Raw genomic sequence first — 55,771 nt, 5'->3', positions numbered from 1 at the left:
AAGAGTTTTCGGGGCGATTCGACGCCAATACCTACCTGCTGATGACCAAGGCGCTGGATTACTTTGACCCTGCTGCCGCCCACGGCGATGACTTGGCCAAAACGCTCGCGGGCGTGACGGCAAACTTTTGCATCATGTCATTCACAACCGACTGGCGCTTCTCGCCCGCGCGTTCGCGAGAAATTGTCGATGCCCTGATGGCAGCCCGCAAAAACGTGTCCTACCTGGAAATCGACGCCCCCCAGGGCCACGATGCCTTTTTGATGCCGATTCCCCGGTACCTGCAGGCGTTTGCCCGCTATATGAACCACATTGCGCTTTGAGGTGCCCATGAGAGCCGACTTGGAAATCATCCAGGACTGGATACCGGCCGGTAGCCGGGTACTCGACCTGGGCTGCGGTAACGGCGAATTGCTAGCTTGGCTGCACGATCGCAAGAACGTCACCGGCTATGGCCTGGAGATCGATCCTGACAACATCAACGAGTGCGTGCGCAAAGGTATTAACGTGGTGGAGCAGAACGTCGACAAGGGGCTAGGCAACTTTGCCAGCGACAGCTTCGACGTGGTTGTGATGACGCAAGCGTTGCAGGCCATGGAATACCCGGATCGTATTCTTGAAGAGATGCTGCGGGTGGGCCGTCAGTGCATCATTACGTTCCCGAACTTCGGCCACTGGCGCTGTCGCTGGCACTTGGCTACGAAGGGCCGCATGCCCGTGTCGGAATTCCTGCCTTATACCTGGTACAACACGCCCAACATTCACTTCTGCACCTTCGAGGACTTCGAAACCCTGTGCCGGGAGCGCAATGCCCAGGTACTGGACCGCTTGGCGGTAGACCATCAACACCGTCATGGCTGGGCAAGCAAAGCGTGGCCCAATTTGCTGGGGGAGATTGGCATCTACCGGCTGAGCAGCCCTCAATTCAAGCCCGAACACCTTGCCACGTGACCACCGGGCTGCAGCGCTTGCCGTGACTGCCGCCTAGGGGCATTCTCCCGCTATCCGGCGCCAGGCGCCTTCACGATTACCTCTATTTCTTATGACGATGTTCACCCAATTGGTACTGGCCAGCCATAACGCTGGCAAACTCAAAGAGCTTCAAGCCATGCTGGGCGACCGCGTGCACCTGCGCTCCGTCAGTGAGTTCAGCCAGGTAGAGCCTGAAGAAACCGGCCTCTCCTTTGTGGAAAACGCCATTCTCAAGGCCCGTAACGCGGCTCGCTTATCGGGCCTTCCTGCACTGGCCGATGACTCAGGCCTGGCGGTGGATTACCTTGGCGGCGCACCGGGAATCTATTCAGCCCGCTACGCTGACGGCCAAGGGGATGCTGCGAATAACGCCAAGTTACTCGCTGCCCTGAGCGAGGTCCCCGAACCTGAGCGTGGCGCGCAATTCGTGTGTGTACTGGCGCTGGTACGGCATGCCGACGACCCGCTGCCCATTTTGTGCGAAGGGCTGTGGCATGGTCGTATCCTGCCCGCCGCCAGTGGTGCCAACGGTTTTGGGTATGACCCGCTGTTTTGGGTTCCAGAACGTCAGTGCTCCAGTGCCGACCTCAGCCCGGCCGAGAAAAACCAGCTAAGCCATCGGGCACGGGCCATGGCCCTGTTACGCCAGCGCCTGGGTATCGAATGAACCCGCTGCCCCCATTGGCGCTGTATATCCATATTCCGTGGTGCGTACGCAAATGCCCTTATTGCGACTTCAATTCCCACGCCGCCGGGCCGGAGTTGCCTGAAGACGCCTATGTCACCGCCCTGCTCGACGACCTGGACCGCGACCTGCCGGCAGCCTTCGGGCGGCCCCTGACGTCGATTTTTTTTGGGGGCGGTACGCCTAGCCTGTTCAGCGCTCAGGCACTAGCACGGCTGCTTGAGGGCATTGCTCAGCGGATCAGCCTGGCACCTGATGTAGAAATCACACTTGAGGCCAACCCTGGCACCTTCGAGCAGGATAAATTTATCGCTTATCGCAAGATTGGCATCAACCGATTGTCCATCGGCGTTCAGAGCTTCCAGGCAGACAAACTAGCAGCGCTAGGGCGCATCCATAACGGCGATGAAGCGCTGCGGGCTGCAGAGATGGCACGCCGGGCAGGCTTCGATAACTTCAACCTGGACTTGATGCATGGCTTGCCGGGGCAAACCCTGGAGGAGGCCTTGGACGACCTGCGTCAGGCCATCGCCTTGGCACCCACGCACCTGTCGTGGTACCAGCTCACGCTCGAACCTAATACGGTGTTCTGGAACCAGCCGCCCCAGCTACCTGAAGATGACACGCTGTGGGACATCCAGGAGGCTGGCCAGGCGCTGTTGGCGAGCGAAGGCTTTGCCCAGTATGAAGTCTCGGCCTATGCGCGCCCTGGCCGCCCTGCACGGCATAACCTTAACTACTGGAGCTTTGGAGACTTCATCGGTATTGGCGCCGGGGCTCATGGCAAGCTGACCGGCATTGACGGTGTGATACGACGTACCTGGAAAACCCGTCTGCCCAAGGATTACTTGAACCTGGCAAAGCCCTACCTGGCCGGTGAGAAGGTACTCACGGCCGATGAACTGCCGTTTGAGTTCCTGATAAACGCCTTGCGTTTGACTGAAGGCGTGCCTGCAACATTGTTCACCGAGCGTACAGGGCTCCCTTCAAGCGCCCTGGAGGCAGGCCGTCGCGACGCCGAGCACAGGGGGCTGCTACAAGTCGGCCCCGGCCACCTGGCCGCTACGCCGCGCGGCCAACTGTTTCTCAATGACCTATTACAATTATTTCTAACCTGAGGACCCTGGATGGATCAGCTTCTGGATCTGCTTTCAACGATGTCGCGGTGGTGCCGAGGCAATCTCTCTGAAATTGCCCTGGCCTTGGTGGGCTGTGTGCTGGTGTTGTTTGGGGCCCAGGTCAAAGCCTGGGGCGAACAGAAGATAGGCAGCATGGGAGGCGTGCTACGCATTCCCATGATGGCCCTGGCCTGCCTCGTAGGCAGCGGCGCTGCATTGATTTACGCCACGCCGTGGGTGCTCAAGGGGCTGCAGCAGTTCAGCAACTACAGCTTGGCACCGGTACTGCTCGTGGTGCTGGTACTGCTCGGGGTCGTAGCGGACCGTAAGTAAGGGCCGCTATTGCCGAGCGGGTGTCAATCCACCCGCTCGAACTTCAAATCCCAGACCCCATGGCCCAGGCGCTCGCCACGGCGCTCGAACTTGGTCACGGGCCGCTCGGTTGGGCGCTCTACCCAGCGCCCATCGCTGGCCAGGTTACGGTAGCCAGGCGCGATGCTCATCACTTCAAGCATGAACTCCGCGTAAGGCTCCCAGTCCGTAGCCATGTGCAGGATGCCTCCGGGCTTGAGCTTGCTGCGCACCAGCTCGGCAAACGCAGGCTGCACGATTCGACGTTTGTGGTGGCGGCTCTTGTGCCAGGGGTCAGGGAAGAACAACAGTAAACGGTCAAGGCTCGCGTCTGCCACGCAGCGTTTGAGTACTTCGATCGCGTCGCAGTCGTACACACGCAGGTTACTGAGACCTTGGGTCAGCACCCCGTTCAACAGGGCGCCCACGCCTGGGCGGTGCACTTCAACGCCGATGAAATCCTGCTCTGGCGCAGCGGCGGCCATCTCAAGCAGCGAGTGCCCCATACCAAACCCGATTTCCAGCGTGCGAGGGGCCGTGCGGCCGAACACTTCGTCGAAATCCACTGGGGCGTCTGCCAACGGCAAGATGAACTGAGGCCCGCCTTGATCCAGCCCACGTTGCTGGCCTTCAGTCATGCGCCCGGCGCGCATGACAAAGCTTTTGATGGCTCGGTGGTGCGCCGGCGTAGCGTCGGCCTCAGCCGGAGTAGGATGTGAATCAGTCATTGGGGCTCTTACTTGATCAGGCCATCCAGCGGCGAAGAGGCGCTGGCATAGAGTTTTTTCGGCATGCGACCGGCAAGCCAGGCCAGGCGGCCGGCAATGATCGCGTGTTTCATGGCTTCAGCCATTTGCACCGGGTGTTGCGCGTGGGCAATGGCTGAGTTCATCAATACGGCTTCGCAACCCAGCTCCATGGCGATGGTGGCGTCTGACGCGGTACCCACGCCTGCGTCGACCAGCACGGGCACCTTGGCTTCTTCCAGGATGATCTGCAGGTTATAGGGATTGCAGATGCCCAGCCCTGTGCCAATCAGCCCGGCCAGGGGCATGACAGCGATGCAGCCCATGTCTGCCAGCTGACGGGCAATGATGGGATCATCGCTGGTGTACACCATTACATCGAAGCCCTCTTTGACCAATACTTCGGCCGCTTTAAGGGTTTCGATCACATTGGGGAACAGCGTTTTCTGGTCTGCCAGCACCTCAAGCTTCACCAGGTTATGCCCGTCGAGCAGTTCTCGGGCAAGGCGACAGGTGCGCACGGCCTCGACCGCGTCGTAACATCCAGCCGTGTTGGGCAGAATGGTGTAGCGATGAGGTGGTAGCACGTCCAGCAGGTTGGGCTCACCTGGCGTCTGGCCAATGTTGGTGCGCCGTACTGCTACCGTAACGATTTCAGCCCCGGAGGCTTCAATGGCCTGGCGAGTTTCATCCAGGTCCCGGTACTTGCCAGTGCCTACCAGCAAGCGTGACTGGTAGGTGCGGCCGGCCAGGACAAACGGCTTGTCGCTGCGGGATGTACTCATGGAAAGTCCTCGTATGTGAAGAAGAGCGTTACGCGGGTGGCCTAGCCACCGCCGATGGCCTGCACCACCTCTACCTGGTCACCCTCACTCAATGCGGTGCCGGCATGTTCACTGCGTGGCACGATGCCCTGGTTGAGCTCGACCGCAACCCGCCGCCCGGCCAGCTCCATGCGGGCCAACAGCCCGGCCACGGTTTCGCCGTCAGGTAGCTCGAAGGTGTCTCCGTTCAATTGAATGCGCATGTAGGGGCGCCATTGCCAGTGGGGGGCGTGCATTCTAGCCCGATCAGCCGCGCCCACCAAGGCTAGGCCAGCCCTTGGGGTTAGCCTAGCCGCCAAGCGGCCACACCAAGGCAGGCCCAGCCGGCCAGAAACGCCAGCCCGCCAAATGGGGTAATGATGCCAAGCCGGCCGACCCCGCTAAGTGTGAGGGCGTACAGGCTGCCAGAAAACAGCACAATGCCTAGACAGAACAATGCCCCCGCCCACGCCATTAACCGCCCTGGCATCATGCTCGACAGCACCGCCACGCCCAACAACGCCAACGCATGCACCAGCTGGTATTGAACCCCTGTCTGGAAAATCGCCAGGTACTCAGGCGACAGCCGCCCTTTGAGACCATGGGCCGCGAACGCCCCCAAGCCTACGCCTGTAAAACCAAAGAGGGCGGCCAGTATCAGAAAAATGCGCAACATGGGTGTTCATCCAATCGTCCAGCTACAGGGCCTGTATAATGGCCCGCTCTTCCGCCGGGGCCAAGCTCGCTATGCTAGGTACGTTATTGCAGTACATCTGCCGCTTTCTGATGTGGTTCGCCCTAGGCAGCATAGCGCTGGTGCTGGTATTTCGGTGGGTGCCGCCGCCCGGCACCGCCTTGATGGTAGAGCGCAAGGCGCAGTCCTGGTTTGACGGCCAGCCTATTGAATTGCAGCGCTCGTGGCGCCCATGGGCCAGCCTGCCGGATGACCTCAAAATTGCCGTGATTGCAGGTGAAGACCAGAAGTTTCCGTTTCACTGGGGCTTTGACCTTCCTGCTATTCGCGCTGCCTTCAACCACAATGAACGCGGCGGGTCACTCCGGGGTGCGAGCACGCTCACTCAACAAGTCGCTAAAAACCTGTTCCTATGGAGTGGCCGAAGCTACGTACGCAAGGGGTTAGAGGCGTGGTTTACTCTGCTGCTGGAGGTGCTGTGGCCAAAGCAGCGTATTTTGGAGGTGTACCTCAATAGCGCGGAATGGGATGACGGCGTATTTGGCGCCGAGGCCGCCGCCCGGCATCATTTCAATACCAGCGCGGCCAACCTTACCCGTCAACAAGCCAGCGTGCTGGCTGCGGTATTGCCCGCCCCTCGGGAATGGAGCGCAAGCCGGCCAAGCGCCTACGTGCTTAGGCGTGCCGCCTGGATTCGACAGCAAATGGGGCAATTGGGCGGCGCAGATTACTTGGCAAACCTGAACCAGGCACGGCCTGCACCGTGGGTCTTTGAAAAGTAGAGGCGGGCGTAGGTAGTACGGTGGGCCATGTTCGCGAACTCTGCCGTTGGCTGCGTTTGCTCCTACCCGTTGCGACGTTTCCCACGGGTAGGAGCCGGCGAAGCCCGCGAAAGGCTATGTCTCAGGCAGCAATAGTGCCCTTGAGCTTGTTCATTGCGTTTTTTTCTAACTGGCGAATGCGCTCAGCCGACACATTGTACTTGGCAGCCAAGTCATGCAGGGTCGCCTTCTCCTCAGCCAGCCAGCGTTGATAAAGGATGTCGCGGCTACGCTCGTCCAGTACTTCCAATGCCTCATGCAGGTTATTGGTGGACGTGTCTGTCCAGTCGGCGTCCTCTAACTGGCGCGCCGGGTCGTACCGATGGTCTTCCAGGTAGTGGGCAGGCGACTGGAACGCGCTGTCATCGTCTGCCTCTGCGGCTGGATCGAACGCCATGTCCTGGCCTGTCAGGCGGCTTTCCATTTCGCGCACTTCCCGCGGCTCCACGCCCAGGCTTTCGGCAACCCGGTGAACCTCTTCATTGTTCAACCAGGCGAGGCGCTTTTTCTGGCTGCGCAGGTTAAAGAACAGCTTGCGCTGCGCCTTGGTGGTGGCCACCTTGACGATGCGCCAGTTACGCAGGATGAATTCGTGAATCTCAGCTTTAATCCAGTGCACCGCGAAGGAGACCAGACGCACGCCCATTTCGGGGTTAAAGCGCTTCACAGCCTTCATCAGGCCTACGTTGCCTTCCTGCACCAGGTCAGCTTGCGCCAACCCGTAGCCTGAATAGCTACGGGCGATATGCACCACGAAACGCAGGTGAGCCAGTACCATCTCACGTGCGGCTTCGAGGTCTTGGGCGTAATAGAGTTTTTCAGCCAGTTCACGCTCCCGCTCCGGTGTCAGCAACGGAATGCTGTTAACCGTATGCACGTATGCCTCAAGGTTCGCACCTGGGACAAGCATGTAAGCAGGTTGCAAAGAAGTGGTCATTTAAAACCTCCAACAAACAGATATGCGCCTTGTGAGCGCCGACTCAATAGACCCTGTAATTCGGGATGAGTTCCGAAGCCAGGGCCTTTGACGTCAAGAAAACGTTTAGCGTGGCGCCAGCTCCCTGAGGTGCCTCGCCACTGCAATCCACGCACCGATATACCCTAACAATACGGCCCCTAGCAATAGGGAAAGGCCGTCCCCGGCAGGCACACCACCCAAGGCAAAGTCACTGCCATAAAGCCCCGCCAGGTTCACTACGGCGCCATTGAGCCAGTCCAGCCCAAACGCCAGGACCGCCCACGCCAATAGGCCAGCGCCCAAACCATAGAGCGCGCCCATGTACAGGAATGGCCGCCGTACATACGAATCTGTTCCGCCAACCAGCTTTATGACCTCGATCTCATTGCGGCGGTTCTCGATATGCAGCCGAATGGTATTGCCAATAACTAGCAGTAGGGCAGAGATCAACAGTACCGCCAGGCCGAATACGAAGCGATCACCCAACTTGAGAATGGCTGCAAGGCGCTCGACCCACACGAGGTCTAGCTGGGCCTGCGCTACGTTCGGCAACTGTGCCAGCTGCTCGCGCAGGGCTTCCAGGGCAGGCTTGTCTACTTCACGCGGGGTCACCACCACTACGCCAGGCAAGGGGTTGTCTGGTAATTCCTTGATGGCCTCGCCCAGGCCGGATTGCTGCTGGAAGGCGTCGAGGGCGTCTTCTCGGCTGATGAACTCGGCCTCTGCCACCCCACTCAGCGCCTTGGCCTGGCTGACCAAGGCTTCGCCTTCCTGGGTACCGGCCTCCATGCGCATATAAAGAGAAATCTGTGCTGCTCGCTGCCATGAGCCACCTAGCCGCTCTACATTGGTGAGCAACAGCGACAGCCCCATGGGCAAGCTCAGGGCAACCGCCATCACCAGGCAGGTGAAGAAGCTACCGAATGGCTGTCGACCTAGCCGCTTGAGGCTGTCTACCAGGCTGGCCCTATGGCTTTCCAGCCAGGCATTGAGGAGGGTGCCGAAATCCGGGCCGTCATCATCATGTTGGCCTTTGGGCTTTTTCGGCGAGGGCTCCGAGGGTTTCGGTGCCACACGATCAGATACCTTAGGGCTGCGCGTCGCGCTCATTGGCCAGCCTCCCCGTCACCGATCAAACGGCCACGTTGCAATGTGAGCATGCGGTGGCGCATGCGAGCGATGAGCGCCAAATCATGACTGGCGATCAGTACACTGGTGCCTAACCGATTGATGTCCTCGAATACGCCCATGATTTCTGCTGCCAGGCGGGGGTCGAGGTTGCCGGTAGGCTCATCTGCCAGCAGCAACGCAGGCTTGTGGACGATGGCGCGAGCAATGCCCACGCGTTGCTGCTGGCCTGTGGACAAGTCGCCCGGATACAGGTCGCTTTTGTCGCCCAGCGATACACGATCGAGTGCTGCATCCACGCGCTTGGCAATCTCTGCCTTGGCTAGCCCCAAAATTTGCAAAGGCAAGGCAATGTTGTTGAACACGGTACGGTCGAACAACAACTGGTGGTTTTGAAAGACCACGCCGATCTGCCGACGCAGGAAGGGGATTTGCGCATTGCTGATCTGCCCCAAATCCTGGCCTGCCAGTAGAAGCTTCCCGCTGGTGGGGCGCTCCATGGCGAGCAACAAGCGCAACAGCGTGCTCTTACCGGCGCCGGAATGCCCCGTCACGAACAGGAACTCGCCCCGACGAACCCGAAAACTAAGCTCATGCAACCCAACATGGCCATTGGCATAACGCTTACCAACCTGCTCGAAGCGGATCATGGCCGGTCTCGCTCCGCGAACAGGGCACCGACAAAGGCCTCGGCCTCGAACGCACGCAAGTCATCAATACCCTCGCCCACCCCGATGTAACGGATGGGCAACCCAAACTGCTTGGCCAGGGCGAAGATCACTCCCCCTTTGGCAGTGCCATCCAGCTTGGTCAAGGCCAGCCCTGTAAGGGCAACGGATTGATTGAAGTGCTTGGCCTGGTTGATAGCGTTCTGGCCCGTGCCGGCGTCCAGCACCAGCAAGACTTCGTGAGGCGCTTCTGCGTCCAGCTTGCCGATCACGCGGCGCACCTTTTTCAGCTCCTCCATCAGGTTGTCCTTGGTGTGGAGCCGCCCGGCGGTATCGGCGATCAACACATCCATGCCCCGCGCCTTGGCAGCCTGCACCGCATCGAAAATCACGGAGGCAGAGTCGGCGCCGGTATGCTGGGCAATGACAGGGACGCCATTACGCTCCCCCCACACCTGCAACTGCTCGACCGCTGCCGCACGGAAGGTGTCGCCAGCAGCGAGCATTACCTTTTTGCCTTCACGCTGGAAGCGAGCCGCCAGCTTACCGATGGTGGTGGTTTTACCGGCGCCGTTCACGCCCACCACCAGAATGACGAAGGGGCTGTGCTGAGGGCTCATCACCAACGGCTGCTCAACGGGCCGCAGCATGTCTGCCAGCTCATTTTGCAACGAGGCGTACAGGGCCTGTACGTCTGTCAATTGTTTGCGGGCAACCTTTTGGGTCAGGTTGCGAATGATCACCGACGTGGCCTCTACTCCTACGTCAGCCGTTAGCAGACGCGTTTCAATCTCATCCAGCAGATCGTCGTCGATGGCCTTCTTGCCCAGGAACAGGCTGGCCATACCTTCGCCAATGCTGGCACTGGTTTTACTCAGGCCTTGCTTGAGACGGGAGAAAAACCCCGCCTTGGGGGGCACTTCTGCCACTACGGCAGGTACCTGAGGCGGGGGCAAGTCAGGCTCGGCCGGCACTGAAACCGGCGCAATGGCTTCAGCCTGGGCCTGCTGCGCAGCCGTGGGCGGCGGCAAGGGGGCAGGCTCAGGTTCAGGTTCGATGCCCACGGGCTCTTCAGGAACCGGTAGCTCAAGCCTGGCCTCAGGCACCACTGCTGCGGGGGTGGGCGCTTCTGGCTCGTCAAGGAGCACAGGCTCCGAGACCACTACAGGCTCTGGAGCGAGGGCTACGGCCTGCTCGGCCGAGACGTCGGCAGGTGCAGGCGCTGGAGGCTCAGGCTGGGCGGCAGGCTCTTGAGGCTTTTTACGCAGCCAGCCGAACAGGCCTTTTTTCTCTCCGGCCGGGGCCGGGGTCTTCTTATCGTCACTGGAACCAAACATGGAAGGCGGCTATCTCAGGTAGCGAAGCGCCAGCCGGGGCGCTTCGGGAAATCTGGAGGTCGCAAAACAGACCCTTTTTCACCCGGCGCGTTCGTGCAACATTTTGCGTCGATACACTGGCAAAACCGCTGCTGTAAGCGTGGCCGTAGGCCGGGCGGATCAGTATCCTAGCACCTCCTCGCCCGCCGACGCTAAGGCCAGGGGCATTCGTACAGGTTCCGTAACGAAAATGACCGTTCTTACTCGCCGTCTTGCCCGTTGGCTGGCAGGCCTGGCCTGCACTTCCCTGGCCACGGCTGCACTGGCTGCCCAGCCTACTCACGAATTCCTCTTGGCCAATGGCTTGAAGGTAGTCGTCAGGGAAGATCACCGCGCCCCGGTGGTGGTCTCACAGCTCTGGTACAAGGTGGGCTCCAGCTATGAAAGCCCAGGCCAGACCGGCTTGTCGCACGCACTGGAACACATGATGTTCAAAGGCAGCAGCAAGCTGGGGCCGGGCGAAGCCTCCCGCGTATTGCGTGATTTGGGCGCAGAAGAAAACGCGTTCACCAGCGATGATTACACCGCGTTCTACCAAGTGCTGGCCCGCGACCGGTTGCCCGTCGCGCTGGAAATGGAAGCTGACCGCATGGCCACGCTGGCGCTTCCTGAAGCAGAATTCACACGTGAAATCGAAGTTATCAAGGAAGAGCGCCGCCTTCGCACCGACGACAAGCCCGCGCAAAAGGCGTTCGAGCTGTTCAAGGCTGCTGCCTACCCCTCCACCGGCTACCGCACGCCGACCATTGGGTGGATGGCAGACCTCCAGCGCATGACGGTAGACGAGCTGCGCGCCTGGTACCACACGTGGTACGCACCTAATAACGCAACGCTTGTGGTGGTCGGGGATGTGCAGCCAGAGGAGGTCAAAGCGCTGGCCGAACGCTTCTTCGGCAGCATCCCCCGCCGCCCGGTGCCAGAAGCCAAGCGCCCGATCGAAGTCCCCGAGCCTGGCGAACGCCGCCTTACCCTGCATGTCCGCACTCAACTGCCTAGCCTGCTCATGGCGTTCAATGTGCCCGGCGCTGCCACCGCCAGCGATGCCCGTAGCGTTCAAGCCCTTCGCTTGACCGTTGCCCTGCTGGACGGGGGCTACAGCGCGCGCATGGCATCGCAGTTGGAGCGCGGCTCGGAGGTGGTTTCCGGCTCATCGGCCAGTTACGACGCCTACGACCGAGGTGACAGCCTGTTTACCCTGTCGGCCACGCCTAACGTTGAAAAGCACAAAACCCTGGCTGATGCGGAGAGCGCCCTGTGGGGCCTGATCGATACGCTCAAGCGTACCCCGCCCTCCGCCGCAGAGCTGGAGCGCGTGCGCGCCCAATACATTGCAGGCCTGGTATATGACCAGGACTCCATCACCGCTCAGGCCACCGCCATTGGCCAGCTTGAAACCGTCGGTTTATCGTGGCAACTGCTCGATAACGAAACCCAGGCCCTGGCCCAGGTAACCCCTGCCGATATCCAACAGGCGGTGCGCACCTGGTTCACTCGCGATCGCCTGACCGTTGCCCACGTCCTCCCGGAGGCTATGCCCCATGACTGAGCACCGCCCGTTCGCGGCCATGTTGCTGACCTTGCTCGCCCTGGCCAGCGGCTCAGCGTTTGCCGACCAGCCTGCCCCCACGCCAACCGCAGCTGGCCTGGAAACCCTCGCCAGTGCCGAGGCCGCTGTTCCCGCCTACCGCCAGCTCAACGTGCAGCGGTGGGTGACTCAAGGCGGCGCTCGCGTGCTGTTCGTGGAGGCTCATGAGCTGCCCATGTTCGACTTGCGCGTGACCTTCGCTGCCGGCAGTGCCCAGGACGGTCGTTCACCGGGCTTGGCATTGATGACCAACGCCATGCTGAACGAAGGGGTGCCGGGCAAGGACGTAGACGCCATTGCCCGCGGCTTTGAAGGCCTGGGCGCAGACTTTGGCAACGGTGCCTACCGCGATATGGCCGTGGTCAGCCTGCGCACCTTGGTAGATACCGGTAAGCGCGAGCCGGCCATTGCGTTGTTTACCCAAGTCATCGGTCAGCCCACGTTTCCAGCCGCCTCCGTGGCCCGTATAAAAAACCAGCTGTTGGCAGGTTTCGAATACCAGAAACAGAACCCCGCCTACCTGGGCAACCAGGCGTTCATGGCCACGCTGTACGGTGACCACCCTTACGCCCATGGCAGTGAAGGCAATGCTCGCTCGGTGAAGGCCATTACCCTTGAGCAGATGCGGGCATTCCATAAGCGCGCCTATGCCGCAGGTAATGCCGTGATCGCCTTGGTAGGGGATCTGGACCGCGCCCAGGCCGAGACGCTGGCCGAGCGCGTATCGAAGGCACTGCCAGCGGGGCCGGCCGTGCCACCGGTGCCTCAAGCCACCGCACCCGTGGCCAAGGCTACGCACATCGAGTTCCCGTCCAAGCAGAGCCACCTGATACTGGGCCAACTGGGCATTGACCGTAAAAACCCTGACTATGTCGCCCTCACCATGGGCAACCAGATACTGGGCGGTGGCGGCTTTGGTACGCGCCTGATGACCGAAGTGCGAGAGCGACGTGGCCTTTCGTACGGCGTGTACTCGGGCTTTACGGCCATGCAGGCTCAGGGGCCGTTCACCATCGGCCTGCAAACCCGCGCTCAAGTCAGCGAAGGCACCTTGGAGTTAGTACGCAAGGTACTGCGTGACTACCTTCAAAGCGGCCCGACCGAGCAAGAGCTGGCGGCAGCCAAGAAAGAGCTCGCGGGAAGTTTCCCATTGTCCAACGCAAGCAATGCCAGCATCGTCGCCCAATTGGGCAGCATGGGATTCTATAACCTGCCGCCTTCATGGCTTGAGGATTTCCTGGCCCGCTCTCAACAACTGACTACCGATCAGATAAAGAGCGCGTTGAATCGGCACCTCAGTGAGGACAAAATGCTCGTCGTCACGGTAGGCCCTACGGTCGCTCAAGACCCGCTGCCACCGCCTACCGATCACCCCGCCGAGCCCGCGCTTGGCATTCCGGAGCACTAATGGCTATTCAACCTGCCACATCCGGCCCCCGTGGTGGCCAAGGCCAACTTCGTATCATCGGAGGCGAATGGCGCAGCCGCCGGGTAACCTTCCCCGAAGCGCCTGGCCTGCGCCCGACCCCAGACCGGGTACGGGAAACCCTGTTCAACTGGTTGTCGCCCCATGTCGCAGGCGCACGCGTGCTGGACCCGTTCGTAGGCAGCGGGGCGCTGTACCTCGAAGCGCTGTCCCGAGGCGCAGCCATGGGCCTTGCGCTCGATAACAACGCCGCCGCCATTGCCAGCCTGCGAAACAACCTCAACCTGCTCAAATGCCCGGTGGGCCAGTTGATGCAGGGGGACGCCGTGCGTTACCTGGAGAACCAGCCGCCCCAGCCGTTCGATCTGGTGTTCCTGGACCCGCCCTTCCACCAAAACCTGCTAGGGCCGGTGTGTGAGCTACTGGAAGGCAAAGGCTGGCTCGCCGACCGCGCCTGGGTGTACACCGAAAGCGAAGCGCTGCCGTCCAGCCTTGGCTTACCCGCCAGTTGGCGGCTGCACCGAGAAAAGCGAGCCGGGCAGGTGCATTACGCACTCTGGGCCAGAGGCGCCTGAAGCAAATGGCCCCCCTCGCCCCGCGGTTTCGTCCGGCGCCCGGCTTGGGCAACCCCCACCTGCAAACCCTGTGGGGTCCTTTTTGGCGCAAACAGCCAGACCTCCCACGCACCCGAGAGCGGTTATGGCTGGCCGATGGCGACTTCATCGATATTGACTGGCATGGCCCCAGCCATGAGCGGGCACCCTTGGCGCTCGTATTGCATGGCCTCACCGGCTCCTCACAGTCGCCCTACGTCATGGGCTTGCAGCGAGCCTTGGCCGAGCAAGGCTGGGCAAGCGCGGCCTTGAACTGGCGCGGCTGCTCAGGCGAGCCCAACCTCCTGCCCCGTAGTTACCACTCTGGTGCCACCGAAGACTTGGCTGAAGTCATCCAATGGGTGCAGGCACGCCGGCCACTGGCGCCACTCTATGCCGTAGGCTACTCCCTTGGGGGAAATGTACTGCTCAAGTACATGGGAGAAACCGGCGACCGTTGCCCCCTCAAGGGCGCAGTAGCGGTCTCTGTACCCTTCCGCCTCGACGAGTGCGCAGACCGCATGGGGTTAGGGTTCTCGCGGCTGTACCAAGCGCATTTCATGCGAGAAATGCTGGGTTACCTCAAGTACAAGCGCCTACGCTTCGAACGTGAAAGCCAAGGGCAGCACCTGGCGGCGCTCACGGCACTGGGCCCTCTGGAAGGCATCCGTACGTTCTGGGACTTCGACGGGCGCATCACTGCGCCGCTTCACGGGTTCAGCGATGCGCGGGATTATTACCGGCAGTCTTCGAGCCGCTACTACCTTAAATACATACGGCGCCCTTGCCTGCTTATCCAGGCCGAGGATGACCCATTTGTATTCACCCACAGCCTGCCGCAACCCAACGAGTTGGCCCCCGGCACTGTGTTCGAGCGCCATGCCAAGGGCGGCCATGTGGGGTTTGTGGAGGGGAGCCTACGGCGCCCGCGTTATTACTTGGAGCGGCGGATCCCACAGTGGCTCACCAGCCTGCAGCCTGCCCTTGCGGCGGATCAGGCGGCCCGCGCTTAGTGAGCGCCTGAGCCTGCTGCCTTTGGCCGATTGGCATCGGTGATCCACTCACTCCACGACCCCGCGTACAACGTGCCCAATGGCAGGCCTGCCAAGCACATTGCGAAGAGGTTGTGGCAGGCCGTTACCCCGGAGCCGCAATAGGCCACGACCTTCGCCTCACCCCGCGTGTTTTGCAAATAAGGCTCAAAGCGTGCCTTAAGCTGATCAGGTGGCAGGAACCCACCGTCTGGCCGCAGGTTACGTGTGAACTCAAGGCAGTGAGCACCCGGTATATGCCCAGCGACAGGGTCGATAGGCTCAACCTCGCCGTTGAAACGGGCCTGCGCACGTGCGTCGAGCAGCGTCAGGCCGTTCTGCCCCAACGCGTCGTGCAGCTGCTGCGCCGTCATTACAAGGCCAGGGTCGGGCTTTCCGGTTAACTGTCCGGGCTCGCCCGGTGGCGCGTTGAGGCTTAGCGGCAACCGGGCTTCGTGCCAAGCTTTCAAACCGCCATCCAACACATAAACCCCGTTACGCTTGCCCATCCACACCAACAGCCACCAGGCACGGGCCGCATAGGCCCCTGGGCCATCGTCGTAGAGCACCACATCGGAACCTGCGCTGATACCCCAACTCCGGAACCGCTCCAGCAAGTGACCAGGGTTAGGCAGCGGATGGCGACCGGTTACACCTTTCACCACCTTGCCACTGAGATCTCGCTCCAGGTCTGCGAACCGTGCCCCTTCGATATGCCCCTGGGCATAGCTGCGCCTCCCATAGTCCAGGTCATCGAGTGCTGCACGGCAATCGAGGATTACCAAGCCTGGCTCTTCGAGCCGCTGATTTAGCTGGGCTGGGGACAACAGTTGAGCAATAGGCATGGCAGGCTCCCTGGAAGTGAAGGATTGAGTCAAAGGTAATGGCGAAGCCGTTACCTGTTTGGTTGACTCACATCAGCAGACACCAGCACCGCTATCGAGTCACCATAAATGTATTAAAGCGAAAAGTGGCTTTTAGCCATTAATCGCATTTTAATCAAGGCGTACCTGAGTAATCACACGCTTTTAGGTAATGAGGCTGACATGAATGTATCTCGCGATGAAATCGCTACCCTGTGGATGAAACACCTGCAGGTAGACGTCGTGGACGACGAGGATAACTTTTTCGAACTGGGCGGTGATTCAGTGCAAATACTGCACATTGTGTACGAACTAAGCCTGAGGTATAGCACGTGGATAGACGTGCCCGGGTTTTACGCCAACCCTACCCCCGCCGGGCTCCTGGCGGCCACCGAAGGCTAATACTCACTTGTCGCTACGACGTTAAGGGGGCATACCGACGCCCGCATCGCTAGCGCGGCTGCTGGTGCCTGCGCTACCATCCGAATCCCTAACGGCTTCTCCCTCAGGACGATGCGATGAACCGAGTGTTGTATCCAGGCACCTTCGACCCTATTACCAAGGGCCATGGCGATCTGGTCGATCGGGCGTCTCGCCTGTTTGACACCGTAGTGATCGCGGTCGCGGCCAGCCCCAAGAAAAACCCCCTGTTCCCACTCGAACAGCGGGTTGCGCTGGCCAAGGAAGTCACTGCACACCTGCCTAATGTAGAGGTGGTGGGGTTTTCCACACTGCTGGCAACCTTTGCCAAGGAGCAGGGGGCAAACGTGTTGCTGCGAGGGCTGCGCGCGGTGTCTGACTTCGAATACGAATTCCAGCTGGCCAACATGAACCGCCAACTGGCACCCGACATCGAGAGCCTGTTTCTCACGCCTTCAGAGCGCTACTCGTTTATTTCTTCTACGCTGGTGCGCGAAATTGCAGCCTTGGGCGGGGATATCAGCAAATTCGTGCACCCGGCTGTGGCTGCGGCACTAACGGAGCGCTTCCAAGGCTGATCCGACACACTGGCGTGCAACGGGCCCGTGATTGGGGCAAAATGCACGCATTGTTCTTGATCGCCCTGGCGCCGGCCTGGGCTGGAGCCCCCCATGTCTTTGATCATTACCGACGATTGCATCAATTGCGACGTCTGCGAACCCGAGTGCCCAAACGCTGCGATTTCACAAGGCGAAGAAATCTATGTGATCGACCCCAACCTGTGTACTCAATGCGTGGGGCACTACGACGAGCCTCAGTGCCAACAGGTATGCCCAGTGGATTGCATCCCGCTGGATGAAGCCAACCCTGAAAGCCATGATCAACTTATGGCCAAGTACCAGCGCATCACAGGGCAACCTTAAGCCTTCAGTCGCGTTTGTAACCGCTGTCGGTGCAACCCAGGCAGCGTACGAAGGCTGCCTTCCCAGGGTCGACCACGAGTGCCTTGCCTGCCGCACCTACGTTACCGCCCAACGCGGTAAAGGGTAGCGATATCAGAAATACGCCTGCGCCCACCACGGTAGCCGCGATCAGCAAAGGCCGCGCAATCACCAGATCACCGACCATGGCGAAAGCTGGCGGCGCCTGGACATCGTAAACCGGGTCACCACTGGCGTTGCCTTGTGACACCTCCGCCATGGCGGGTAAGCATGGCAGTGCCACTGTCAGAGCCAGGGCATACGAAAAGGCACGAAACGGTTTCATGTGGCTTCCTTTTTCCCACCGGGAAAGCAACTGCGGGGTGCGTTCACTATATCAGCGTAGGCGCGGATGTCAGGCGCCCAATTATTTCTGACAGGTTGGGCAATACACGCTGGCGCGCTGCCCGAGGCGTATTTCCTTCAGGGTTTTCCCGCAGACCTTGCAGTATTCACCGCCTCGCCCATACACGAACAGCTCCTGCTGGAAGTACCCTGGCTGCCCGTCACCGCCGATAAAGTCGCGCAGCGTAGTGCCACCTCGTTCGATGGCATAGGCCAGAATGCGCTTGATCTCCACCGCTAAGCGTAAGTAGCGCCCACGGGAGATGCCCCCGGCAGGGCGGCGTGGGTCGATCCCTGCGGCGAACAACGCTTCGGTGGCATAGATGTTACCCACGCCGACCACCACATGATTGTCCATGATGAACGGCTTCACGGCAGCACTGCGGCCACGGGAAAGCGTGAACAACCGGTCCCCTGCAAAGGCGTCGGTCAACGGCTCGGGGCCCAGGTCTTTAAGCAATTCATGGGCATGAGGGTCGTTGCTCCAGAGCATGGCGCCGAACCGGCGAGGATCGGTATAACGCAGCGCCAGGCCATTTTCCAACTCGATGTCCACATGCTCATGCTTGAGCGGCGCCTGCCCTACCGGGACCAGGCGCAGGTTGCCGGACATGCCCAGGTGGGCAATCAGGGTGCCGACTTCGGCATTGAGCAGCAGGTATTTGGCGCGACGCTCAATGCTGATGAAGCGCTGGCCTGACAGGCGCGTATCAAGGTCGTCCGGCACCGGCCAACGCAAGCGGCGGTCGCGCACGATCACTCTGGCCACGCGCTGACCTTCCAAATGGGGAGCAATGCCGCGGCGGGTGGTTTCGACTTCTGGCAGTTCAGGCATGCGATGGCTCGGCAAAAGACGTGATGGAGGCTCGTTCAACAACAACTAGTCGAACACCGAGGCGCCGAGGTGGTTCCCTTCATAACCCAAGGCAGGCTGGCCCGACCAATGTTACTGCACGTCGGCCATGCTTGGGCCCTGACCGGTGCAGGTGCGTATAATCGCGCTCTTTTTTCCGGAGCGACCCAATGTCCCTGCCTAGCCTTCGCCTCAAAGCCAACGCCGACCGCCGGCTGCGCGCTGGCCACCTGTGGGTGTTCAGCAACGAGGTCGACGTTGCCGCAACGCCCTTGCACGGTTTTCAGGCGGGCGACCAGGCCATACTGGAGGCGGCAGGTGGCAAGGCCTTGGGTGTGGTCGCGGTTAGCCCGAACAACCTGATCTGCGCACGCATCGTCTCGCGTGACCCGCGCCTGCCCTTGGATAAATCCTTGCTGGTGCATCGGCTGAACGTAGCGCTTTCCCTGCGAGACCGTTTGTTCGACAAGCCTTTCTACCGGTTGGTGTACGGTGACTCGGACCTGCTGCCAGGCCTGGTGGTAGACCGCTTTGCAGACATCTTGGTGGTGCAGTTGGCCTCCGCCACCATGGAGGCACACAAGGACGACGTACTGGCCGCCCTTATTCAGGTGCTCAAGCCCAGCGGCGTGCTGTTCAAGAACGACGCCGCCTCGCGTGATGCCGAGGGCCTGGCGCGTTACGTGGAAACGCCATTTGGTGTGGTCCCGGAGTGGGTGCCGCTGGAAGAGAACGGCGTACGGTTCGAGGCGCCGGTGATCCAGGGGCAGAAAACCGGTTGGTTCTACGACCACCGCATGAACCGTGCGCGCCTGGCGCCCTATGTGAAAGGCAAGCGTGTGCTGGACCTGTTCAGCTATATCGGCGGCTGGGGCGTACAGGCCGGGGCATTCGGGGCCAGCGAAGTGTTCTGCGTTGACGCCTCCAGCTTTGCCCTCGATGGCGTGGAGCGTAACGCTGGCCTTAACGGTTTTGCCGAAAAAGTGACCTGCATCGAAGGCGACGTGTTCGAAGCCATGAAAGAACTCAAAGCGTCTGAAGAGCGTTTTGATGTGATCGTGGCGGACCCACCGGCCTTCATCAAGCGCAAGAAAGACCTTAAAAACGGCGAAGGCGCTTACCGCCGCCTGAACGAACAGGCCATGCGCCTGCTCAGCAAGGACGGCATTCTGGTGAGCGCCTCGTGCTCGATGCACCTGCCGGAGGATGACCTGCAAAACATCCTGCTCACGAGCGCACGCCACCTGGACCGCACTATCCAATTGCTGGAGCGTGGCGGCCAAGGGCCAGACCATCCGGTACATCCGGCCATCGCCGAAACCCGCTATATCAAGAGCATCACCTGCCGGCTGCTGCCCAACAGCTGAGTATTAAGGGCCCTCAAGCCTTCTATTTGTAGGACGCCAACGCCAGTTGGCGAATGAGCCGACAGGTGCCTGTAGGGATACTTTCCTACAGGTTTTTCAGCTCACGTCCTTTCGCCAGCTCGGGCTAACCTCGCTTTTTGAAGACGAGGTTTTCCATGCCCGCAACGAGGCTGATTTCAATCACGTTGTTATCGATGACGTTCCTAAGCGTCTTCGCCATAGACGTAATTCTCCCCTCTGTCCCTGCTCTGTCACAGCACTTCGGCACCGCTTCCTCGTCGGTCACCGCAGGCATTGGCGTATTTGTGATGGTCGTGGCGCTGGCGCAAGTTGTGATTGGGCCCATGTCGGACCACTATGGGCGCAAGCCTTTGTTTCTCACATGCATGGTGATGGCTGCTGTCGGCGCCCTCGGCTGCACCCTGGCTACGTCCTCTGCTGCTTTTCAGGGGTGGCGAATCGTTCAGGCTGTGGGGTGCGGTCACCCCTGATGGGCGTAGGCCTGCAATTACAGTTTGGATGGGAAGGTGGTTTCTTTGTGTCTGCTGTAATGGCCGTGGCAACTGGTGTACTCGCAATATGGGCATTGCCCAGCACCGTGAGCCTGAACAACCGCGAGCAGTCGACACCTGCGGGGCAGGCCATGAACCGGGCCGCTTTCATCAGTGCCAGTGGTGTAGCCATGCTGGCCTTCGCCAGCCATTTCTCTTTCATCGTGTTGTCCCCGGTTCTATTTCTAGAAACCCTGGCACTTAACGCCAATAGCTATGGCTGGCTGATGCTTGTCTACGGCGGTACGTACCTGATGGGAGCTTTAATCGCCACTCGCATTTCTGGGTGGGCAAACGAAAGCAGGCAAATACAGGCGGGGCTCGCACTCATTATCGTAGGCGGCCTGACCATGGGCGTTTTACACCTGGCGGCAAGCATGACAGCCGCTACGCTGCTGCTCGGCGTCTGCATCATGACGTGTGGGGTTTCACTGGCACGACCGGCAGCCACCACCATGGCCATGAATGCCCTGCCAGGGCGCGCAGGTACCGCTGCGGCGGGGCTGAACACCATCATCTATATGGGCGGCGGTGCGATCAGTGTGGGGCTTAGCCTCATCGAGGACATCGCGGCGGCCCTGCCTATAACCTTCGTCTTGTTTGGCGCGGCAGGCCTGGTGCTGTTCACCCTCGCCACCGCGCCCACTGACGCCGTTACAGCTCCAACACCTGACTAGCGATGGCGAAGTACACCAATACACCTGCCGCATCGGCAATAGAGGTAATCAAGGGGCCGCTGGCGGTGGCGGGGTCTAGCCGCAGGCGGCTGAGCAAAAACGGCAAGCTCATGCCGATCACGCTCCCAATCAACACGATGATGACCATGCTCGAGGCCACGATCGTTGCGATGGCAGGCCCGCCGCGCACCACGCCCAATAGCGCCACGGCAGCTGCCATGGTTAGGCCCAACGCCAGGGCCACGGTGCACTCCCGGCCCAGCAGCTTGATCCAGTCCCGCAGTACCACTTCACCCGTGGCGAGCGCTCGCACCATCAGGGTAGCGGACTGGGCGCCCGCATTGCCGCCGCTGTCCACCAGCAGTGGCAGGAAGAACACCAGGGCGATGTTCGCCGCGATGATGTCCTCGAAAGCCGCGATTCCGGCACCGGAGAACAGGTTGCCAAACACCAGCAGCACCAGCCAGAACACGCGCTTGCGGTACAACAAACCTACGGTAGCGTCTTTGAGGTTCCCTATATGAGCGGCGATAGAGGCGCCTTTGTGAAAGTCTTCGGTGGCCTCGTTTACCACCACGTCCATGGCGTCATCGCAGGTCACTATGCCTACCAGCTGCTGCTGGTCGTTGACGATAGGCAGCGCAAGCAGGTCGTACTCATTGATCAGCGCAGCCACTCGCTCTTGTGAGCAAGCCACGGGGGCGCTCACCACCTGCGCCCGAACCAGGCTGGCCACACGCGCATCGGGCTCAGCCAGCACCAGGTCTCGCAGCGACAATACGCCCGTGAGGCGCCGCAGGGTATCCAGCACATAGGCTTGGTAGATGGTCTCCGCTGCAGGTGCGCTCTGACGCAACGCAGCAATCGCTTGAGTCACGGTCATGCTGTTGTCGACCGTGCAGTATTCGCTGGTCATGATCGCGCCAGCAGTACCTTGTTTATGAGCGCTAAGCTTGAGAAGGTCGTCGCGCTCAGCTTGTGCAAGGGCCGTCAGCAAGGGGCCGCGTACCCCTTCGCCGAGCCGCTGGAACAAGTCGGCACGCTCATCGGCAGACATCGCGCTGATCAGCTGAGCGAGCTGGGCCCTGGACATGCACTCGGTCAACGCTACCTGCTGCCCGAGCGGAAGGTAGCCAAATACTTCGGCTCGCTGGGCGAGCCCGACCTGTTCAAGGGTTTCAAGTGCGTGCTCGCAGGTCATCAGGGCAAGGTAACGCGCAGTGTCAGCGGCCAACTGGGCCTTGGCGACATCCATGTGCGCGGTATGGCCGTGGGGGATAAAGGTTTGAGTCATGGCAATCTCCGGGCGTGCCAGGCAGGCCGGAGCGCCAACGGCGGATGCCGCTCAGCTCACCAGGCCAGGCGGCAACACGCCTGTTTCAGGTGGTCGATGGTCGATGAACTGGAAATGTCCATTCGTGGGTCTCTGGTCACCGCATATGCGGCGCAGGCATATTAGGAGCGTCGCCCCCCATGCAGCCACCCACCATGCGATAGCTGAAACGTTTCTCTGAAAATTCCTACATGCCTTGTCCATTGCCCACGAGGCGAGCCCATGGTCGGCAACCACCTTTCCTCTTGCAGCCAGCGGTGTAGAATCGGCCTATTCATCGCCAACTATCCCCCGGCGGTTTTACGAGCCAGGCCCGAGCTTGCGGCGATCCCGCGCAGCTGTCGGCCACGTCCGCAAGGGCAGCCCAACGGCCGCCTCTTCTGGAACCGTACACGGCTCGATTTCCCTGGAACCTGATTTCCCGCCCGGAGCGCTTCATGCCTGACTATCGTTCGAAAACATCCACCCATGGCCGGAATATGGCCGGTGCCCGCGCGCTGTGGCGTGCCACCGGGATGAAAGACGAAGACTTTAAAAAGCCCATCATCGCGATCGCCAACTCCTTTACTCAGTTCGTGCCCGGTCATGTACACCTCAAGGACTTGGGGCAACTGGTTGCGCGTGAAGTCGAACGCGCGGGTGGCGTGGCGAAGGAATTCAACACCATCGCCGTGGACGACGGCATTGCCATGGGCCATGACGGCATGCTGTATTCATTGCCCAGCCGCGAGATCATCGCCGACTCGGTGGAGTACATGGTCAATGCCCATTGCGCGGATGCCATCGTGTGCATCTCCAACTGCGACAAGATCACCCCTGGCATGCTGATGGCAGCCCTGCGTCTTAACATCCCAGTGATCTTCGTGTCGGGCGGCCCCATGGAGGCAGGCAAGACCAAGCTGGCAAGCCATGGCCTGGACTTGGTAGATGCCATGGTGATTGCCGCCGACAGCAGCGCATCGGACGAGAAAGTCGCTGAGTACGAACGCAGCGCATGCCCTACCTGCGGCTCGTGCTCGGGGATGTTCACCGCCAACTCCATGAACTGCCTGACCGAAGCGCTCGGCCTGGCGCTGCCGGGCAATGGCTCGTTGCTGGCGACCCATGCCGACCGTGAGCAATTGTTCCTGCGGGCAGGCCGTACCATCGTGGAGGTTGCCAAACGCTACTACCACGACAACGACGAGTCCCTGTTGCCCCGCAATATCGCGTCGTTCAAAGCGTTCGAAAACGCCATGACCCTGGACATCGCCATGGGTGGGTCTACCAACACCATCCTGCACCTGCTGGCTGCCGCCCAAGAAGCAGAGCTGCACTTCGACCTGCGTGACATCGACCGCCTGTCCCGCACCGTGCCGCAGTTGTGCAAAGTCGCGCCCAATACGCCCAAGTACCACATGGAGGATGTTCATCGCGCCGGCGGCATCTTCGGCATTCTCGGCGAGTTGGCCCGCGCAGGCCTGTTGCACACTGACGTACCCACCGTGCACAGCCCGAGCATGGCCCACGCTATTGCTCAGTGGGACATCACCCAAACCACCGATGAGGCCGTGCGCGAGTTTTACCGCGCAGGCCCCGCTGGCATCCCAACCCAAGTCGCCTTCAGTCAAAGCACGCGCTGGGACACGCTGGACGATGACCGCGCCGAGGGCTGCATCCGTAACCTGGAACATGCCTACTCCCTGGAGGGTGGCCTTGCGGTGCTGTACGGCAACCTGGCGGTGGATGGGTGCGTGGTCAAAACAGCGGGTGTGGATGAGTCGATCCACCGGTTCGAGGGCAATGCGAAGATCTTCGAAAGTCAGGACAGTGCAGTGCGCGGCATCCTGAACGATGAAGTGAAAGCAGGCGATGTGGTCATTATCCGCTACGAAGGCCCCAAAGGCGGCCCAGGCATGCAGGAGATGCTGTACCCCACGTCGTACCTGAAGTCCAAAGGGCTGGGCAAAGCCTGTGCGCTGCTCACCGACGGCCGCTTCTCAGGCGGTACGTCCGGGCTTTCCATTGGCCATGCCTCACCCGAGGCTGCCGCAGGCGGCACCATCGCTCTGGCTCGGGACGGGGACAAAGTACTGATTGATATCCCTAACCGGACGGTCAACCTATTGGTCGACGACGGGGAGCTGGCCGCGCGTCGTACCGATCAGGAAGAAAAAGGCTGGAAACCCGCCGAGGTTCGCCCACGTAAGGTCACCACGGCCCTCAAGGCCTACGCGTTGCTGGCCACCAGCGCCGACAAGGGCGCCGTGCGCAACAAGGCAATGCTGGACGGTTAACACTTGCCGTGCACCGCTACGGGGCTATGCTCCGTAGCCCTGCGCGAGGGCGGGCAAACGGTTATTACACCTCGCCCACGCGCTCCCACACCTCAAAATGATAGGCCGGCGCGTCACCCTCGGCGCGGTTCGGTGTGTCCATGACCTTCGTCCAGGCCAAGGGGTCGAGCTTAGGGAAGAACGCATCGCCTTCAGGCGCGGCCATTACCCGGGTCAGGTAGAGCCGGTCAACGAAGGGCAAGCCCACTTCATACAACTGGGCACCGCCGATCAGCATGACCTCGTTGACGCCCTGGGCTTTGGCCCACGCTTCTGCACGGGCCACAGCCGACGCCAGCGAAGAAAACACCTCAGCGCCCTCCAGTGACAGACCAGCCTGACGGCTCACGACCAGGTTCAGCCGCTCTGGCAGCGGCCTGCCTAGTGAGTCCCAGGTTTTGCGCCCCATGATGATGGGCTTGCCCAGCGTACGGGCTTTGAAGTATCGAAAGTCCCCTGGCAAGTGCCAGGGCATGCGGTTGTTGATACCGATCACGCCGTTCTCGGCGTGGGCAGCAATCAGGCTAAGGGTCAAGGTCTTGTTCATAGTGGCGAGGATAGCAGAGCCATACGCCTTGGGCAGCCAGGGTGCGGTATGCTGGCCGCTTGCACGATCACAGGAGCACGCGTGAACAAGCTCGACACCCTTTGGCTGACAGAGGCCATCAGCCTGCGCGAGCGTCAGGCCGGCCCTCTTGAGGACGGCGAGGCCAACCGCGAGGCACGCCAGGCAGGCGGAGATTTTACTCAGCGCCTGGAAGCTCGGGCGCTGTGGTTGGCCCGCCGTGACGGCTTGACTGACGCGTTGAATCACTGGAAACAAGGCGCACGCCTGGGCCTGATAGTTCTGGCCCTGGCGGCGATGGTCAGCGGCGCGGGCATGGCGGCAACCGCCCTGGCAGGCGCACCTGCTCCAGTCAATGTGTTCTGGGCTACTGGCAGCTTGCTTGGGCTGCACATAGTGATGCTAGCGGCCTGGCTGGTGGGGTTGTTGGTGCCAGGCGGCAGCCACGGCCCCTGGTTGGCACGTGTGTGGATGAGTTTGAGCCAGCGCCTGGCCCGTGATGCCAAGGCAGCGCACCTGGGGGCTGCTTTGGTTGGGTTGCTGCACCGGCACCGCCTCAACCGCTGGCTGTTTGGCACGGCGGTCAATGGCCTATGGACACTCTGCCTGCTGGCCAGCCTTACAGCCCTTGTGCTGATGTTTGCGACGCGCCGTTATGATTTTGTGTGGGAAACCACGCTGCTGCACAGCGATACCTTCGTGGCGTTGACCGCACAGCTAGGCACCCTGCCTGGCTGGCTAGGTTTTCCAGTACCCGCCAGCGACCTCATCCGTGCCAGTGGTGACGGCCCCGCTACCCTGGATGGCGCACGCCAGGCATGGGCCGGCTGGTTGGTCGGTGTGTTGCTGTGTTATGGCGTGGTGCCACGTGCGCTGTTAACCCTCGGCTGCTGGGTGCGCTGGCGCCACGGGGCCAAGCGGTTACGTGCCGACGCCACGCATCCGGAAGTCGCCAGGTTGCGCACACTGCTAATGCCTTCCAGTGAGCGCCTGGGAGCCAGTGACCTGCCTGCTGAGCCAGCATGGGCGCCAGCGCTGCCGGCTCAGACAGTACCGGGCACGGGCGCGGTCATGGTGGGCATCGAGCTGGACGATGACCAGCCCTGGCCCCCGCCGACCGGCGCGCAGATCACCGATGCAGGCGTACTGGACGACCGTCAGTCACGTCAACGCCTGCTCGATACCTTATCGGCTCACCCGCCTGAACGCCTGTTGCTGGTATGCGATCCGCGCCGCTCGCCCGACCGGGGTACCCAAGCGCTGCTGGCCGAGCTGTCACGCGGTGCTGGCCAGACTCAGGTGTGGCTCATGCCACCGCCACCCGGCCAGTTGGCCGACCCCGCCCGAGAGGCCGCCTGGCACGACGCCCTTGCGCATTTGCAGCTTACGTATAGCGCAGCCTTTCCCTTGGCCTGGCTGGAGCACGACCATGCCTGATGCACTCAAATTGGCCGTGGTGGGCCACACCAATGTCGGCAAAACCTCCCTGCTGCGTACCCTTACCCGCGATGTGACCTTTGGTGAAGTGTCCCACCGCCCCGGCACCACGCGCCATGTCGAAGGCGCGCGCTTGCTGGTCGACGGTCACGCCTTGCTTGAGCTGTACGACACCCCCGGCCTGGAAGACGCCGTTGCGTTGCTGGAGTACCTGGAACGTTTAGGGGGCGGCCAGGTGCGGCTTGATGGGCCCAGCCGCATTGAAGCGTTTCTTGGCTCAACTGAAGCCCGCCAGCGCTTCGAGCAGGAAGCCAAAGTGGTGCGCCAGCTCCGGGGCTCTGACGCCGGCCTGTATGTCATCGACGCACGCGAGCCGATCCTGGCCAAGTACCAGGACGAACTGCATATCCTGGCCAGTTGCGGCAAGCCGTTGCTTCCCGTGTTGAACTTCGTCAGAGCGCCTACTGCGCGGCGCGACGCCTGGCAGGCGGCGCTGGCACGGCTTGGCCTGCATGCGCTGGTGGCCTTCGATAGCGTGGCGCCCCCTGAGCAAGGCGAGCGGCGTTTATATGAGAGCCTGGCCTTGCTGATTGAACGAGCCAGGCCCTCGCTGGAGCGCCTGATCGACGACCTGCGCCAACAACACGACCTGCGCCTGGCCGCTGGGCGGCGCTTGATTGCGGAGCTGTTGATCGACTGCGCAGCCTGTCGTCGGGCGGTTCCTCAGCAGGCTCAACGCGAAGGTGTAGTCGCCTTGCAAGAGACCGTACGCCAGCGTGAACAGCACTGCGTCGGCGCCCTGCTAGAGGTGTTTGGTTTCAGGCCAAGTGATGCTGAATCAGGCGCCCTTCCCTTGCTGGATGGCCGCTGGGATCAGGACCTGTTCAACCCCGAGACCCTTCGGCAAATGGGTATCAAAGTAGGCGGCGGCATGGCGGCGGGTGCTGCAGCGGGCGCGGGCGTGGACTTACTCACCGGCGGCTTGACCCTAGGCTTGGCGACCCTGGCAGGCGCAATGGCGGGTGGCGCCGTGCAAACTGCCCGCGGTTATGGCGGCCGCCTGTTGGGCAAGTGGCGAGGTGAAGAGGTACTCAGCGTGGACGATGCGGTGCTGCGACTATTGGCACTACGCCAGCAGGCCTTGATAGTAGCGTTGGCCAAGCGCGGGCACGCTGCGCAAGGAAGCCTTCAGTTACCTAACCACGATCCTCAACAGTGGCGTCAAGGCCGCCTGCCCGCCGTGCTCAAGCGCGCCCGGGCGCACCCCGAGTGGTCCAGCCTCAACCCTGGGTTTCGCCAGGGTCGAGCCGACCGCGAGCAGGCCTTGGCGACACTGATGACCGAGCTCTAAGCCGATTGCGACGGCTCGCCGTGCCCCGCCTCGCGTTGGTCAACAGGCGCACTGCCCTGGCTGTCCGGCGCGCTCCCTCCCGCCGCATTCATAGGTGGAAGCGATTCCACGAACAGGGTTCTGCTCGGTACTGCGAACTTCACGCCAATCTCTTTGAAGGCATCGATCATTGCCAGATTGATGGCTTGCTGGATGTCCATGTACACGTTGTAACCAGGGTCCAGCACGATATACACCACCTCGAAGTTCAGGAAGCTTTCCCCAAACCCTTGAAAATGAGCCCGGTCAAAGCGCGCCATTTCCTGCCCTTCGATGATCGTACGCAAGGCGCCGACCACCTGTTTGATCTGGCTCGTGGAGCAGTCGTAGGTCAGGCTGAACTTGAAAACGATACGCCGCTCCCGAAGGTGTTTGTAATTCTGGATGGTGCTGCCAATCATCTCGGCATTGGCCATGACGATCTGCTCGCCCCCCAGGCTGCGGATGCGCGTAGTTTTCAAGCCGACGTGCTCCACCGTACCCGCCAGTGAACCCACCACGATGAAATCGCCTATTTCAAAAGGTTTGTCCACCGCAATGGAAAGCGACGCGAACACATCGCCAAGGATGTTCTGCACGGCCAGGGCGATGGCGATACCGCCTACCCCGAGGCTGGCCACAAAGGCCGTGATATTCACGCCCAGGTTGGACAGCATGGCCAGCCCCACAATGGCCCACAACAGCACTTTCGCGCCCCAGAGGCTCAAGGTGGCGAGGGCACTGGCTTGGTACAGGTCGGCCTGGCTGTTTCTGACGAAGTAGTGCCTGAGCGCCAGCGCCAGGGCTTGGTTGGCCCATAGGCCTACCTGGAGCGCCACCACCACGAACCACAGGCTGCTGACCCGCGTCAGCCAGCGTTCCGGCAGGTCGAGGATCCCCACGCCAATCAGGATGGAAGCTAACAAGAGCAGGGTATTGCTGGTACTGGACAGCACACTGATAGCAATGTGGCTTATGTGTGCTCCTGGTCTGTCTGCTCGGGCCCTGAGCTTTCTCAAGATAAACCCGATAAAGCCCCTGGCGATCGTAAAGCTCAACACGATCAGGCAAAGCATGAAAAACCAGTTCGCTACGGAAATGCCAAGAAATGTAGTGGTGGAAACGATATCCAAAAACTCAAACGTCATACTGAACTGCACCTTCTAGCTTGATCGGAGGGTTGCCGAAGCGAGTATCCGATGGCGACTTCAATCGAAGCGTGGCAACAGGCCAGGTGCGAGCAGGCAAATCATTCGAGGTCAGAGACGCCGTAAAGCCCTCCGGTACTCACTCCCCATCAGGTGTGTCACTGTGCGCCCAAGCCCTAGGCCTGGGGCTGCAAACCCATTCTACGCAGCCCCGAGGGCGCGTAACGAAGGGAACTGAAGCCTCAATGGGCCCAGCGCAGCAATCGCAAGCCATTGAACACTACCAATAAACTGACACCCATGTCAGCGAACACGGCCATCCACAGGGTTGCCATACCCATCAGGGTCAGCACCAGAAACACGGCCTTGATGCCCAAGGCAAGCACGATGTTCTGCACCAGTAGCGTCCGGGTACGCCGCGAGAGCCTGATGAATTCGGCCACCTTGCGCAGGTCATCGTCCATCAGGGCAACGTCAGCAGTCTCGATGGCAGTGTGAGAGCCCGCCGCCCCCATGGCGAAGCCGATATTGGCCCGCGCCAGCGCAGGCGCGTCATTGATACCATCACCCACCATGCCCACTACTTGACCCTGGCCTACCAGCGCCTCGATGGCGGCCAGTTTGTCTTCGGGCAAAAAGTTGCCACGGGCTTGATCGATGCCTACCTGAGCGGCAATTGCAGCGACCGCAGTGGCGTTATCACCGCTAAGCATCAAGGTATTCACACCAAGCGTGTGCAGCGTGGCGATTGCCTCGACACTGGTCTCGCGCAAGGTATCAGCCACGGCAAATACCGCCAGCGGTTGTTGGGCATCGCACAACACCACCACGCTCTTGCCCGCACCCTCCAGCCCCTTTAGTAATGCCTCAAGCGCTGGCCCACAGAGCCCCTGCTCTTCCACCAGCCGGTGGTTACCCAGGGTATACAGATGACCGTCGATTCGCCCGCGGCTGCCACGCCCAAGCAACGCCTCGAAATCAGTCAAGGTACGCTGCGGCTGCACGCCCAGCCCGGTGGCCAAGGCCTTGGACACCGGGTGGTCGGAGCGTGCGGCCAATAGCGCCGCCAGGGCTTTGGCCTGCTCCACATCGCCCTGTACCGGCACGACGTCCGTGAGCACGGGCGCGCCCTGGGTTAGCGTGCCGGTCTTGTCCAACGCCAGCCATTGCAGCGTGTGAGCAGTTTCCAGATAAGCGCTGCCTTTGACCAGAATGCCTCGTCTGGCCGCTGCCGCCAGCCCACTGACCAAGGTCACCGGGGTAGAGATCACCAACGCGCACGGGCAGGCAACCACCAGCAGCACTAGCGCGCGATACAGCCAGTCGAGCCACGTGCCCAGCCCAAGCAACGGCGGCAGTACCGCCACCGCGCACGCAAGGGCCATGACCGTTGGGGTATACACGCGCGAGAACTGGTCCACGAAACGTTGGGTAGGCGCACGGCTGCCTTGGGCTTGCTCCACTACTCGCAGGATACGGCTGAGGGTGGAGTCGCTCGCCACTTGGGTTGAACGGTACTCCAGCTCACCACTTTGGTTGATCGTGCCTGCAAAAAGCGCATCACCTACACCTTTGTCCACGGGCAGGCTCTCGCCAGTGATTGGAGCCTGGTCCAGCGTCGAACGGCCTGCGGTAACCTCCCCGTCCAAGGCAATACGTTCCCCAGGCCGTACCCGCAGTACGCTGCCCACTGGCAGCTGAGCCACGGCCTGGATTTCCCATTGGCCATTGGCACCCTGCACCGTGGCGGTCTCGGGGGTTAGCTGCATTAACCCACCAATGGCGCTGCGGGCGCGCTCCAGCGAGCGGGCCTCGATACGCTCGGCAATCGCGAACAGCACCATCACCATCGCCGCCTCTGGCCACTGCCCGATCAAGGCGGCGCCGGTTACAGCGATGCTCATCAGGGCGTTGATGTTGAGGTTGCGCTGACGCAGGGCGATCAGGCCTTTGCGATAGGTGCTCAGCCCTGTAGTGAAAATAGCCGCCAAGGCCAGGCCAATAACCAGCCAATGCGGGCCAAACTCCAGCAGGTGGCACAGCTCGGCGGCTGCGGCGGCGACCAGGCCAACGCCCAGTGCAACCTTGCCCCGCCGGCTGGGCATAGGGGACTGCGCGGCCTCGGCCTGGGCGTCTTCCAGCGGCACAGCCGTCATGCCCAGCTCTGCGATTGCCTCTACCACGGGCGCAGTGTCAGCCAAGGAGTGCCTGACCCCAAGCACGCGGTTGATGAGGTTGAATTCCAGGCTATGCACGCCCGAGACGGTGCTCAGCCGCTTTTGCAGTAGCGTTTGCTCAGTGGGGCAATCCATGGCTTCGATACGAAAGCGGCTCAGGATGCCCTCAGCGCTGGCCGTGAAGCTGACCTGCGTCGGCGCGTCGTGGTCGTAGTCGTGGTCGTGGTCGTGGTCGTGGTCGTGGTCGTGGTCGTGGTCGTGGTCGTGGTCGTGAGTATGCCCATGACCGCAGGCCTGCGCGCCAGTAGGCTCGCACGGTGGCGTCGTATCGGGCGGTAGGTTGGTGACTCGGCTCATGGGGCACTCCAAACATTGGCTATTGCCTAGTCAACACCCTGTAGCCACTATAGGGTCAAGCGCTAAAGGAGCAGGGTATGAAGATTGGTGCATTGGCCAAAGCCACTGACTGCCAGGTAGAGACCATCCGGTATTACGAAAGAGAGCAACTATTGCCCGCTCCGGCCCGTACCGATGGCAACTATCGGCACTACACCCAAGCGCATGTGGAGCGCCTGACGTTCATTCGCAACTGCCGCACCCTGGACATGACACTGGATGAAATCCGTGCGCTGCTGACCTTGCGCGACAACGGCACGGCCCCCTGCGTTGAGGTCAATACCTTGGTAGATGAACATATCGTCCATGTGCGATCGCGCATCAACGGCCTTCTGGCGCTAGAGGCACAACTGGTAGCCCTGCGTGAGCGATGCCACGCCGACGCCACCACCGCCCAATGCGGCATTCTTGAGCGGTTGGAGGTCAATGGCGCGGTTGAGCTCTCCCCTGCAGCGCCGAGCCACGTGGGGCGCAGCCATGGGCATTGAAGCCTGGGCTCGCTATTTATTTAGGGACTAAGCGCGCGTTGTGAAAAATAATCCACGCCAGCCTTCGCGCCACGGCCTTCACAGCGCAGCGGGAGCCGCTACCGTGGCCACCGTGAACCTTGAGAACGATATTCGAGCCATCGCTCAGATTGACGCTATCCTAATGCTTCTACGTATGGTCAAGCATCTCACCGGCCTAGGGTTCGCTGCCGTCGCTCGGTTAGTAATGAAGCGCATCAGGTCTAAAACCGAAGCTGTCTTTCGATAGAGGCAACCTATTCCGCCCCGCTACATCCCCAATCACCATCACTGCTGGCGCCTTCAACTCAAACGCCCGAGCCGCTTCATCCATATCCCTCAACACCGCACGACACTCCCGCTGCTGAGGCATGGACGCATTTTCAATCATCGCCACCGGCGTGTTGGGGGCAAGGCCGCCCGCCAACAATTCGCGGCGTACTTCCTCAAGCTTGGCCACGCCCATATAGATCACCAACGTAGTACCGGTCTGAGCCAGGGCTTGCCAGTTCAGTTGACTATCGTCCTGGGTGTGGGCGGTTACCAGGGTTACGCCACGGGCGACGCCACGTAAAGTCAGAGGGATACCGCACTGGGTGGCAGCCGCCAGGCCTGCAGTGATGCCGTTGACCATTTCTACTTCGATGCCATGAGTGGCGAGCCAGTCCGCCTCTTCGCTTCCTCGGCCGAAGATGCAAGGGTCACCGCCTTTAAGGCGGACCACGCATTTGCCTTGACGGGCGTAGCGCAGCATTAGGCGTTGGATAAAGGCTTGGGGAGTGGAGCGGCAGCCGCCGCGTTTACCGACGCTGATGACTTTGGCGCTAGGGCAGTGTTCAAGCACGGCGGGGTTGACCAGGTCATCGACCATCACCACATCGGCGGCGCGCAGCGCGCGTACTGCCCTGAGAGTCAACAACTCGGGATCGCCAGGACCAGCGCCGACCAGCCAGACTTTTGCGTTCATGAGGCTTTCCTTATAAGGGGCATCGGGATATAGGGGGCACTGGGGATGTTAACGGTCATCCATGCAGCCTCCATAACACCAGCACTGCATTGAGGAGCAATGAAACCAGCGCCAGAGCGCGCCATACCTTCAGAGGCTCACGCTCCAGCAGAGGGCGTGGGCGGGGGCTGGGTTGTTGGTCTTCGTTTTGCAGTGCCAGCAGCCATTGTTCGGCCGTCTCGAAGCGCCGGGCGGGGTCGGGGGCCAGTGCCTGGTCGAGGTTGTTTACCAGCCATTCGGGCAGGTCTGGGCGGTAGCGGCTGGCGGGCATGGGCATGCCAAAGTGGGGGCGTTGAAAGGCTTCGATTTCGCCGTGGGGGTAATGGCCGGTGAGCAAGAAGTAAAGCGTGACGCCTGCGCTATAGAGGTCCTGGGCCGCCGCAGGCGCGTCACCCGCGTAGGCTTCGGGGGCAATATAGCTGGGGGTGCCGGGCAACATGCCCGGGGCGTGGGTGGAGAGGCCGGGGCAGTAGGCCAGGCCGAAATCCAGCACGCGCAGGTCACCGTTTTCGCTGAACAGCAAGTTCTCTGGCTTGATGTCGCGATGCAGGATATTACGGCGATGCAGCATGCCCAGCGCGCGTAACAGTTGCGTGGCGATATCCACCCCCAGTGCCAGGCTGAGGTTGCCGTGCAGGCGATGGTGTTCTGCCAGGGTGATGCCGGGATGCTCGCGCATCAGGTAATACAGATGCTGCCGCTCGCCCGCGGAATGCACTTCAGGGAAGAAACGCCCGGCGACTCGGCGCAGGAACCACTCTTCCTGTAACAGGCTATAGGCGGCGTTGCTGTCGCCCTCCCGCATGACCGGCAGGGTTTTCAACAGCCAGCTGTGCTGCTGGGCGTCGCGCACCCGGTACAGCAACGACTGGCGGCTTTGGGCCAGTTGCGCCTCAACCTGCCAGCCCTCGAAGCGCTGCCCAGGCTTCAAGGCCGGTGGCAGCGGCCACTGTTCAACCTGGTCCAAGGCATCGTTAAGGCCGGCTTCGCCCAGTTGCTCGACCCTTACCAGCACGGCGCTGGCGTTATCCTGACTGCCGGCCAGGTGAGCGGCGGTCACCAGCGCCTGGGCTGCGGCATTCAGTTGCTGCTCGTCGCACAGAATGCCGGCTATCGAGGCATCGCCAAGGGTGGCCCATACGCCATCGCTGACGAGTAGAAAACTTTCACCTGGCTGCAATTCGCCTTCCAGGTAATCCATCACCAGGTGTTGCTCCAGCCCCATGGCGCGCCTGAGCACATGTTGCATGCCAGGCTGGTTCCAGACATGGTCTTCGCTTAGGCGCTGCAACTGCCCCGCGCTCCAGCGATAGGCTCGGCAGTCGCCGATATGGGCCAGAGTAAAGCGTCGGCCGCGCAGCACCAGGGCGCTGAGGGTGGTCAGGAGGGGCTGGCCGCCGCCGTTGGCATGTAACCAGCGGTTCTGGGCCAACAACAGGCGATCCAGCGCCTGGGCCACGCCCCAGGTCTGCGGGGTGGCGTAATAATCGTAGGCCAGTGCCTGCAAGGTCGAGCGGGCGGCCAGGCCGCCGTCAGCGCATTGGCTCACGCCATCGGCCACAGCGAACAGGTAGCCTTTGCTGGCGGCCAGCGACGGTGACGGGCTCACCAGGCGTGTAGCATCCTGGTTCTCTGCCCGGGGGCCGCTGGCGCTGCTTTCTGCGTAGCTCAATTGCAAGGGCATAAACGGTGCCTCAGACCCGCGCGGCAGTGAAGGCTGCCGACCCCCAAGTGGTTCTCCAGCGGCGCTTGACGCTGTACAGGCCAAACCAGGCCACTACCCCAAGGCTTGCGAACAGCCAGAGCCCAAGTTGATAGTCGCCGCTGCTCTGCTTGATAGCGCCGAGGCCCGCAGCCAGGAGGAAGCCACCCACGCCGCCGGCCATGCCGATCAACCCGGTCATCACGCCGATCTCTTTGCTGAAGCGCTGGGGTACCAGCTGGAACACGGCGCCGTTACCCGCACCAAGCCCTAGCATGGCGCTAACGAACAGGGCCAGGGCTGCTATCGAACTGGATAGATGAAAGCCTACTGCCGCAACGCAGACAGCCGCTATGGCATACATCCCCAGCAAGGTACGAATGCCGCCAAAACGGTCGGCCAGCGCCCCGCCCAAAGGGCGCATCAGGCTGCCACCGAACACACAGGCGGCGGTGTAGTAACCAGCGGTCACAGGATTAAGCCCGTACTGGTCATGGAAGTATCCCGGTAAGGCGCTGGCCAGGCCAATGAAGCCGCCGAAGGTCACGCTGTAGAACAACATGAACCACCAGCTATCGCGATCGGCCAGGGCTTTAAAGTAGTCGCTCATGGATTTCGCCTTACTGCGGTTGGGCGCATTTTTGGCCATCAGGCTGAAAGCAACCAGCGTGAGCACTAATGGAATCAGGGCCAGGCCAAAGACATTCGTCCAGCCAAAGGCTGCGGCCAGCACCGGTGCCGCAAGGGCCGCCAATACCGTGCCGGAGTTGCCCGCGCCGGCGATACCCATGGCCTTGCCCTGATGTTCAGCGGGGTACCATTGGGAGGCCAGCGGTAGCGCTACAGCGAAGGAGGCCCCGGCCATGCCCAGGAATACGCCCAGTAGCAGCGCTTGCTCGTAGCTGTGGATGCCCAGTTCCCAAGCGGCGAGTAAGGCGCCGATGACAATGACTTGGCCGATGATACCGGCGGTCTTGGGTGAAAGCTGGTCAGCCAGCATCCCCATGAGAAAGCGCAGGACCGCCCCAGCCAGGATGGGCGTGGCCACCATAAATCCGCGCTGCTGAGTGGTCAGTTGCAGGTCTGTGGCGATTTGCACCGCCAAGGGGCCCAGTAGGTACCAGACCATGAAACTCAGGTCGAAATACAGAAACGCGGCGAACAACGTGGGGGTGTGGCCGGCTTTCCAGAAACTCGTGTTCATTTCAGCACCTCATCTGCAAAAGAAGCATCAACGAAGGTTGTGGGCTTGCAGGTGGGGTGGCTCGCTACGGCCACTCCACCGCCTCGAACGGAGGCTATAAACGCAAAAAACGCCGCAATCCCTGGTTCGCTTGCGCGAAGGGAAGTGCGACGTCTTTGTCGGGTGGGGCAACCGCCGTTGGCTACCTGTACGCAGGTAAAAGCAGGTTGTGTGCCAAGAACTGAGAGCTTTGCGCAAAGGCTCTAGCGCAAGGCTTACGCCCAGATACGAAAGGCAGCTGAGGCGCTAGCGGGGTGCACCTCTTACCTGGGCGATGCAAAGGTGCCACATTGTGGAGCACTGCTTGCCTCTGATGCACTCACCGCACCTACTGCTGAATGTGTTCAGTTCAGTAGTTCATTCATAGCAATGATCTGTTCCGCCACCTGGATGAGCTTCTGCTGCCGGCTCATGGCCTGGCGGCGCATGAGGGTGTAGGCCTCTTCTTCATTGCAGCTTTTCATCTTCATCAACATGCCCTTGGCCAACTCTACGCGCTTGCGCTCGGCCAACTGCTGGTCCCGGGCCTGGAGTTGCGCGCGCAGTACCTGATCGCTTTCGAAGCGTGCCATGGCGACGTCCATGATCGGCTGCAGACGCTGGGCGTGAATACCTTCGACGATATAGGCGCTAACGCCAGACTTGATCGCCTGGCGCATCACCTGCGGATCGTGCTCGTCGGTGAACATCACGATAGGCCGGGGCTGGTCTCGGGTCATCACCACCACCTGCTCCATCACGTCACGGCCAGGCGACTCGGTGTCGATCAATACGACATCCGGGCGCACGGTCTCGACCCGTGCCGGGAGGTCGATGGTCAAGCCGGACTCGTCGATCACTTCAAAGCCCGCCTCGCTGAGCGCCGCACGCAGGCGGCCTACTTTTTTCGAGGTATCGTTGATCAGCAGGATGCGCAACATGTGGGCCTCCGGTTACTGATCATGGCGGGCATGTATGGCAAAGCCGCCAGCATAAGCGGCCGGGTCAGCACCGTCCCAGACACTGCCGTCTACCAGCCGGGAGCTACGCATCGAGCCCTGGGGCACGGCGATCTCCAAGCTGCTCGCGGCGCAGCGGTAAAGGTCTACCTGCTGCACTTCCCGGGTAACAGCCAGGTAGTCGGGGTCGTCGCGCAGCAGGCCCCAGCGGCGAAACTGCGTGAGGAACCACATGCCATCGGACAGGTAAGGGAAATTCGCCGCGCCACTGTTGTGGAAACGCAGCGGGTGGGCGTCCTGCCACTGGTTGCCCAGGCCATCATCGTAGTTGCCGAGCAAGCGAGGTTCGATGCTTGCCAAAGGCACGTCAAGGTAGTCGCTGCCGCTTAGCAACTGCGCCGTGCTTCGGCGATTTTCTTGGCTGACCTCGATAAACCGGCTGGCTTCCAAGACGGCCATGACCAAGGCGCGTGCGGTGTTCGGGTACTGCTCCACGAACTCACGGGTACAGGCCAGGACCTTTTCCGGGTGGTCGGGCCAGATGGCCTGGCTGGTCGCCAGGGTGAAACCTTGGCCTTGCGCCACGGCGTTGGCGCACCAGGGTTCGCCTACGCACAAACCGTCGATACGCCCCGCTTGTAGATGCGCGAGCATCTGTGGTGGCGGCACAACAACGCTGTTCACATCCCGCAGCGGATGAATGCCCTGGCTGGCGAGCCAGTAATAGAGCCACATGGCATGGGTGCCGGTTGGGAAGGTCTGTGCGAAGTTGAGCTTTTTGCCGCCCTCACGCACGTGCTGGCTCAGCTTGTCAGCGCTGGTGATACCGGCATTTTTCAGCTGCTGCGAGAGGTTGATGCTCTGGCCGTTTTGGTTCAGCCCCATCAGTACGGCCATGTCGGTGGCCGCTGCGCCACTGATGCCCAGCTTGATGGCGTAGACCATGCCGTAGAGGGAATGAGCGGCGTCCAACTCGCCGCTCACCAGCTTGTCATTGATACCCGCCCAAGAGCTTTGTCGGCGCAGGTTGAGGGTGAGCCCATAGGGTTGAGAAAACCCCTGAGTGGCGGCGACCACCACCGAGGCACAGTCGCTCAGGGGCATAAAGCCGATATTGAGCACGCTCTTCTCAGGGCCGTCGCTACCGGCCACCCAAGCCAATGAGTGCAGTGTCGCAAGGTCTTTACTGCTATCGCCCATGCCGGTGTCCTAAAACGGTTTGCCTGTAAAAAAGGTGCTGGAACAGCCGTTCATGGCTGAGCACTTCGTTAGGATGAGCCACGGTTAATAAACGTCGCGCAGGTAACGGCGCGCCTTGCTCATATCACTCACGTAAAACAGCGCCGCGCCGCTGCTCATCTTGCCATGGATCTGCACAATCCTCTTCAGCGCGGCATCCACGTCCTTGGCCATGCAGCTGGCGTCGCCACACACGCAGACACAGGCGCCCTGCTGCAACCACTGCCATAGCTCGGCGCCCTCTTCGAGCATGCGTTGCTGGACGTAGATCTTCTCTGGCTGGTCGCGGGAGAACGCCGTGTCCAGGCGTTGCAGCACGCCCTGGCGTTGCCAGTCACGAAGCTCGTCGCGGTAGTAGAAGTCAGTACGGGCGCGTTGCCCGCCGAAGAACAGCCAGTTTTTACCAGCGCCCTGGGCCTGGCGCTGCTGCAAAAAGGCGCGAAAAGGTGCGATGCCCGTGCCAGGGCCAATCATGATCAGCGGGGTGTCCGGGTTCTCGGGGGGGCGGAAATGCGCGGAGCGTTGCAAGTAGATGCGCACCCCTTGGGCCTGCGCACGGTCGGCGAGAAAGGTCGAGCACACTCCGCCACGGGCCTGCTGTTGATGCTGGTAGCGCAAGGTGGCGACGGTCAATTGCACTTCGTTAGGGGTGATCGCGGGGCTTGAACTGATGGAGTACAGCCGAGGCTGTAATGGCTTGAGCAACTGCACCCATTGGGCAGCGTCCAGCGCTATCGGAAACTCGCGCAGCAGGGTTGGCAGCTGCCGCCCCCATAGCCAGGCCTGCAAAGCGTCATGGTTGTCCTCTTGGAGTAGCTCGCGCAAATGAAGGTTGGCATTGTGCTGCGCGACCCTTCGCAGCAGGTCAGGGCTGATGCGCGCGATCTCCAAGTGATCGGTCAGGGCTGCGCGCAATGTCATGGGCGGCTGGTTCTTCAGCTCCACAAGCACCTCGCCATTCAGGCCGACCGTACTCAACCACTCCTCCACCAGCTCAGGATCATTGCGGGGCCACACCCCCAAGGCATCGCCAGCCTGGTAGGGAAAATGGTGGCCCGTGAGGTCAAACGCCAAATGGCGGGTTTCTTTTTCGGAGCCTTCACCACTGAGCAATCGATTGCTCAGCACCGTGGTGCGTAGCGGCGAGGCACGGGTATAGGGGTTGCCCTCCACGGACGGCTTCGCGGGGGGCGGGCTTGGCGCTGGCGTCGCAGGGCCTGATAACTTGCCACAAAATTCGGCAAGCCACTGCTCGGCGAACAGCTCATAGTCCGGTTCGCATTCAAGGCGCGGCTGGATACGCTCGGCCCCCAAGGCCGCCAATCGCTCGTCGAGCTTGCGCCCAAAGCCGCAGAACTGCTGATAATTGGAGTCGCCCAAGGCCAGCACACTGAAGCGGCTATCAGCTAATGCCTGGGGTTCGGCGCTCAGTAGCACCTGCCAAAAGCCATGGGCGTTGTCAGGAGGGTCTCCGTCGCCGAAGGTGCTGGTTACCAGCAGCACGCCCGCAGCACCGCGCAGTTGTTCGAGCTTGGTGCTGCCCATCGCTTGCACGCGGGCGCGCTGGCCTGCGCTCACCAGCCGCTGGGCACAACGGGTAGCGAGGCTTTCACAGTTGCCCGTTTGGGAGGCCCAGAGCACTAACCATTCAGCGTTCGTGGCGAGGGTTTCCAATGGCGTAGCGCAAGGCAGTTCGCCGGTGCTTGAGAAGGTGCCAGCGAGCAGCCCATCAAGCAGCAGCCGTTGCTCCGCGCCGAACGGGGCGGTGGCAGGAAGCGTGGGCGTGGTGTGTGGCAGGCCTTCGCGGCTACGCAGGCCAAGCAGGTAGCCGCGCATATACAACTGTTGCTGAATGTTGAGGTTTAGCGGCGTGAGGCCGTCGAGGTTGAGCAGGCGCGCCAGGGCATCTATCTGTGTGGAGGCCTGTTCCGATGCCTGGGCCAGGCTTGGCGGCGGAGTCTGCTGCTGCTCGGGCAGGGCTTGCACAGCGACGGCGCAATACTTGAAGGCAGGCTGCAAAGAAACCGGGTCCACGGCGTCGCAGGTCACTGCGTTGATGGCCAAGTGCTCGCCAAACACATCGTTCCAATGAAAAGGCGCAAAGCAATTGCCCGGCCGCACCCGGTCACTGACCACGGCGCGCAGTACCGCCAGGCCACGGCGCGAACGTATCTGTACCTGGTTATCCTGGGCAATCCCCAACCGTATCGCATCCTCGGGGTGCAGCTCGATAAAGGGGCCGGGGTTGAGTTTGTTCAAGGTGGGCACTTTGCCGGTCTTGGTCAAGGTATGCCAGTGGTGTTGCAGGCGGCCGGTATTCAGCACCAGGGGGAAGCCGTCGCTTGGACGTTCGGCAGGCGGCATATGCGGGCGGGCGAAGAACTGGGCCCGCCCGCTGGCGGTGGGAAAGGCTATAGCCGGGCCTTGGGCGTCCAGAGCCTGCTGGCGGTAGCGAACGGGATTGCGCACGGAGGTGCCGGGCGCCGCGCAGGGCCACTGCAGAGGCTGCTGCCGCAGGCGCTCGTAGCTGGCGCCCTGTAAGTCGTAACCGGTCTGCGGGTTTGAAACCCGCTTGATTTCCTCGAACACCTCGGCAGCGCTGTTGTAGCTGAACGCCTCGGCATAGCCCATGGCACAAGCGACGCGAGCGATGATGCGCCAGTCGGGCAGGGCTTCGCCTGGGGGCTGCACCGCTTGCTGGGTTAGCGTCAGGTTGCGCTCGGAGTTGATCATTACACCCTCGGCTTCGATCCAAAGCGCACCGGGTAGCAAAATATCGGCATAGCGGTTGGTCTCGGTGTCCAGGTAAGCGTCCTGGGTGATTACCAGCTCAGCCTTGCGCAGGCCATTGATGACTTGCTGGCGATTGGGCACGCTGGCCACCGGGTTGGTGCAGATGATCCAGCAGGCCTTGATACTGCCGGCGGCCATGGCCTCGAACATGGCGACGGTGCCGCGGCCTTCTTCACTGCGCAGGCTGCCAGTTTCCATACCCCATAGCTGCTCGATAAAGGCGCGGTCCTGGGCAACCAGCGCCGACCGCTGCCCCGGAAGCCCCGGGCCCATGTAGCCCATTTCGCGGCCGCCCATGGCATTGGGCTGGCCGGTGAGCGAGAACGGGCCGCTGCCCGTGCGGCAGATTGCCCCAGTGGCCAGGTGCAGGTTGCACAAGGCATTGGTATGCCACGTGCCTTGCACACTCTGATTAAGGCCCATGGTCCAGCAACTCATCCAGTTCGCTGCTTCGCCGATCCATCGCGCGGCCTGCCGGATATCCGCTTCGGCCAGCCCGGTGACGTGGGCAACGTGCGCTGGCGTATAGCTCTCAAGGAAGTCCTCCATGACCTCCCAGCCCTCGGTAAACGCCTCGATAAAGACAGGGTCGGTCTGCTTGTTCTTCACTAACAGGTGCAGCAGCCCGTTGAGCAGCGCCAAGTCCGTTCCGGGTGTGATCTGCAGAAACAGATCGGCTTTATCTGCCGTGGCGGTACGTCGCGGGTCGATCACGATCAGCTTGGCGCCCGCCTTCACCCGGTCCAGCAGGCGCAAAAACAGAATGGGGTGGCAGTCAGCCATATTGGCGCCGATCACTAGGAATACATCACTGTGGTCGAAGTCGTCGTAAGCCCCAGGGGGGCCGTCCGCCCCTAGCGAGAGCTTGTAGCCACTGCTGGCACTAGCCATGCACAGGCGTGAATTGGATTCGATATGGCGGGTACGGATAAACCCCTTTGCAAGCTTGTTAGCCAGATATTGAGCTTCCAGCGACATCTGGCCGCTCACATACAAAGCGACCGCATCGGCGCCATGACGGTCGATGATCCCCCTCAGGCGGTCGGCGGTGGCCTGGATGGCTTGGTCGATGCCGATACGCGCAGGGTCGCGGTTGCGCTCATGACGCATGAATGCATGCTCCATGCGGCCGCTGTTGGCAACCGGCTGGCCACAGGTACTGCCTTTGGTGCACAGGCGGCCAAAGTTGCTTGGATGCTGTTTATCACCGGTCACCTTGACGATCAGGTTGTTTTCCACCTGCACGACGATGCCGCAACCGACTCCGCAATAGGGGCATACGCTACGAACGGTCTTGCTGCATTCAAGGGATTGGGCCATCGGCATGCTCTCTTGCAGAAACGACAAAGGCGCCATGCGGCTCTCCGTCTTTCAACGGGAGCTACACGGCGCCTTTGTCGTGGGGTACTGACTGATGGATGGCCATCGTCATTGATGGCCCTGCACTGTGCATAGCAATGGCTGGGCCAACACTTGACAGCCTGGCTGAAGGCTTATGGATTCGGGAAGTCTGGCCTATGACGACGTGATATCCGAAGGCCGAATTGCCTCGCCTCGGGGCATATGCCCTTGGCTTGCACCTTTTTGGGCGCCTGGCGGACTCAAGTGCAAAGGGCTAGATGCTGCTTGGCTCAACAACTAAAGGTCTTAGGACATTCCGGAAGGTTCTGGCACAACCACTGCATAGCGTTTTGTACCCGCCGCGGAGTCGCGGACGGGACGCCCTGTCGATCAACGGTGATCGTTTGGCCTTAATGGCTCGGGCAACAACGACTGTGTTAGGCCATGGGCCAGCAGCGAGAACAGGCAAAGGCGCCTGGAACATTTCAGTTCCAGGCGCTTTTTTTTGCGTTGAAAACCGGATCGGCTTCGATGGGTGCAGCTATGAACAGCGAAATGGCAACTGATCGGCAAAACCTGGTGGTGATTGGCAATGGCATGGTTGGTCATCATTGCGTGGAGCAACTGGTGGCAAACGGCGCCTTGGCCCGCTACCAGATCCACGTATTCGGCGAAGAACCGCTGCGCGCTTATGATCGCGTGCACCTGTCCGAATACTTCGGCGGCCGCGACGCGGAGTCCTTGGCGCTCGGCGAAGCCGGCTTATATCAAAGCGCGGGGGTGACCTTGCACTTGGGCGTGCCGGTGCTGGAAATCGACCGTGTTCGCAAGCAAGTGAGCACCGGCAAGGGCCGTATTCCCTATGAGCACCTGGTGCTGGCCACCGGTTCGTATCCCTTTGTGCCTCCTATCGAGGGCGCAGCTGGCGATTCGCGCCTGGTTTACCGCACCCTGGCGGACCTGGACACCATTCGCACCGCTGCCACAGGGGCTCGCCGGGGCGTAGTGGTCGGCGGTGGCCTGCTCGGGCTGGAGGCCGCCAATGCCCTGAAAAGCCTGGGGCTCGAAGCGCATGTGGTGGAATTTGCCCCGCGCCTGATGCCCGTTCAACTGGACGAGCAAGGGGGCGTGGCGCTCAAGACACGTATAGAAGCCTTGGGCGTGGCAGTGCACCTGTCTCGCGGTACGCAATCCATTACTCCGGGCAGCGAATACCGCTACCGTATGAACTTTGCTGGTGATGAATTCCTTGAAACTGACCTTGTAGTGTTTTCCGCTGGCATACGCCCGCAGGATGCGCTGGCCAGGCACTGCGAGCTGGCGTTAGGCGCAAGGGGTGGGGTCGCTATCGACGGCCATTGCCGCAGCAGCGACCCCCATATCTATGCCATCGGTGAGTGCGCCGCCTGGAATCACAGCATTTTCGGCCTGGTTGCACCGGGCTACCAGATGGCCCGTAATGTCGCCGCGCAGTTGTGCGAGCTCACTACCGAGCCGTTCCTCGGCGCGGACATGTCCACCAAGCTCAAGCTGCTGGGCGTAGACGTTGGTTCCATTGGGGATGCCCATGGCGCCAGCGAAGGGGCACGAAGCTACCGCTTTATCGACGAGGCGACCGCCAGCTACCGGCGCCTGGTGCTTTCCGCCGACGGCAAGCGGGCCATCGGTGCCGTACTGGTAGGCGACAACAGCTATTACGATACCCTACTGCAATATATCCAGAACGGCATCGCCCTACCTGCGGACCCTGCAACGCTGATCCTGCCGCGCGGCGAAGCCTCGCCGCTCCTTGGCGTGGACGCGCTTCCGGCCACCGCGACAGTGTGCTCTTGCCACAACGTCAGCAAGGGAGCGGTCTGTTGCGCAATCGACGCAGGCTGTAGCGACCTTGCCGGGCTCAAGGCCCACACCAAGGCCGCCACCGGTTGTGGCGGCTGCGCTGGCCTGCTCAAGCAAGTGTTCGAGCATGAGCTGGCCGCCCGTGGCGTAGTGGTCGACAAGAGCCTGTGCGAGCACTTTGCCCATACACGCCAGGAGCTGTACTCACTGGTGCGCGTCGAGGGCATCGAGACCTTCGACGAACTACTCGCGCGCCATGGAAAAGGCCAGCTGGGCTGCGATATCTGCAAGCCCACCGTCGGTTCGATACTCGCCTCGTGCTGGAACCGGCCCGTCATGGAGCCGTGGCTGGTGCCCCTGCAAGACACCAACGATACCTTCATGGCCAACATGCAGAAGAACGGTACCTATTCGGTGATACCGCGTATAGCAGGGGGTGAGATCACCCCGGACGGCCTGATCGCCATCGGCGCCGTGGCTAAGAAGTATGACCTGTACACCAAGATCACCGGCGGCCAGCGGATCGACATGTTCGGCGCGCAACTACACGAGCTGCCCGACATCTGGGCTGAGTTGATCGCCGCAGGCTTTGAAACCGGCCACGCCTATGGCAAGTCCACGCGCACCGTAAAGAGCTGCGTGGGTAACACCTGGTGCCGCTACGGCGTACAGGACAGCGTGCAAATGGCCCTGCGCCTTGAAGACCGCTACAAGGGCTTGCGCTCGCCGCATAAGCTCAAGTTCGCCGTGTCGGGTTGCACCCGAGAGTGCGCCGAAGCTCAAAGCAAGGATGTGGGCGTGATTGCCACCGAAAACGGCTGGAACCTCTACGTGAGCGGTAACGGCGGCATGCGCCCGCGCCATGCAGAACTCTTCGCCACAGACCTGGACGATGAAACCCTTATCCGTTACATCGACCGCTTCTTGATGTTGTACGTCCGCACGGCCGATAAACTGCAGCGCACCTCGGTATGGCGCGAAAGCCTGGAAGGCGGCCTGGACTATCTCAAGGCAGTGATTATCGAAGACAGCCTCGGCCTGGCACATGAGCTGGAAGCGCAGATGCAACTGGTGGTGGACCGCTATGAATGCGAGTGGGCGAACGCATTGAAAGACCCGGAAAAACTCAAGCGCTTCCGTACGTTCGTGAACGCCAAGGGCGCCGATCCCGACCTCCACTTTGTAAGAGAGCGCGGCCAAAGAAGACCGGCGCGCAGTGATGAGCTGGCCCTGATAACGGCTACGGAGGTGCTGTGATGAGCGATCTGGATGCGGTGATCGAGGGTACGGCTACGGGTTGGCGTACGGTCTGCAGCCGCAGTGACCTAGTTGCGGACTCCGGGGTAGTCGCCTGGCTGGACGGCGCACAGGTGGCACTGTTCTACCTGCCCAATGCAGTGGGTGGAGAGCGTGTGTTCGCGGTGGATAACCATGATCCATGCTCGGGTGCCAATGTCATCGGCCGAGGATTGGTGGGCTGCCTCGCAGGCAAACTGGTGGTGGCCTCCCCTTTGTACAAACAGCATTTCAGCTTGGAAGACGGCCTGTGTATCGAGGCGCCGCAGCAGCGGCTACAGGTTTGGCCAGCGCGGTTGCAGGGAAATGATGTGGAGTTGAAGAGTAGGGCTTAGCGAAGGCTAGGGGGACTGCAGTAATAGACCGAGCCCGCCCGTGAAACGGGCCTGTCACTGGAATAGATTCAACAGGCTTTTAGCGGTCAAGACGATGGCGCTGGGCATAGACCCGCCTGGCGTTCGTTTGCCCTACACTGCCACCGGCGCCTTGATTCCTGGATACGGGTCATACCCTACGATCTCGAAATCCTCGAAGCGGTAGTCATAGATCGATGCCGGGCGACGAAGAATCTTCAACTGAGGCAGCGCCCTGGGTATGCGGGTGAGCTGTTCCTGGATCTGCTCCATATGGTTCGAGTAAGCATGGGTGTCGCCAGTGGTGACGATGATCTCGTGAGGGATCAGGTCGCATTGCTGGGCCAGCATGTGCGTGAGCAGTGCCAGAGCGGCCGTGTTGTAAGGCAGCCCCAGGAATACGTCCGAGCTGCGGATGTACAGTTGCATCGACAAATGCCCGTCGTGCACAAAGGCCTGGTACAGCACATGGCACGGCGGTAACGCCTGGAGCCCATTGCGGGCATTCTCTTGTGGGCTCTGGCGCTCGTCGGGCAGGTACTCTACGTTCCACCCGTGGAAGAGAATGCGACGGCTGTTGGGGTTGGTTTTGAGCGTCTCGACCATATAGTCGATCTGGTTGACCGTGCGGCCATCCTTGGTAGGCCAGGCGGTCCACTGCTGGCCGTAAACCGGGCCCAGGTCGCCCGTCTCGGTGGCCCACTCATCCCAGATGCTGACGCCATGCTCGTTAAGCCATTTGACGTTCGTATCGCCGTTGAGCATCCAAATCAGCTCATTGGCAATACTTTTGAAATGGAGCTTTTTGGTGGTCAGCAGTGGAAACCCATCTGCCAGGTTATGGCGAAACTGGCGCGCAAATACCGCTTTTGTGCCTGTCCCTGTCCGATCACCTTTGGCCAGCCCATGGGTGATGACATCGGTCAGGAGATCTAGGTACGCTTTCATGATTGCCTCTGAGTTGTCGCACGCTGCTTACGCAACGCTTTAAAAACGGTGATACCACAGCAACAGGCGGGGTCGAGGCCCCGCCAATACGCTTAAACGGCTTGCGGCGCGGTGGGCGCGCGGTGGTAAGCCCACCAGATCAGGGCGATACCGCCCAAAATCATCGGCAGGCACAGCACTTGGCCCATGGTTAGCCACCCGAAGGCCAAGTAGCCCAGTTGAGCGTCAGGCACCCGAACGAACTCCACCACAAAGCGGAAGATCCCGTAGCACAGGGCGAACATGCCTGATACGGCCATGGTAGGCCGTGGCTTGCTGGAGTACAGCCACAGGATGATGAATAACGCTACGCCTTCGAGGGCAAACTGGTACAGCTGTGAAGGATGGCGGGGCACTTGAGCAGGGTCGCTGAATGGCGGGAAGATCATTGCCCAGGGCAGGTCGGTAGGCTTGCCCCAGAGCTCAGCGTTGATGAAGTTGCCGATGCGGCCTGCACCCAACCCCAGCGGTACGAACGGGGCGATGAAGTCCATGAGTTGGAAGAAGGTCTTGTCGTTGCGCTTGCCGAACCACCAGGTGGACAGCATGACCCCGATCAACCCGCCATGGAACGACATGCCGCCCTTCCACACTTCGAAGATCAAGCTGGGGTTGGCAATGTAGGCCGGCAGGTCGTAAAACAGCACATACCCCAGCCGGCCACCGACAATGACGCCCATGGCCACCCAGAACACCAGGTCCGAGAGCTTCTCCCGGTTCCAGGTGGGGTCGAAGCGGTGCATGCGGCGGGGCGCCAGTAGCCAGGCGCTGCCGATACCCAACAGGTACATCAAGCCATACCAATGGATTTTCAAAGGCCCTATCGCCAGGGCTACAGGGTCTATCTGCGGGTAAGGCAGCATGTATCTTCCTCGATCAAAGCAAAAAACTCAGGCCAACGCTAAACAGCAGCAGGGCAAACAGCCGCTTGAGCATACGCGGTGACAGCTTATGTGCCAGCCGCGCGCCGTAGCGTGCGAACACCATGCTGGTGATGGCAATGCCTACCAGCGCCGGCAGGTAAACGAACCCGAGACTATGGGCTGGAAGCAAGGGTGTATTCCAGCCCAACAGGATGAAACTTGCGGCACCTGACAGCGCAATGGGCAGCCCGCAGGCTGATGAGGTAGCCACGGCCTGTTGCATCGGCACGCTTCGCCAACTGAGAAAGGGCACGGTCAGGGAGCCTCCGCCAATCCCGAAAATCGCCGAGGCCCAGCCGATGATAACGCCAGCAAAGGTAAGCCCACCCTTGCCAGGAATCTGCTGGCTAGCCTTTGGCTTGAAGTCCAGGAACATCTGAATGCTGACCAACAGCGCGAATACGCCAATGACCTTTTGAAGGTGAGGGCCTTGAATCAGGGAAGCCGTTTTCGCACCCAGGGCGCCTCCGACCACGATGCCCAAGGTCATCCAGGCAAATACTGGCCAGCGCACGGCTCCGCGCTTGTGGTGCTCGCGAATGGCATTGATCGATGTGAACACGATAGTGGCCAGCGACGTACCTACCGCCAAGTGGGTCAAGATGTCGGGGGCAAACCCTTGCAGGCCAAAGCTGAACACCAGCACGGGTACGATGATGATGCCGCCGCCCACGCCGAACAGGCCAGCCAGTACGCCAGCGCAGGCCCCAAGGGCCAGGTAGAGCGTATATTCCATGTGAGTTCCTCGCGCGAGGGCGCATGTTACCGGATCGCTTGCACAGGCTCCAGTTACGCTGATAGAAGCGTGAAGCCTGCTCCCTGTACAGTAGAGAAAAAGAGGAGGAGTGCTCCATGTGCCTGATCGTATTTGCCTGGCGCCCCGGCCATGTACGCCCGTTGGTGCTAGCCGCTAACCGGGATGAATTCTACGCCCGCCCTACCCGACCACTCAGCGAATGGCCCGATGCGCCAGGTGTCTACGCAGGGCGCGATCTTGAGGCAGGCGGTACCTGGCTGGGCATCGGCCCGAAGGGGCGGTTCGCGGCAGTTACTAACATTCGTGGCACGGCTGGCACGCCGGGCAGGCGCTCGCGTGGCGCGCTGTGCGCTGATTACCTCGCCGGCGACCAGCCGCTTGATGAGTATGCCCGGCGCGTGTGCAGCCAGGCCGACGCTTATGCGGGGTTCAACCTGCTGTTAGGCGATAGCGATCAACTGGTGTATGTCGGTAGCCACAGCGCAGCGCCGCAACCTTTGGGCGAAGGCCTCTACGGGTTGTCCAATGCCAGCTTGGATACGCCTTGGCCTAAGTTGCTGAAGGCCAGGGAGCAGCTGGCCAGGCGAACCGAGGGCCCGCCAGCAGACTTGTTTGAGGTGCTCGCAGACCCAGCCCAGGTAGCCGACAGTGAACTGCCCGCAACGGGTGTGGGCCTGGCCCTGGAGCGGCTACTGTCCAGCATCTTCATCGCCAGCCCAACCTATGGCACGCGCGCCAGTACGGTACTGATTACCCAGGCCAGCGGGCACCGGACTCTGGCTGAAAGAAGCTTTGGGCCCCAGGGGGTTTATACCGACGAGGTAGTGCTCACACTGCCCCCTGGCACCCAGGCTGGGGCGTGACCCTATTCAAAGGCTTTGCGGTGCAGCGGGATTGATCATCCGTGCCAGCCCCTGGTTTTTCAGCGCCAACTGCAATGAGCTGTGGATAACCCGCGGGTTGTCGATCTTCATCAACTGCGCCAACAACTCTTTAGACTTCTCAAGGCTGACCTGACGCAGCATCCACTTCACCTTGGGCAGGTTGGTGGCGTTCATGGACAAACTATCGAAGCCCATGGCCATCAGCAGCACGGCAGCAGCCGGGTCTCCCGCCATTTCGCCGCAGATGCTTACCGGCTTGCCTTCGGCATGGGCTTCGGTGACTACATGCTGCAACGCCTGCAACACGGCCGGGTGCAGGTAGTCGTAGAGGTCCGCAACCCTTGGGTTGTTGCGGTCCACCGCCAGCAGGTACTGGGTAAGGTCGTTGGAGCCTACCGACAGGAAATCCACTTGCCGGGCCAGGTCACGGGTCTGGTACACCGCAGCAGGAATCTCCACCATCACGCCAATCGGCGGCATGGGCACATCCGTGCCCTCGTCCCGCACCTCGCCCCACGCACGGTGCAACAAGTGCAGCGCCTCTTCCAATTCGTGAATGCCAGAGATCATGGGTAACAGGATGCGAAGGTTATTCAACCCCTCACTGGCCTTGAGCATCGCCCGAGCCTGCACCAGGAAAATTTCCGGGTGATCGAGGGTTACACGTATGCCGCGCCACCCCAGGAAGGGGTTTTCTTCTTTGATGGGGAAGTAAGACAGCGATTTGTCGCCGCCGATATCCAGGCTGCGCATGGTGACGGGCAGCGGATGAAACGCGGCCAATTGCTCGCGGTAAATGGCCAACTGCTCTTTTTCGGAGGGGAAGCGCTGGTTGATCATGAACGGCACTTCGGTACGGTACAGCCCAACCCCTTCGGCGCCCCGCTGCTGGGCGCGTGCTACGTCTGCTAGCAGCCCGGTGTTCACCCACAGCGGCATGCGGTGACCGTCGAGTGTAATGCAGGGGAGCTCTCGCAGGGTTTCCAGGCCCTTGGCCAGCTCCCGCTCCTCCTCCACTACAGCGACATACTGTTTGGTGAGGATATCGCTGGGGTTGGTGAAGACTTCACCGTGGTACCCATCGACAATCATGGTGATGCCGTCGACCTTGGAGTACGGCAGGTCTACCAGGCCCATAACCGTGGGAATGCCCATGGCGCGGGCCAGAATCGCCACGTGGGAGTTGCCCGAGCCCATGACCGAGATCAGGCCGACAAGCTTGCCCTCTGGCACTTCGCCAAGCATGGCGGGTGATAGTTCTTCACTCACCAGAATCGTGTTGTCAGGGTACACCAGGGTTTGCTGGCGAGCCTGCTGGAGGTAGGCCAACAGCCGGCGCCCCAGGTCTTTCACATCGGCGGCGCGCTCACGCAGGTACGCGTCGTCCATCAATTCGAAGCGGTTAACGTGCTCGGTTACGACCTGGCGCAGCGCGCCCTGGGCCCATTGCCCTGTCTTGATGACATTGCGTACTTCACTGCCCAACGAAGCGTCATCGAGCATCATCAGGTAAACGTCGAACAGCGCCCGCTCTTCAGGGCGCAACTGGGTCGCCAACTTGGCGGACAGCGTGCGCATGTCGTTGCGCACGCCTTCCAGGGCAGTCTCGAACAAGTGCATCTCGGCCTGCACGTCAGTCACGGTCCGGTCCGGCACCACATCCAAATCTGCCGGAGGCAGCATCACCACCGCCGTGCCTACACCCGCGCCTGGCGAGCCTGGCACCCCTACGAACCGTGCTTCCTGAATACCTTTACCCTGGCGCCCCAGCCCTCGGATAGACCCCGTGGCCTCGGCGTGGGCAATAACCCCAGCCAGCTGCGCGCTCATGGTCACCAGGAAGGCTTCTTCACCTTCGTCGAACTGCCGGCGTTCTTTCTGCTGGATCACCAGCACGCCGACCACGCGCCGATGGTGAATGATAGGCGCACCTAAAAATGACGCATAACGCTCTTCGCCGGTTTCGGCAAAATAGCGATAGCGGGGGTGATCGGCGGCGTTCTCGAGGTTCAGGGGCTCCTCGCGCGTACCCACCAGCCCGACCAGGCCTTCATTAGGGGCCATGCTCACTCGCCCAATGGAGCGTTTGTTTAGCCCCTCGGTCGCCATGAGCACGAAGCGATTGGCTTCCGGGTCGAGCAGGTACACCGAGCAAACCTGGCTGCTCATGGCTTCCTGAACACGGATCACGATGATCCCCAACGCCGTTTTGAGATCCTTGGCGGAGTTGACTTCCTGGACGATCTTGCGCAGCGTATTGAGCATGGCTCGGGGTCGAACTCCGTCGTCAGTCGCGCGATAAGAGGCGTGGCGCCAGCTCTTTCAATGCGCGGCGATACACCTCACGCTTGAAAGTCACTACTTGGCCCAACGGGTACCAGTAGCTCACCCACCGCCAGCCGTCGAACTCCGGCTTGCCGGTCAGGTCCATTCTTACCCGCTGCTCGTTGGACACCAGGCGTAACAGGAACCACTTTTGTTTCTGGCCGATGCACAACGGTTGGCTATGGGTACGCACCAGCCGCTGGGGCAGGCGGTAGCGCAGCCAGCCGCGCGTGCATGCCAGGACCTCTACGTCTTCGCGGTCCAGGCCCACTTCTTCGTTCAGCTCGCGGTACAAGGCCTGCTCGGGCGTCTCTTCGGGGTTGATACCGCCCTGAGGGAACTGCCAGGCATCCTGATTGATCCGGCGGGCCCACAGCACCTGCCCGGCATCATTGGTAAGAATGATGCCAACATTGGGTCGGAATCCATCGGGGTCGATCACGGTGGCAACCTCGCAAACGCATGTTCAGGCATTGTTCCACAAAGCCCGGCAGGGCAGCAACGAGGCTTATGGCCTTATGTGCAGCAATAATAAAAGGCCGTATTCTGTAAGCCATTTTTACCTTCAATGCGAGTGAATTCATGCGTCTGGCCTTATTTGACCTCGATAACACGCTGCTGGGTGGTGACAGCGACCACGCCTGGGGCGATTACCTGTGCGCGCAAGGCATCTTGGACCCTGTGGAATACAAGCAGCGCAACGACGCCTTCTATCAGGATTACCTGGCTGGCAAACTTGACCTCCAGGCCTACCTGGACTTCAGCCTGGAGATCCTCGCCGCGACCGAGCCAGCCCAACTGCGCGCATGGCACGAGGCGTTCATGACGGCCTGCATCGAACCGATCATCCTGCCAAAGGCCTTGGCATTGCTTGAGCATCACCGCGCTGCGGGCGACAAGCTGGTCATCATTACCGCTACCAACCGCTTCGTGACCGGCCCGATCGCCGCACGCTTGGGGGTGGAGACCTTATTGGCAACGGAATGCGAGATGGACGGCGAGCGCTATACCGGCCATAGCACCGGCGTGCCGTGCTTCCGAGAAGGCAAGGTGACGCGCCTGGAACAATGGCTTGACGAGACGGGCCTGAGCCTTGAGGGCAGTTATTTCTACAGTGACTCGATGAATGACCTGCCGCTGTTGGAACGAGTGGAACATCCTGTGGCGGTGGACCCGGACGCCGTACTCCACGGCGAAGCCATGCGCCGCGGCTGGAAGGTGATTTCGCTGCGGGATTGATAACTGCGCCAGATTTGCTTTCTACTGTTTACACTCGTTGGAGACAACACCAGTTGGCGAACAGCAAGCGCAAAAGCGTGTAACCGCTTTCGCCAACTGGCGTTGTCTCCCACAGGGGCCGTGTTTAAACCCGATAAACCGTTCGCCCAAACATCGCGCCTGCAACATGAAGGGCAACGCTCTACCCCATGAACAACCGGTACGCCGGATTATCGGTTTCATCCCAGAAGGGGTAGCCGATGTCCTCAAGGGCTGCATACACCTGATCGCGCTCGGCCATCGGCACCTGCAGCCCCGCCAGCACGCGCCCGTCAGCGGAGCCATGGTTGCGGTAGTGGAACATCGAGATATTCCATCGCCCGCCCAGCTTGTTCAAAAAGTTGAACAAGGCACCCGGGCGCTCCGGGAACTCGAAGCGCAAGACCATTTCATCGCTCACCTCCACCGCATGGCCGCCGACCATGTGGCGAATGTGTAGCTTGGCCAGCTCATTGTTTGTGAGGTCCTGAACAGGGAAGCCCTGTGCCGTCAGGCTGGCGATCAGGGCCGCCCGAGGGTCGCGCTCAGGGTGAGTTTGCACACCGACGAAAATGTGCGCCTCGTGGCCACTGTGGTAGCGGTAATTGAACTCCGTAATCTGCCGCTTGCCCACGGCCTCGCAGAACGCTTTGAAGCTGCCAGGCCGTTCAGGGATGGTCACCGCGATGATGGCCTCGCGGCCCTCGCCCAGCTCTGCTCGCTCTGCCACATGACGTAAACGGTCGAAGTTCACGTTCGCGCCAGAGTCAATGGCCACCAGGGTTTGCCCGGTTACACCATAGGTTTCAACGTACTTTTTGACGCCCGCTACGCCTAACGCGCCCGCAGGTTCGGTAATGGAGCGGGTATCGTCGTAGATATCCTTAATAGCCGCGCAGATTTCATCGCTGCTGACGGTGATGACCTCATCCACATAACGCCGGCAAATTTCGAAGGTGTGATAACCGATCTGCGCCACGGCCACGCCGTCGGCGAACAACCCTACTTGGGGCAGCACCACGCGCTCACCTGCCGCCATGGCGGCTTGCAGGCAATTGGAGTCTTCCGGTTCCACGCCTATAATTTTTACCTCCGGGCGCAGGTACTTCACATAGGCTGCAATCCCCGCGATGAGACCACCACCGCCAACGGGTACGAATATCGCGTCGATAGGGCCCCGGTGCTGGCGTAGGATCTCCATGGCCACGGTGCCCTGGCCAGCAATGGTATCGGGGTCGTCATAGGGGTGGATGTACACATAGCCGTGCTCTTCCACCAACCTGAGTGACCAGGCCAGGGCTTCCGGAAAAGAATCGCCGTGCAACACCACCTTGCCACCCCGGGAGCGCACCCCTTCAACCTTGATCTCCGGGGTGGTTTCAGGCATGACGATCACAGCCTGCACGCCCAGTTCGCGGGCGGCCAGCGCCAAGCCTTGGGCATGGTTGCCTGCCGATGCCGTGACGACGCCGCGGCTGCGCTCTTCGGGGCTCAGTTGAGACAGCTTGTTGTAGGCGCCGCGTATCTTGAACGAGTACACCGGCTGCAAGTCTTCGCGTTTGAGCAACAGCTGATTGCCCAGCCGCTGTGACAGCTGACTGGCACGTTGAAGGGGCGTTTCGACCGCGACGTCGTAGACGCGCGAGTCCAGGATCTTCTTTACGTATTGTTCGAGCATGGCGCACGGTCACTGCTAACGACAACGGGTCAACGAGTCTACCCCAGCGCTCTCCCTGGCTACTACATTCAAGGGGAGGTTTCCGCCGCCTGTATGGCTATAATGCTGGCCTTTTTCGAACACCAGCTGCTTGCGGAGCGCCAGCATGACCCAGGACCAACTCAAACAGGCCGTTGCTCAGGCAGCCGTGGACCACATTCTGCCCGGCCTGACCGACAAGAGTGTTGTCGGCGTGGGCACAGGGTCTACCGCCAACCTGTTCATCGACGCGCTGGCGCGGCATAAAGGTGCATTCGATGGGGCAGTGGCCAGCTCGCAGGCTACGGCAGCACGGCTCAAGGCACATGGCATTCCGGTGTATGACCTCAATGCCGCCGGCGAGCTGGAGTTCTATATAGACGGCACGGATGAAACCGACGAGCACCTGCACCTGATCAAAGGCGGCGGTGCGGCGCTGACCCGCGAGAAAATCGTCGCCGCCGTGGCTCGCACCTTTATCTGCATCGCCGATGATTCCAAGCGGGTGCCCGTGCTAGGCGGGTTCCCATTGCCGGTCGAAGTAGTGCCGATGGCCCGCAGTCACGTGGCCCGTGCCTTGGTAGGCCTGGGGGGCGACCCCGTTTACCGCGAGGGGGTACTCACGGACAACGGCAACATCATCCTGGATGTGCATAACCTGTACATCACCGACCCCGTCGCGTTGGAGGCAAGCATCAATCAGATCGTGGGGGTAGTGACCAACGGGCTGTTCGCTGCCCGCCCTGCCGACCTCCTGCTGCTAGGGACGGCCGGCGGGGTTAAAACGTATCGCCGCTGAGCATTACTCAGCGGGCTGCGGCTCGAACCGGTAAAAGAGGTTAGGTTCGCTGACAAGGTACAGGGCACCGTCGTTGTCCATGGCGATGCCCTCGGCCTGCGGCACCGTTTTCTTCAGCCCGGCAGCACCTGATACC

53 protein-coding genes (2 of these 53 running past the window's edge) are annotated in these 55,771 nt (G+C 61.1%); 25 read left to right on the top strand and 28 right to left on the bottom strand.

Annotated elements, in window-relative coordinates; genetic code table 11:
- From metX to AC4LE2_RS01425, 5 genes are all read left to right on the top strand, one after another.
- Positions 1–323 carry the 3' end of a homoserine O-succinyltransferase MetX gene (gene metX, locus AC4LE2_RS01445; RefSeq protein WP_491823648.1) on the top strand. 817 nt of this gene lie to the left of the window's left edge, so 323 of the gene's 1,140 nt are visible here — the last part of the coding sequence; the start codon falls outside the window, past its left edge; the stop codon is at positions 321–323.
- A gap of 7 nt (positions 324–330) precedes the next feature.
- Complete coding sequence (gene metW, locus AC4LE2_RS01440; protein WP_491823646.1) at positions 331–951, top strand: methionine biosynthesis protein MetW; 621 nt, start codon at positions 331–333, stop codon at positions 949–951.
- A 91-nt stretch (positions 952–1,042) separates the two neighbouring features.
- Positions 1,043–1,639: an RdgB/HAM1 family non-canonical purine NTP pyrophosphatase gene (rdgB, locus tag AC4LE2_RS01435; RefSeq protein ID WP_491823644.1), complete on the top strand. Its 597-nt coding sequence runs from the start codon at positions 1,043–1,045 to the stop codon at positions 1,637–1,639.
- Entirely contained in the window at positions 1,636–2,775 is a 1,140-nt protein-coding gene (hemW, locus tag AC4LE2_RS01430; protein WP_491823642.1) for a radical SAM family heme chaperone HemW, read from the top strand. The genes rdgB and hemW overlap by 4 nt, the downstream gene beginning before the upstream one ends.
- A gap of 9 nt (positions 2,776–2,784) precedes the next feature.
- Complete coding sequence (locus tag AC4LE2_RS01425) at positions 2,785–3,108, top strand: DUF3392 family protein (RefSeq protein ID WP_491823640.1); 324 nt, start codon at positions 2,785–2,787, stop codon at positions 3,106–3,108.
- Positions 3,109–3,131: 23 nt separating this feature from the next.
- On the opposite strand, the gene trmB is transcribed toward AC4LE2_RS01425, so the two are convergent.
- From trmB to AC4LE2_RS01405, 4 genes are all read right to left on the bottom strand, one after another.
- Positions 3,132–3,854 carry a tRNA (guanosine(46)-N7)-methyltransferase TrmB gene (gene trmB / locus AC4LE2_RS01420; protein ID WP_491823638.1) on the bottom strand — a complete coding sequence of 241 codons (723 nt, stop codon included), beginning with the start codon at positions 3,852–3,854 and terminating at the stop codon, positions 3,132–3,134.
- Between the two features lie 8 nt (positions 3,855–3,862).
- Positions 3,863–4,657 carry a thiazole synthase gene (locus tag AC4LE2_RS01415; protein ID WP_491823636.1) on the bottom strand — a complete coding sequence of 265 codons (795 nt, stop codon included), beginning with the start codon at positions 4,655–4,657 and terminating at the stop codon, positions 3,863–3,865.
- A 41-nt stretch (positions 4,658–4,698) separates the two neighbouring features.
- Positions 4,699–4,899 carry a sulfur carrier protein ThiS gene (gene thiS, locus AC4LE2_RS01410; RefSeq protein WP_491823635.1) on the bottom strand — a complete coding sequence of 67 codons (201 nt, stop codon included), beginning with the start codon at positions 4,897–4,899 and terminating at the stop codon, positions 4,699–4,701.
- 80 nt (positions 4,900–4,979) lie between these two features.
- Complete coding sequence (locus AC4LE2_RS01405; protein WP_491823633.1) at positions 4,980–5,351, bottom strand: DUF423 domain-containing protein; 372 nt, start codon at positions 5,349–5,351, stop codon at positions 4,980–4,982.
- Between the two features lie 71 nt (positions 5,352–5,422).
- On the opposite strand from AC4LE2_RS01405, the gene mtgA reads away from it, so the two are divergent.
- Positions 5,423–6,151, top strand: a complete 729-nt coding sequence (gene mtgA / locus AC4LE2_RS01400; protein WP_491828020.1) for a monofunctional biosynthetic peptidoglycan transglycosylase — start codon at positions 5,423–5,425, stop codon at positions 6,149–6,151.
- A 121-nt stretch (positions 6,152–6,272) separates the two neighbouring features.
- Here the strand turns inward: mtgA and rpoH are convergent, their stop codons facing one another.
- The 4 genes from rpoH to ftsY form a co-directional block, all read right to left on the bottom strand.
- Positions 6,273–7,127, bottom strand: a complete 855-nt coding sequence (gene rpoH / locus AC4LE2_RS01395) for an RNA polymerase sigma factor RpoH (RefSeq protein WP_491823631.1) — start codon at positions 7,125–7,127, stop codon at positions 6,273–6,275.
- 105 nt (positions 7,128–7,232) lie between these two features.
- Positions 7,233–8,258: a permease-like cell division protein FtsX gene (gene ftsX / locus AC4LE2_RS01390; protein WP_491823629.1), complete on the bottom strand. Its 1,026-nt coding sequence runs from the start codon at positions 8,256–8,258 to the stop codon at positions 7,233–7,235.
- The gene (ftsE, locus tag AC4LE2_RS01385) at positions 8,255–8,926 is read right to left on the bottom strand and encodes a cell division ATP-binding protein FtsE (RefSeq protein ID WP_491823627.1); all 672 of its coding nucleotides are present in this window, start codon (positions 8,924–8,926) and stop codon (positions 8,255–8,257) included. The genes ftsX and ftsE overlap by 4 nt, the downstream gene beginning before the upstream one ends.
- Entirely contained in the window at positions 8,923–10,281 is a 1,359-nt protein-coding gene (gene ftsY, locus AC4LE2_RS01380; RefSeq protein ID WP_491823625.1) for a signal recognition particle-docking protein FtsY, read from the bottom strand. The genes ftsE and ftsY overlap by 4 nt, the downstream gene beginning before the upstream one ends.
- 229 nt (positions 10,282–10,510) lie before the next feature.
- Here ftsY and AC4LE2_RS01375 point away from each other — a divergent pair, with 229 nt between their 5' ends.
- The 4 genes from AC4LE2_RS01375 to AC4LE2_RS01360 are packed head-to-tail and all read left to right on the top strand — an operon-like array spanning position 10,511 to position 14,937.
- Complete coding sequence (locus tag AC4LE2_RS01375) at positions 10,511–11,866, top strand: M16 family metallopeptidase (protein WP_491823623.1); 1,356 nt, start codon at positions 10,511–10,513, stop codon at positions 11,864–11,866.
- Entirely contained in the window at positions 11,859–13,313 is a 1,455-nt protein-coding gene (locus AC4LE2_RS01370; RefSeq protein ID WP_491823621.1) for a M16 family metallopeptidase, read from the top strand. The genes AC4LE2_RS01375 and AC4LE2_RS01370 overlap by 8 nt, the downstream gene beginning before the upstream one ends.
- Positions 13,313–13,906 (top strand): 16S rRNA (guanine(966)-N(2))-methyltransferase RsmD, encoded by a 594-nt coding sequence (gene rsmD / locus AC4LE2_RS01365; protein ID WP_491823619.1) that lies wholly within the window; start codon positions 13,313–13,315, stop codon positions 13,904–13,906. The genes AC4LE2_RS01370 and rsmD overlap by 1 nt, the downstream gene beginning before the upstream one ends.
- Before the next feature lie 5 nt (positions 13,907–13,911).
- Positions 13,912–14,937, top strand: a complete 1,026-nt coding sequence (locus AC4LE2_RS01360; protein WP_491823618.1) for a hydrolase — start codon at positions 13,912–13,914, stop codon at positions 14,935–14,937.
- On the opposite strand, the gene AC4LE2_RS01355 is transcribed toward AC4LE2_RS01360, so the two are convergent.
- Positions 14,934–15,800 carry a sulfurtransferase gene (locus AC4LE2_RS01355; RefSeq protein WP_491823616.1) on the bottom strand — a complete coding sequence of 289 codons (867 nt, stop codon included), beginning with the start codon at positions 15,798–15,800 and terminating at the stop codon, positions 14,934–14,936. The two genes, AC4LE2_RS01360 and AC4LE2_RS01355, sit on opposite strands and share 4 nt — an antisense overlap.
- 201 nt (positions 15,801–16,001) lie before the next feature.
- Between AC4LE2_RS01355 and AC4LE2_RS01350 the strand changes: the two genes are divergently transcribed.
- The 3 genes from AC4LE2_RS01350 (at position 16,002) to AC4LE2_RS01340 (ending at position 17,161) form a co-directional block, all read left to right on the top strand.
- Entirely contained in the window at positions 16,002–16,220 is a 219-nt protein-coding gene (locus AC4LE2_RS01350; protein ID WP_491823615.1) for a phosphopantetheine-binding protein, read from the top strand.
- 116 nt (positions 16,221–16,336) lie between these two features.
- Complete coding sequence (gene coaD, locus AC4LE2_RS01345; protein WP_491823613.1) at positions 16,337–16,816, top strand: pantetheine-phosphate adenylyltransferase; 480 nt, start codon at positions 16,337–16,339, stop codon at positions 16,814–16,816.
- Positions 16,817–16,909: 93 nt separating this feature from the next.
- Entirely contained in the window at positions 16,910–17,161 is a 252-nt protein-coding gene (locus AC4LE2_RS01340; protein WP_491823611.1) for a YfhL family 4Fe-4S dicluster ferredoxin, read from the top strand.
- A gap of 4 nt (positions 17,162–17,165) precedes the next feature.
- On the opposite strand, the gene AC4LE2_RS01335 is transcribed toward AC4LE2_RS01340, so the two are convergent.
- A complete protein-coding gene (locus tag AC4LE2_RS01335; protein WP_491823609.1) occupies positions 17,166–17,504 on the bottom strand; it encodes a multidrug transporter in 339 nt (112 codons plus the stop codon).
- A gap of 81 nt (positions 17,505–17,585) precedes the next feature.
- Positions 17,586–18,398: a bifunctional DNA-formamidopyrimidine glycosylase/DNA-(apurinic or apyrimidinic site) lyase gene (gene mutM / locus AC4LE2_RS01330; RefSeq protein WP_491823607.1), complete on the bottom strand. Its 813-nt coding sequence runs from the start codon at positions 18,396–18,398 to the stop codon at positions 17,586–17,588.
- A 188-nt stretch (positions 18,399–18,586) separates the two neighbouring features.
- On the opposite strand from mutM, the gene AC4LE2_RS01325 reads away from it, so the two are divergent.
- From AC4LE2_RS01325 to AC4LE2_RS01315, 3 genes are all read left to right on the top strand, one after another.
- Positions 18,587–19,783, top strand: coding sequence for a class I SAM-dependent rRNA methyltransferase (locus tag AC4LE2_RS01325; RefSeq protein ID WP_491823605.1), 1,197 nt, complete (start codon positions 18,587–18,589; stop codon positions 19,781–19,783).
- 155 nt (positions 19,784–19,938) lie between these two features.
- Positions 19,939–20,274 (top strand): MFS transporter, encoded by a 336-nt coding sequence (locus AC4LE2_RS01320; RefSeq protein WP_491823603.1) that lies wholly within the window; start codon positions 19,939–19,941, stop codon positions 20,272–20,274.
- Positions 20,275–20,321: 47 nt separating this feature from the next.
- Positions 20,322–21,011: an MFS transporter gene (locus AC4LE2_RS01315; protein ID WP_491823601.1), complete on the top strand. Its 690-nt coding sequence runs from the start codon at positions 20,322–20,324 to the stop codon at positions 21,009–21,011.
- Here the strand turns inward: AC4LE2_RS01315 and mgtE are convergent.
- Positions 20,989–22,305: a magnesium transporter gene (gene mgtE, locus AC4LE2_RS01310; RefSeq protein WP_491823599.1), complete on the bottom strand. Its 1,317-nt coding sequence runs from the start codon at positions 22,303–22,305 to the stop codon at positions 20,989–20,991. The two genes, AC4LE2_RS01315 and mgtE, sit on opposite strands and share 23 nt — an antisense overlap.
- A gap of 476 nt (positions 22,306–22,781) precedes the next feature.
- Between mgtE and ilvD the strand changes: the two genes are divergently transcribed.
- Positions 22,782–24,620: a dihydroxy-acid dehydratase gene (gene ilvD / locus AC4LE2_RS01305; protein ID WP_491823597.1), complete on the top strand. Its 1,839-nt coding sequence runs from the start codon at positions 22,782–22,784 to the stop codon at positions 24,618–24,620.
- Positions 24,621–24,684: 64 nt separating this feature from the next.
- Here the strand turns inward: ilvD and AC4LE2_RS01300 are convergent, their stop codons facing one another.
- Positions 24,685–25,206, bottom strand: coding sequence for a dihydrofolate reductase (locus tag AC4LE2_RS01300; RefSeq protein ID WP_491823595.1), 522 nt, complete (start codon positions 25,204–25,206; stop codon positions 24,685–24,687).
- 48 nt (positions 25,207–25,254) lie between these two features.
- On the opposite strand from AC4LE2_RS01300, the gene AC4LE2_RS01295 reads away from it, so the two are divergent.
- Both AC4LE2_RS01295 and AC4LE2_RS01290 read left to right on the top strand, forming a co-directional pair.
- A complete protein-coding gene (locus tag AC4LE2_RS01295) occupies positions 25,255–26,661 on the top strand; it encodes a DUF2868 domain-containing protein (protein ID WP_491823593.1) in 1,407 nt (468 codons plus the stop codon).
- Positions 26,654–28,012, top strand: coding sequence for a DUF3482 domain-containing protein (locus AC4LE2_RS01290; protein ID WP_491823592.1), 1,359 nt, complete (start codon positions 26,654–26,656; stop codon positions 28,010–28,012). Before AC4LE2_RS01295 ends, AC4LE2_RS01290 begins: the two co-directional genes overlap by 8 nt.
- Here the strand turns inward: AC4LE2_RS01290 and AC4LE2_RS01285 are convergent.
- A complete protein-coding gene (locus tag AC4LE2_RS01285; RefSeq protein ID WP_491823590.1) occupies positions 28,009–29,178 on the bottom strand; it encodes a mechanosensitive ion channel family protein in 1,170 nt (389 codons plus the stop codon). The two genes, AC4LE2_RS01290 and AC4LE2_RS01285, sit on opposite strands and share 4 nt — an antisense overlap.
- 242 nt (positions 29,179–29,420) lie before the next feature.
- The gene (locus AC4LE2_RS01280) at positions 29,421–31,712 is read right to left on the bottom strand and encodes a heavy metal translocating P-type ATPase (protein ID WP_491823589.1); all 2,292 of its coding nucleotides are present in this window, start codon (positions 31,710–31,712) and stop codon (positions 29,421–29,423) included.
- A gap of 77 nt (positions 31,713–31,789) precedes the next feature.
- Between AC4LE2_RS01280 and cadR the strand changes: the two genes are divergently transcribed.
- Entirely contained in the window at positions 31,790–32,239 is a 450-nt protein-coding gene (gene cadR, locus AC4LE2_RS01275) for a Cd(II)/Pb(II)-responsive transcriptional regulator (protein ID WP_491823588.1), read from the top strand.
- 220 nt (positions 32,240–32,459) lie between these two features.
- Here the strand turns inward: cadR and cobA are convergent, their stop codons facing one another.
- The 6 genes from cobA to AC4LE2_RS01245 all read right to left on the bottom strand — a co-directional run bounded on the left by cobA (position 32,460) and on the right by AC4LE2_RS01245 (position 42,498).
- The gene (cobA, locus tag AC4LE2_RS01270) at positions 32,460–33,224 is read right to left on the bottom strand and encodes a uroporphyrinogen-III C-methyltransferase (protein WP_491823587.1); all 765 of its coding nucleotides are present in this window, start codon (positions 33,222–33,224) and stop codon (positions 32,460–32,462) included.
- Positions 33,225–33,279: 55 nt separating this feature from the next.
- The gene (locus AC4LE2_RS01265) at positions 33,280–34,947 is read right to left on the bottom strand and encodes a bifunctional protein-serine/threonine kinase/phosphatase (RefSeq protein ID WP_491823585.1); all 1,668 of its coding nucleotides are present in this window, start codon (positions 34,945–34,947) and stop codon (positions 33,280–33,282) included.
- Positions 34,948–34,957: 10 nt separating this feature from the next.
- Positions 34,958–36,169 (bottom strand): nitrate/nitrite transporter, encoded by a 1,212-nt coding sequence (locus AC4LE2_RS01260; protein ID WP_491823583.1) that lies wholly within the window; start codon positions 36,167–36,169, stop codon positions 34,958–34,960.
- Positions 36,170–36,552: 383 nt separating this feature from the next.
- Positions 36,553–37,128, bottom strand: coding sequence for an ANTAR domain-containing response regulator (locus AC4LE2_RS01255; protein ID WP_491823581.1), 576 nt, complete (start codon positions 37,126–37,128; stop codon positions 36,553–36,555).
- A 12-nt stretch (positions 37,129–37,140) separates the two neighbouring features.
- The gene (locus AC4LE2_RS01250) at positions 37,141–38,346 is read right to left on the bottom strand and encodes a CmpA/NrtA family ABC transporter substrate-binding protein (protein WP_491823579.1); all 1,206 of its coding nucleotides are present in this window, start codon (positions 38,344–38,346) and stop codon (positions 37,141–37,143) included.
- 84 nt (positions 38,347–38,430) lie between these two features.
- Entirely contained in the window at positions 38,431–42,498 is a 4,068-nt protein-coding gene (locus tag AC4LE2_RS01245; protein WP_491828019.1) for a bifunctional nitrate reductase/sulfite reductase flavoprotein subunit alpha, read from the bottom strand.
- A gap of 576 nt (positions 42,499–43,074) precedes the next feature.
- Here AC4LE2_RS01245 and nirB point away from each other — a divergent pair.
- A complete protein-coding gene (gene nirB / locus AC4LE2_RS01240; RefSeq protein WP_491823577.1) occupies positions 43,075–45,615 on the top strand; it encodes a nitrite reductase large subunit NirB in 2,541 nt (846 codons plus the stop codon).
- Positions 45,615–45,989, top strand: coding sequence for a nitrite reductase small subunit NirD (gene nirD / locus AC4LE2_RS01235; RefSeq protein ID WP_491823575.1), 375 nt, complete (start codon positions 45,615–45,617; stop codon positions 45,987–45,989). Before nirB ends, nirD begins: the two co-directional genes overlap by 1 nt.
- A gap of 132 nt (positions 45,990–46,121) precedes the next feature.
- Here nirD and AC4LE2_RS01230 read toward each other — a convergent pair whose 3' ends face one another.
- The 3 genes from AC4LE2_RS01230 to AC4LE2_RS01220 form a co-directional block, all read right to left on the bottom strand.
- Positions 46,122–46,955: a thymidylate synthase gene (locus AC4LE2_RS01230; RefSeq protein WP_491823573.1), complete on the bottom strand. Its 834-nt coding sequence runs from the start codon at positions 46,953–46,955 to the stop codon at positions 46,122–46,124.
- 92 nt (positions 46,956–47,047) lie between these two features.
- Positions 47,048–47,857, bottom strand: a complete 810-nt coding sequence (gene lgt / locus AC4LE2_RS01225; protein WP_491823571.1) for a prolipoprotein diacylglyceryl transferase — start codon at positions 47,855–47,857, stop codon at positions 47,048–47,050.
- Positions 47,858–47,870: 13 nt separating this feature from the next.
- Complete coding sequence (locus tag AC4LE2_RS01220) at positions 47,871–48,653, bottom strand: sulfite exporter TauE/SafE family protein (RefSeq protein ID WP_491823569.1); 783 nt, start codon at positions 48,651–48,653, stop codon at positions 47,871–47,873.
- A 116-nt stretch (positions 48,654–48,769) separates the two neighbouring features.
- On the opposite strand from AC4LE2_RS01220, the gene AC4LE2_RS01215 reads away from it, so the two are divergent.
- Positions 48,770–49,537, top strand: a complete 768-nt coding sequence (locus AC4LE2_RS01215; RefSeq protein ID WP_491823567.1) for an NRDE family protein — start codon at positions 48,770–48,772, stop codon at positions 49,535–49,537.
- Between the two features lie 6 nt (positions 49,538–49,543).
- On the opposite strand, the gene ptsP is transcribed toward AC4LE2_RS01215, so the two are convergent.
- Together ptsP and AC4LE2_RS01205 are read right to left on the bottom strand one after the other, a co-directional pair.
- Complete coding sequence (gene ptsP, locus AC4LE2_RS01210; RefSeq protein WP_491823565.1) at positions 49,544–51,823, bottom strand: phosphoenolpyruvate--protein phosphotransferase; 2,280 nt, start codon at positions 51,821–51,823, stop codon at positions 49,544–49,546.
- A gap of 22 nt (positions 51,824–51,845) precedes the next feature.
- Positions 51,846–52,325 (bottom strand): RNA pyrophosphohydrolase, encoded by a 480-nt coding sequence (locus AC4LE2_RS01205; RefSeq protein ID WP_491823563.1) that lies wholly within the window; start codon positions 52,323–52,325, stop codon positions 51,846–51,848.
- Positions 52,326–52,465: 140 nt separating this feature from the next.
- Between AC4LE2_RS01205 and AC4LE2_RS01200 the strand changes: the two genes are divergently transcribed.
- Positions 52,466–53,122, top strand: coding sequence for a histidinol-phosphatase (locus AC4LE2_RS01200; RefSeq protein WP_491823561.1), 657 nt, complete (start codon positions 52,466–52,468; stop codon positions 53,120–53,122).
- Between the two features lie 181 nt (positions 53,123–53,303).
- Here the strand turns inward: AC4LE2_RS01200 and ilvA are convergent, their stop codons facing one another.
- Entirely contained in the window at positions 53,304–54,818 is a 1,515-nt protein-coding gene (gene ilvA, locus AC4LE2_RS01195) for a threonine ammonia-lyase, biosynthetic (RefSeq protein ID WP_491823559.1), read from the bottom strand.
- Between the two features lie 145 nt (positions 54,819–54,963).
- Between ilvA and rpiA the strand changes: the two genes are divergently transcribed.
- Positions 54,964–55,635 (top strand): ribose-5-phosphate isomerase RpiA, encoded by a 672-nt coding sequence (gene rpiA, locus AC4LE2_RS01190; protein WP_491823557.1) that lies wholly within the window; start codon positions 54,964–54,966, stop codon positions 55,633–55,635.
- A 3-nt stretch (positions 55,636–55,638) separates the two neighbouring features.
- Here rpiA and AC4LE2_RS01185 read toward each other — a convergent pair whose 3' ends face one another.
- Positions 55,639–55,771 carry the end of an SdiA-regulated domain-containing protein gene (locus AC4LE2_RS01185; RefSeq protein ID WP_491823555.1) on the bottom strand. It continues 782 nt past the right edge of the window, so the window shows 133 of its 915 coding nt (coding positions 783–915); the start codon falls outside the window, past its right edge; it ends in the stop codon at positions 55,639–55,641.

This window comes from Pseudomonas sp. 9.3L (assembly GCF_058536285.1).
This window is presented reverse-complemented; position numbering and strand designations above follow the sequence as displayed.

Excerpts from the sequence above, each read along its gene's own strand:
- metW (WP_491823646.1), top strand. The coding sequence starts at position 331 with ATGAGAGCCGACTTGGAAATCATCCAGGACTGGATACCGGCCGGTAGC.
- rdgB (WP_491823644.1), top strand. The coding sequence starts at position 1,043 with ATGACGATGTTCACCCAATTGGTACTGGCCAGCCATAACGCTGGCAAA.
- hemW (WP_491823642.1), top strand. The coding sequence starts at position 1,636 with ATGAACCCGCTGCCCCCATTGGCGCTGTATATCCATATTCCGTGGTGC.
- AC4LE2_RS01425 (WP_491823640.1), top strand. The coding sequence starts at position 2,785 with ATGGATCAGCTTCTGGATCTGCTTTCAACGATGTCGCGGTGGTGCCGA.
- trmB (WP_491823638.1), bottom strand. The coding sequence starts at position 3,854 with ATGACTGATTCACATCCTACTCCGGCTGAGGCCGACGCTACGCCGGCG.
- AC4LE2_RS01415 (WP_491823636.1), bottom strand. The coding sequence starts at position 4,657 with ATGAGTACATCCCGCAGCGACAAGCCGTTTGTCCTGGCCGGCCGCACC.
- thiS (WP_491823635.1), bottom strand. The coding sequence starts at position 4,899 with ATGCGCATTCAATTGAACGGAGACACCTTCGAGCTACCTGACGGCGAA.
- AC4LE2_RS01405 (WP_491823633.1), bottom strand. The coding sequence starts at position 5,351 with ATGTTGCGCATTTTTCTGATACTGGCCGCCCTCTTTGGTTTTACAGGC.
- mtgA (WP_491828020.1), top strand. The coding sequence starts at position 5,423 with ATGCTAGGTACGTTATTGCAGTACATCTGCCGCTTTCTGATGTGGTTC.
- rpoH (WP_491823631.1), bottom strand. The coding sequence starts at position 7,127 with ATGACCACTTCTTTGCAACCTGCTTACATGCTTGTCCCAGGTGCGAAC.
- ftsX (WP_491823629.1), bottom strand. The coding sequence starts at position 8,258 with ATGAGCGCGACGCGCAGCCCTAAGGTATCTGATCGTGTGGCACCGAAA.
- ftsE (WP_491823627.1), bottom strand. The coding sequence starts at position 8,926 with ATGATCCGCTTCGAGCAGGTTGGTAAGCGTTATGCCAATGGCCATGTT.
- ftsY (WP_491823625.1), bottom strand. The coding sequence starts at position 10,281 with ATGTTTGGTTCCAGTGACGATAAGAAGACCCCGGCCCCGGCCGGAGAG.
- AC4LE2_RS01375 (WP_491823623.1), top strand. The coding sequence starts at position 10,511 with ATGACCGTTCTTACTCGCCGTCTTGCCCGTTGGCTGGCAGGCCTGGCC.
- AC4LE2_RS01370 (WP_491823621.1), top strand. The coding sequence starts at position 11,859 with ATGACTGAGCACCGCCCGTTCGCGGCCATGTTGCTGACCTTGCTCGCC.
- rsmD (WP_491823619.1), top strand. The coding sequence starts at position 13,313 with ATGGCTATTCAACCTGCCACATCCGGCCCCCGTGGTGGCCAAGGCCAA.
- AC4LE2_RS01360 (WP_491823618.1), top strand. The coding sequence starts at position 13,912 with ATGGCCCCCCTCGCCCCGCGGTTTCGTCCGGCGCCCGGCTTGGGCAAC.
- AC4LE2_RS01355 (WP_491823616.1), bottom strand. The coding sequence starts at position 15,800 with ATGCCTATTGCTCAACTGTTGTCCCCAGCCCAGCTAAATCAGCGGCTC.
- AC4LE2_RS01350 (WP_491823615.1), top strand. The coding sequence starts at position 16,002 with ATGAATGTATCTCGCGATGAAATCGCTACCCTGTGGATGAAACACCTG.
- coaD (WP_491823613.1), top strand. The coding sequence starts at position 16,337 with ATGAACCGAGTGTTGTATCCAGGCACCTTCGACCCTATTACCAAGGGC.
- AC4LE2_RS01340 (WP_491823611.1), top strand. The coding sequence starts at position 16,910 with ATGTCTTTGATCATTACCGACGATTGCATCAATTGCGACGTCTGCGAA.
- AC4LE2_RS01335 (WP_491823609.1), bottom strand. The coding sequence starts at position 17,504 with ATGAAACCGTTTCGTGCCTTTTCGTATGCCCTGGCTCTGACAGTGGCA.
- mutM (WP_491823607.1), bottom strand. The coding sequence starts at position 18,398 with ATGCCTGAACTGCCAGAAGTCGAAACCACCCGCCGCGGCATTGCTCCC.
- AC4LE2_RS01325 (WP_491823605.1), top strand. The coding sequence starts at position 18,587 with ATGTCCCTGCCTAGCCTTCGCCTCAAAGCCAACGCCGACCGCCGGCTG.
- AC4LE2_RS01320 (WP_491823603.1), top strand. The coding sequence starts at position 19,939 with ATGCCCGCAACGAGGCTGATTTCAATCACGTTGTTATCGATGACGTTC.
- mgtE (WP_491823599.1), bottom strand. The coding sequence starts at position 22,305 with ATGACTCAAACCTTTATCCCCCACGGCCATACCGCGCACATGGATGTC.
- ilvD (WP_491823597.1), top strand. The coding sequence starts at position 22,782 with ATGCCTGACTATCGTTCGAAAACATCCACCCATGGCCGGAATATGGCC.
- AC4LE2_RS01300 (WP_491823595.1), bottom strand. The coding sequence starts at position 25,206 with ATGAACAAGACCTTGACCCTTAGCCTGATTGCTGCCCACGCCGAGAAC.
- AC4LE2_RS01295 (WP_491823593.1), top strand. The coding sequence starts at position 25,255 with ATGCTGGCCGCTTGCACGATCACAGGAGCACGCGTGAACAAGCTCGAC.
- AC4LE2_RS01290 (WP_491823592.1), top strand. The coding sequence starts at position 26,654 with ATGCCTGATGCACTCAAATTGGCCGTGGTGGGCCACACCAATGTCGGC.
- AC4LE2_RS01285 (WP_491823590.1), bottom strand. The coding sequence starts at position 29,178 with ATGACGTTTGAGTTTTTGGATATCGTTTCCACCACTACATTTCTTGGC.
- AC4LE2_RS01280 (WP_491823589.1), bottom strand. The coding sequence starts at position 31,712 with ATGAGCCGAGTCACCAACCTACCGCCCGATACGACGCCACCGTGCGAG.
- cadR (WP_491823588.1), top strand. The coding sequence starts at position 31,790 with ATGAAGATTGGTGCATTGGCCAAAGCCACTGACTGCCAGGTAGAGACC.
- cobA (WP_491823587.1), bottom strand. The coding sequence starts at position 33,224 with ATGAACGCAAAAGTCTGGCTGGTCGGCGCTGGTCCTGGCGATCCCGAG.
- AC4LE2_RS01265 (WP_491823585.1), bottom strand. The coding sequence starts at position 34,947 with ATGCCCTTGCAATTGAGCTACGCAGAAAGCAGCGCCAGCGGCCCCCGG.
- AC4LE2_RS01260 (WP_491823583.1), bottom strand. The coding sequence starts at position 36,169 with ATGAACACGAGTTTCTGGAAAGCCGGCCACACCCCCACGTTGTTCGCC.
- AC4LE2_RS01255 (WP_491823581.1), bottom strand. The coding sequence starts at position 37,128 with ATGTTGCGCATCCTGCTGATCAACGATACCTCGAAAAAAGTAGGCCGC.
- AC4LE2_RS01250 (WP_491823579.1), bottom strand. The coding sequence starts at position 38,346 with ATGGGCGATAGCAGTAAAGACCTTGCGACACTGCACTCATTGGCTTGG.
- AC4LE2_RS01245 (WP_491828019.1), bottom strand. The coding sequence starts at position 42,498 with ATGGCCCAATCCCTTGAATGCAGCAAGACCGTTCGTAGCGTATGCCCC.
- nirB (WP_491823577.1), top strand. The coding sequence starts at position 43,075 with ATGGCAACTGATCGGCAAAACCTGGTGGTGATTGGCAATGGCATGGTT.
- nirD (WP_491823575.1), top strand. The coding sequence starts at position 45,615 with ATGAGCGATCTGGATGCGGTGATCGAGGGTACGGCTACGGGTTGGCGT.
- AC4LE2_RS01230 (WP_491823573.1), bottom strand. The coding sequence starts at position 46,955 with ATGAAAGCGTACCTAGATCTCCTGACCGATGTCATCACCCATGGGCTG.
- lgt (WP_491823571.1), bottom strand. The coding sequence starts at position 47,857 with ATGCTGCCTTACCCGCAGATAGACCCTGTAGCCCTGGCGATAGGGCCT.
- AC4LE2_RS01220 (WP_491823569.1), bottom strand. The coding sequence starts at position 48,653 with ATGGAATATACGCTCTACCTGGCCCTTGGGGCCTGCGCTGGCGTACTG.
- AC4LE2_RS01215 (WP_491823567.1), top strand. The coding sequence starts at position 48,770 with ATGTGCCTGATCGTATTTGCCTGGCGCCCCGGCCATGTACGCCCGTTG.
- ptsP (WP_491823565.1), bottom strand. The coding sequence starts at position 51,823 with ATGCTCAATACGCTGCGCAAGATCGTCCAGGAAGTCAACTCCGCCAAG.
- AC4LE2_RS01200 (WP_491823561.1), top strand. The coding sequence starts at position 52,466 with ATGCGTCTGGCCTTATTTGACCTCGATAACACGCTGCTGGGTGGTGAC.
- ilvA (WP_491823559.1), bottom strand. The coding sequence starts at position 54,818 with ATGCTCGAACAATACGTAAAGAAGATCCTGGACTCGCGCGTCTACGAC.
- rpiA (WP_491823557.1), top strand. The coding sequence starts at position 54,964 with ATGACCCAGGACCAACTCAAACAGGCCGTTGCTCAGGCAGCCGTGGAC.